Genomic DNA, 56299 nt, shown 5'->3' with positions numbered 1-56299 from the left:
GCCGGCCATGGCGACATTGGGGTTGAAGTTGCGGGCGGTCTTGTTGAAGACCAGGTTGCCGGCCTTGTCGGCCTTCTGCGCCTTCACCAGCGACACGTCGGCCACCAGCGAACGCTCCATCACATAGCGCTCACCGTCGAATTCGCGCACTTCCTTGCCCTCGGCCACCAGGGTACCGACACCGGTCTTGGTGAAGAAGGCGGGGATGCCGGCGCCGCCGGCGCGCAGCTTCTCGGCCAGCGTGCCCTGCGGGGTGAATTCCAGCTCCAGTTCGCCGGCCAGGTACTGGCGTTCGAACTCCTTGTTCTCACCCACGTAGGAGGCGATCATCTTCTTGATCTGGCGGGTGGACAGCAACTGGCCCAGGCCGAAACCATCGACCCCGGCGTTGTTGGAAATGGCGGTCAGGTTCTGCGCGCCTGAATCACGCAGGGCGGCGATCAACGCCTCGGGGATGCCACACAGGCCAAAGCCGCCGACCGCAATGGTCTGACCGTCCTTGACGATGTCTTTCAACGCGGTGGCCGCGTCTGGATACACTTTGTTCACGAGTCTCCTTTCGGCTCTTGTCTTGCGAGCAGGGTTGCAAGCTGCTGGTGGGGATACCAGCTCAAACAGGGATGGCATCGGAGCTTCTCTTTCGCGCTGCGCCATGGCAATGCCGGGCTCCGATTAGCGCCAATTATCATAGGTCAGGTGAAATAAGCCATACAATACGGTAAAAATACCTGGCGCAATGCAGCATAACATCGACCGCAGGGGCGGTGCGCCGGGTTCGAGGGACCTTGCCGGCTACTTGCGGCACATCGCGCAGCATTACTCATGACCCAGCCACTTGCCATCGACTTCGAACAGGTTTTCATGCACGCGCCCATCGGCATGTGCGTCTCGCACAATCGCATCATCCAGCAGGGCAACCTGGCGATGGCGGCGATGTTCGGCTATGAGGTGGAACAGTTGCGGCAGACGTCCTTCCAGGAAATCTATCCCACCGCCGACGAGTTCGAACGCACCGGCCTGCGCCTGGTCCCCATCCTCAATGAAAAGGGATTCTATTCGGACGAACGCATCATGAAGCGTTCCAACGACGAGATGTTCTGGTGCCATGTCACCGGCCACGCCCTGAACCGCGACAACCCGCATGCCGCCGGCATCTGGACCTTCGAGGACGTGAGCGCCAAGCGCCCCATCGCGCCCGGCCTGACGCCACGCGAACGCGAGATCGCCGCGCTGCTGGTGGAAGGCAAGACCAGCAAGCTCATTGCCCGCCAGGTGGAACTGAGCCCGCGCACGGTGGAAATGCATCGCGCCCGCCTGATGCGCAAGTTCGCCGCCTCCACCTCCTCCGAACTGGTTCACAAGCTGCTCAGCATCACCCCCTGAATGGGCCCGGCCTTGGCCTGACCTGCCTCGCTCAGAACGGTTGCCCGGCGAAGCGCTGGGCCAGGAAATCGAGCATGGTGCGCAAGGTCGCCGGCATATGCTTGCGCGAGGCGTAGACGCCATACATCCCCAACTGCAGCGGCTCGAAGTCCGGCAGCAACTGCACCAGCCGGCCACTGGCCACCAGCGGCGCCACCGCATAGGCCGGCATGTGGCCGATACCGACCCCGGCCAGCACCGCCTGCAGCAGCACCGTGACTTCATTGGCACTGATGCTGCCGCCCACGGCCACGCTCTGGCTCTGCGGCGCCGTCCTTGTCTTGCCGCCCTTTCCATGTACCTTCTTCGGATCGAACTGCCACAGGCTGCGCCCCACATAGGAATGGGTCAGGCAATTGTGCAGGGCCAGTTCTTCTACCTTGCGCGGGGTGCCGTGGTGGGCCAGGTAATCCGGCGCGGCGCAGATGATCGAGCGGCACACGCCCAGCGGTCGGGCAATGAGGTTGGGTTCCAGCCGGTTGGTCATGCGGATGGCCAGGTCGATGCGTTCTTCCACCAGGTTCACCGTGCGGTCCAGCGCCAGCAGGTCCACCGCCACGCCAGGATAGCGGCGCCCGTAGTCGACCACCGCCTGGATCAGCTGGGTCTGCGCAAAGGAGGTGCTGGCGGTGATGCGCAATAGCCCGCGGGGCGTCTCGTCGGGCGTGTCCAGCGCGTGGCGCATGTCATCGGAAAACTCCAGCATCTGGCGGCAACGCGGCAATATCTCGTTGCCGGCCGGCGTCAGCGACAGGCGCCGCGTGGTACGGTGCAGCAGGCGCGCCCCGACCCAGTCCTCCAGCTCCGCGACATAGCGCGACACCACCGGCCGCGACAGGTCCAGCTGCCCGGCCGCCGCCGACAGGCTGCCGCCGTCCACCACCGCCACGAATACCTGCATGGCCATCAAGCGATCCATGACGCCGCCTTTCGATCTGCACGTTTTTGGAAACAAACTGTGATCGATTATGCTGTTTTTCGAAAACAAAAGCGATCCTATGATGGCGACTGTGCGACACCCTGTGCCGCTCCTCGTGCTCCCATCACCACCTCGAAAGGAATCCTCATGAAAATCGCACTCATCGGCGCCTCCGGCAATGTCGGCAGCCGCATCGTGGACGAAGCCCTGCGTCGCGGCCACAATCTCGTCGCCATCGCCCGCGATGCCGGCAAGATCGCCCAGCGCACCGGCGTGACCGTGGTCGCGGCCGACGTCAAGGACGCCACCAGCCTGGCATCGGCCATCAAGGGTGCCGACGTGGTCGTCTCCAGCGGCCGTTTCACCAGCTTCGGCGCGGCCGACCTGCTGCCGGCCGTGAAGGCGGCAGGCGTCAAGCGCCTGGCCATCGTCGGCGGCGCCGGCAGCCTGGACATCGCACCTGGCAAAGCCCTGATCGACACCCCGGAATTCCCGGAAGAGTACAAGCCGGAAGCCGCCGGCGGCCGTGACTTCCTGAACGTCCTGCGCGGCGAGCAGGAACTGGAATGGACCTTCCTGTCGCCGTCGGCCCTGTTCATCGCCGGCGAACGCACCGGCCAGTTCCGCCTGGGCCAGGACCAGTTGCTGGTCGGCGCCGATGGCAAGAGCTGGATCTCCTATGAAGACTTCGCCATCGCCCTGCTGGACGAACTGGAACAACCGAAGCACGTCCGCGCGCGTTTCACGGTAGGCTACTGAGCCAGGCAACACCCCGGGCCTGATGGTGAAACATCCTCAGGCCCGACATCGATTCATCCAAGAGGAACCCCATCATGACCACCCCCGCCACCGCTCACGACACCATGCTCCACTACATCCACGATCCGCTGTGCGGCTGGTGCTATGGGGCTGCGCCGCTGGTGACCGCGGCCCGCGCCGTGCTGCCGGTGCAGGCCCATGGTGGCGGCATGATGGCCGGCCGCAACCGCCGCCGCGTCGACGCGCAGTTGCGCGACTACGTGATGCCGCACGACCACCGCATCGCGCAGATGACCGGGCAGGCATTCGGTGAGGACTATTTCAATGGACTGCTCAAGGACACCGATGCCGTCTTCGATTCGGCGCCACCGATAGCCGCCGTGCTGGCGATGCAATCCATCCAGGGCGAGGCAGCCGGACTGGACATGCTGGCGGCCATCCAGCGTGCGCATTACCAGCAGGGACGACGGATTTCTGAGGTGAGCACGCTGACCGAACTGGCCCAGGCGCTGGGCGTCGACGCTGCCACCTTCGCTGCCGAACTGCAGCGCGTGGAGCAGGAAGAACTGGACAACCACATCGCGGCCAGCCGTGAATTGCTGAACTACGTCGGCGGACGCGGCTTCCCCACCTTCATCTTGCAGCGGGGCGATACGCTGGAAGTACTGGACACCGGCCGCTGGCTGGGGCAGCCCGAGCAATGGGCCGCCTACCTGCGTGACGAAACCGGCACGACCAGCACGACATCGCCAGCGCAGGAAAGCACGCCGCTCCAATGCGATGTGCAGACCGGGCACTGCGACTGATCACGACCGTCAGACCGGCAAGCCCAGTGCGCGCAATTGCAAGCGGGTCTGCTCCGCCTGGACGTGATGAATGCCCCGCCAGCCCAGCGCCCGGCAGGCGTCGATATTCTTTTGCGCGTCGTCGATGAAGACCAGCTGCTGCGGCTGCAGTGCCGGCAGGTGGCGTCCATAACGCTCCAGCGCGATCTCGTAGATGCGCGGCTCAGGCTTGATGCAACGCTCGTCGCCTGACACGACAATGTCCAGGAACAACTGCATGAAGTCGTGATTGTCCCGTGCATGCGGATAGGTCTCGGCGGACCAGTTGGTCAGACCGAACACCGGCACCTGCTGCGCATGCAGTTCACGCAGCAGCGCCACGCCCTCGGGGAGCGGTCCACGCAGCATCTCCACCCAACGACCATAGAAGGCCCGGATCAAGGCTTCGTGCTGCGGATGCTGCCGCACCAGCAGCTCGGTCGCATCGGCCAGCGTGCGACCACCATCCTGCTGTACGTTCCATTCGGGTGAGCAGATGTGGGTGAGGAAATGGTTGCGCTCTTCTTCATCAGCGATCAGCTGGCGATACAGGTGCTGGGGATTCCAGTCGAACAGTACGCCGCCGAAATCGAAGACGACGGCGCGGATGCCGCTTGGTGCTGAAAAAGTCATGGTGGGTATCCTATGAAAAAGTCTGGAAGGATTCTTGCTGAGTCAGTCCTGCTGGAAAGTGCCGTTGACATTGCGGAGATTGCCGTCTCAGGCAAGATCCGATCGACGGCGAATACCGAGATTCATTGGGCCTTTCATCGTTTAGCACGCGCCAGCAATCCAGCGCATCCGTGGTCACGATGATCGCCGCCCGGCGGATAGAAGGCCTACAGCCCCCGCAGGAAATCAAACAACTCCGGCACATCCGCATACCCCACATTGAAACGGAAGCTGGTCTTGTCCGGTGCCGACAGATGGAAGAAATCCCCTGGCGCCAGCCAGATGCCCTTCTGCCTGGCGCGGTCGGCGATCTCCCGGGCCGACAGGTCGCAGCCCTCGATGGTGGCCCAGGTGAACATGCCGCCACGCGCCGGCGTGAAAGGTGTCAGGCCGGCGTCGCTCAACTTGGCATTGAGGGTGGCCTGGGCGTTGAGCAGGGTCGCATTGAGGGTCTGCACATGGCGCCGGTGATGGCCTTCGGTGAGGACGTTGTGCACCAGTCGTTCGTTGATCTCCGAATTGGTCAGCGTCAGCACCATCTTGGTATGCACGATCTGCCGCGCCAGTTCGCGCTGGCAGGCGATGTAGCCCACCCGCAGCGAGGGCGCGATGGTCTTGGAATAGCTGCCCACGTAGATCACCCGCTGCAGGCCATCCAGTGCAGCCAGCATGGGGTCGGTGGCCTGGCCGAGTTCGCGGAAGATGTCGTCTTCCACCACCCAGAAGCCATGCCGCTCGGCCGCCTGTAATACGCGCATTGCGCAGGCCGGGGTGTAGGAGGTGCCGGTCGGGTTCTGCAGCACGCTGGTGGTGAAGAACATCTTGGGCCGGTGTGCCCGGGCCAGCGTTTCCAGCTGCTCGGTATCGACCCCGCCCGGAGTGCGCGGCACGCCGATCACGTTCAGGCCGGCCAGGCGCAGCATGGCGATCAGGTTGCAGTAGCCGGGGTCGTCGATCATGACGGTGTCGCCGGGCTGGGTCATGGTGCGGATGACCAGGTCCAGGGCCTGGGTGGCGCCGTGGGTGGTGAGCACCTGTTCGATGCCCAGCTCCAGTGCCCAGTGGCCGAGGAATTGCGTGATCAGCTGGCGCAGCGGGGCATAGCCGTAGGGGTGGCCATAGCCCACCTGCTGCGCGCCGGGCGAGCGGATGATGCGACGCTCGGCCTGGTGCAGACCTTCGTCGTTGAGCCACTTGCCGGGTAGCCAGCCGCAACCGGCCTTGATGGGCACGCGTTCGTCGGCAAACATTTCCGAGAGCAACCAGGCCGAGTCGATCACCGGTTCATGCGGCACGAACACCGCCCGTGCTCCGCTCTGGCCAGCGCGTGCGGCCACGAAGAAGCCGGCGCCACGGCGTGCCAGCAACATGCCGCGTGCCACCAGTTGTTCATAGGCTTCCACCACGGTGGAGGCGCCGATGGCGTGGCTCTGGGCGAACTGGCGGACCGAGGGCAGGCGTTCGCCGGAGCGCAGTTCGCCGCCCTCGATCAACCCGGCCAGGCCATCGGCGACCTGCTCGACCAGGCGGGCCGCGGTATTGCGTTGCAGATCGAGTTGCAGGGGCGCTCGCGGGAGCTTGGCCATGCTGATCCTTTCGGGCGGGATGTGGCCCATGATGTCCACTGCATTGCTGCAATCGGAGGATGTGTGTTGTGAAAACCTGAACTGTATTGCTCTGCTGAAGGCAGCGGAGCGGGCTCACCATTGTGCTCCCCTCCCCTGCTGGATAAAGGCTGCTGGGCTATCGACGCCCGCCGACTGGGCAATGTCGTTCCCGGCGGATAGCTCAATACAGTTTATCGCACTGAACAATACAGTTTCAGATCAAAATCAAAAGTGTAGCTAACAATACTGCCAGTGTCTGGCAATAATCAAGCACTCCCTGCTGGTTTCTCCTTTTACCTTTTCCATCGGTGCCTGCCATGTCCAGTCAAGACCATTCGCATCCTTCCAGCCTGTCGGCCTACTGGATGCCCTTTACCGCCAACCGCAACTTCAAGGCCGCACCGCGCATGCTGGTCTCGGCCGAGGGCATGCATTACCGCGATGACGCCGGCAATGCCATCCTGGACGGCACCGCCGGCCTGTGGTGCGTGCCGCTGGGCCACGCCCACCCCAAGATCGTCTCGGCCGTGCAAAAGTCGGTGGCCACGCTGGACTACGCGCCCTCCTTCCAGCTGGGTCACCCCAGCGCCTTCGAACTGGCCGAACGCCTCAAGGCCTATACCGGCAACCGCTTCGCCAACGTGTTCTATACCGGCTCCGGTTCGGAAGCGGTGGATACGGCGCTCAAGATCGCGCTGGCCTATCACCGCGCCAAGGGCAATGCCACCCGTACCCGCCTGATCGGTCGCGAGCGCGGCTACCACGGCGTGGGCTTCGGCGGCATGTCGGTGGGCGGCATCGGCGGCAATCGCAAGACCTTCAGCACCGCGCTGCTGCAGGGTGTGGACCACCTGCCGCACACCCATAACCTGGAAAAGAACGCCTTCACCAAGGGCGAGCCGGAATACGGCGCGCACCTGGCCGACGAGCTGGAGCGCATCGTCGCCCTGCATGACGCTTCCAACATCGCCGCCGTCATCGTCGAGCCGGTGGCTGGTTCCACCGGCGTGCTGATCCCGCCCAAGGGTTACCTCAAGCGTCTGCGCGAGCTGTGCACCAAGCACGGGATCCTGCTGATCTTCGATGAAGTGATCACCGGCTTCGGTCGCCTGGGTACGCCCTTCGCCTCCGACTATTTCGATGTCGAACCGGACATCTTCACCACCGCCAAGGGCCTGACCAACGGCGTGGTGCCGATGGGTGCGGTGTTCGTGAAGAAGGAAATCCACGACGCCTTCATGAACGGCCCGGACGGCATCGAGCTCTTCCACGGCTACACCTATTCCGGCCACCCGCTGGCCTGCGCCGCCGGCCTGGCCTCGCTGGATGTGTTCGAGACCGAAGGCGTGCTGGACAATGCCCAGGCCGTGGCCGACTACTTCCAGGAAGCGGCCCACGCGCTGCGCGGCCTGCCGCATGTGATCGACGTGCGCACCATCGGCCTGATCGCCGGTATCGAACTGTCGTCCATCCCGGGCCGCGTCGGCGCCCGTGCCTACGACGCCTTCGTGCGCGCCTTCAACGACGGCATCCTGATCCGCGTGACCGGCGACATCATCGCCCTGTCGCCGCCGCTGATCATCAACAAGCAGCAGATCGACGAACTGTTCGGCAAGCTGGCGGCCATCCTCAAGACCCTGGCCTGATCCCTCACTACGACGCAAGAAAGATTCATGGAAAAGATTGCACACTACATCGGCGGCCAGCGCGTCGATACCAAGAGCGGGCGCTACGCCGATGTCTTCAACCCGGCGCTGGGCGTGCCGGTGGCGCAGGTGGCGCTGGGCACGGTCGATGAGGTCGATGCCGCAGTGAAGGCAGGCGTAGCGGCCTTCCCGGCCTGGTCCAATACCCCGCCGCTGACCCGGGCGCGGGTGCTGTTCCGCTTCCTGCACCTGATCCAGCAACGGGCCGACGACTTCGCCCGCATCATCGTGCGCGAGCACGGCAAGACCTTCTCGGATGCCCAGGGCGAAGTGGCGCGCGGCATCGAGATCGTCGAGTTCGCTGCCGGCATTCCGCAGATGCTCAAGGGGGAATACACCGACCAGATCGCCCGTGGCATCGACGCCTGGTCGATGCGCCAGGCACTGGGCGTGGTGGCCGGCATCACGCCGTTCAACTTCCCGGCCATGGTGCCGATGTGGATGTTCCCCATCGCCATCGCCTGTGGCAACTGCTTCGTGCTGAAGCCTTCCGAACGCGATCCCTCGGCCGCACTGCTGATTGCCGACCTGCTGCAGGAAGCCGGCCTGCCGGACGGCGTCTTCAACGTCATCCAGGGTGACAAGGTGACCGTCGATGCGCTGCTGGACCACCCGCAGGTCAAGGCCATCAGCTTCGTCGGCTCGACCCCGATTGCCGAATACATCTATGCCCGTGGCTCGGCCAAGGGCAAGCGCGTGCAGGCCCTGGGCGGCGCCAAGAACCACATGGTGGTCATGCCCGACGCCGACATGCAGCTGGCCGTGGATGCCCTCATGGGTGCGGCCTATGGCTCCGCTGGCGAGCGCTGCATGGCGATCTCGGTGGCAGTCGCCGTCGGCAGCGCCGGTGACGAACTGGTGGCGGCCCTGGCCGAACGCGCAGGCAAGCTGAAGATCAACGAAGGCATGGCCGCCGGTGCCGAGATGGGTCCGGTGGTGACGGCTGCCGCCAAGGAACGCATCGAAGGCCTGATCGGCCGTGGTGTCGAAGAAGGCGCCACGCTGGTGGTGGATGGCCGTGGCTATCAGGTGCCGGGCTTCGAAAAGGGCTTCTTCGTGGGCGGCACCCTGCTCGACCACGTCACGCCGGAGATGACGGTGTACAAGGAAGAAATCTTCGGCCCGGTGCTGTGCGTGCTGCGTTGTCCCGACATCGCCAGCGCGGTGGAACTGATCAACGCCCACGAGTATGGCAATGGCGTGGCGGTCTATACCCGCGACGGTGGCGTGGCGCGCGAGTTCGTGCGCCAGATCGAGGTCGGCATGGTGGGGGTGAACGTACCGCTGCCGGTGCCGATGGCCTTCAGCAGCTTCGGCGGCTGGAAGCGCAGTCTCTTCGGCGACCATCACATGTACGGACCGGAGGGCGTGCGCTTCTACACCCGGGCCAAGGCAGTGATGCAGCGCTGGCCCAATACCGCCAGCGCAGGGGCGGAATTCGCTTTCCCGCAGATGAAATAAACAGGACAGACGGCATGAAATTTTCATGCCGTTTTTCTTTTGTGCGGACGCAGGCGCAGGTATGCTGAGGCAGCATCCCGGAATGGCATGATGCAACTCACGCAAGCAATGGTGCAGAAAACGTCAGCCGCTGGTGCAAACAAGGAGACCCTGAACCCACAGGATAAGAATCGTCAGTGCGGTCTGCACCAAAAGCAGATACGCTGGCGAAAAGCTTAGAAAATACAGACCGTCGTGGCAGATCGGTGGATACACACCGGCGGCACGGGACAACGGCAAACTATCTGGAGACACGCTCATCGGAGCGGCAGGAGGAGCCCTCATGCAGGCTCACGCCACGCGGCGCAAATGCGCGCCGCTGCTGCGTTTTTTGCAATCACGATCTCTGCTTTCCGCGCTTGCCGGAAGGCAGCACACCCCTATGGTTCCAGGCTTTTCCGCCGGTTTGTGGCGGTGGCTTCTTCACGTCTGCGCAATCCATCGATGTCCACCATTTCCTAAGTTTCATGGGAGCGATGGGCATGGAAATTGCGTTGATGGGCAGTAATGCAGTGTTGCGCATTTCCATGGATGTCATCTGTCTGTCATCTGTCAATCGTTAGCTTCGAGGGAGAAACAAGCATGATCAGCCGTCGCAATTTCCTGAAACTGTCCGCCCTGGCCGCACCCGGCGCACTGACCTACCACGATGTGTTTGCCCAGGCAGAGAGCATCGCCTTTGGTTGCCCGGTGCCGATGTCCGGCCCCTTCGCGGCCAACGGCAAGTTCGCCGACATGGGCATGAAGCTGGCCCTGCAGAAGTACGGCAAGGTGCTGGGCAAGAGCACCAGCTATACCAACCTCGACACCGAAGGCAAGCCGGCCACGGCCGTGCGCAAGATGCAGGAAACCATCGAGAAGGGCACCCGCTTCTTCGCCGGCGGCATCCTCTCCGGCGAGGCCCTGGCCATGGGCAAGGAAGCCGACAAGGCCGGTGCGGTCTTCATCACCACCGCCGGTGCCGACGAGATCACCGGCAGCGACTGCAACCGCTCCACCTTCCGCTGGTCGGTGCCGACCTTCGGTGCCATCGAGCAGACCGTGCGTCCGCTGCTGGAAAAGCTGCCCAACGCCAAGCGCTGGTACACCATCACGCCGCAGTACGTATTCGGCGAAGGTCTGCTGTCGGCGGCCAAGAACATCTTCAAGGAAAAGGGCATCGAACACGTCGGCAACAGCTACCACTCGCTGACCGAGAAGGAGTTCTCCGGCTATCTGACCAATGCCATGGCCGCCAAGCCGGACGTGCTGCTGCTGCTGAACTTCGGCTCGCAGTCCTCGGACACGCTGCGCCAGGCGGTCAGCTTCGGCATGAAGAACAACTGCACCATCCTCATGGCCTGGGCCTCGGGGCTGGAACAGTTCGAGACCCTGGGCGCGGACATCTGCGACGGCGTCTACTTCGGCGCGCAATACTGGCATGCCATCGATGCGCCCTTCAACAAGGAATTCGTCAAGCTGGTCAACGACAACCTGAAGATCGATCCCAACTACAGCCTGGCCGGTTCCTACATCTGTACCAAGATCATCCTGGACGCCATCATCAAGGCCAACAGCACCGACCCCAAGGCCGTCATTGCGGCCATGGAAGGCATGAAGTACGAGGGCCTGACCGGTACCGAGGAAATCCGCAAGGGCGACCACCAGGTGATCAAGAACTACTACCTGCTCAAGGGCAAGGCCAAATCCAAGATGGCCAACAAGAACGACTATGCGGATATCGTCTCCTCCGGCAAGTCCTTCCTGCCGCTGGAAAAGACGCAGTGCAAGCTGTGATTGAGCGGTGTGGCTGTGCCGACGTCTGGCACTCCCCTACCCGTTCGGACTGAGTAGCCGCCCTAGCGGCGTATCGAAGACGCGACACCCGGCGCAACCAGGACGGAGCGCCTTCGATACGACCCTGCAGGTCTACTCGGTCCGAACGGTGATCGAGGCATTACCGAACTTCCTTGTTCCCCTCACGAGGTTCCATGAACATCTATCTGCTGCAGATCGCCAATGGCGTAGGCATCGGCATGCTCTACTTCCTGCTGGCGGTGGGCCTGTCGATCGTCTTCGGCCTGCTGCGCTTCGTCAATTTCTCGCATGGCGCCTTCTTCCTGCTGGGCGCCTACCTGTGCTTCCAGGTCACCGACCTGGGGCTGAACTTCTGGTGGTCGCTGCTGCTGGCCCCGCTGGCCGTGGGCCTGTTCGCCTGGGTGGTGGAGCGCTTCGTGCTGCGCCACGTGTATGCACTGCCGCATCATTTCCACATCCTCTTCACGGTCGGCATGGCCCTGGTGATCCAGGAAGCGGTGATTTCCGTCTGGGGGCCGCTGGGCAACAATGTCTCCCCGCCCGACCTGCTGCAGGGGGTGGTGATGTGGAGCGGTTTCGTCTATCCCAAGTACCGGCTCTTTGTCATCGGCCTGACCGCCGTGATGGCGCTGCTGCTGTGGTGGCTGCTGGAGGGTACGCGCCTGGGGTCGATCGTGCGCGCCGGTTCGGAATCGACCGAGATGGTGTCGCTGCTGGGCCTGAACATCAACCGCATCTTCAGCCTGGTGTTTGCGCTGGGGGCGGCCACCGCCGGCCTGGCGGGCGCGCTGGCAGCGCCGATCCGGGGTGCTGACCCCTTCATGGGGGTGGAGGCGCTGGGGATTGCCTTCGTGGTGGTGGTGGTCGGCGGGCTGGGCAGCTTCTGGGGGGCGCTGATCGGCGGCATCCTGGTGGGCATCGTACAGAGCGTGATGAGCACGGTCTGGTCCGAGGGCGCACACCTGATGATCTATGTCGCCATGGCGGCCGTCATGCTGCTGCGTCCGAATGGCCTGCTGGGCCGGCCGGGCGCGGCCTGAGCTTTTCTGCACGGGAGTTTCCATGAAACAGATTGCGCATTTCCGTTACACCCTGCTGGCCGCCGCCGTGGTGCTGCTGTTGCCGCTGCTGCTCAGTTCCGGCACGCTGGCCACCGAAGTGCTGGTGTTCGCGCTGGCCGCGCTGGGCTGCAACCTGCTGCTGGGCTATACCGGACTGATGTCCTTCGGCCAGGGCATCTTCTTCGGCGTGGGCAGCTATACGGCCGGCGTGGTGCTGCTGCAGCTGAAGCTGGCGCTGCTGCCCTCGCTGGCGCTGGCCGCACTGGGCGGCGCGCTGGTGGCCTTGCTGGTGGGCTGGTTTTCGATCCGCCAGCGCGGCACCTACTTCGTGATGCTGACGCTGGCCTTCGCCCAGATGTTCTACTTCCTGGCCTATACGATGAAGGACGTCACCGGCGGTGACAACGGCCTGCTGGATATTCCGCGTCCGCCGCTGTCGCTGTTCGGCCTGACACTGCTGCCGACCACCTCGTCGTGGCAGTACTACACGGTGGTGGCCATCCTGTTCGTGCTGGTGTTCTGGCTGTTGCAGCGGGTGGTCGATTCGGTGCTGGGCAAGACCCTGCTGGCGGTGCGCGAGAACGAAGCGCGTGCCTCGGCGCTGGGCTATGACGTGCGCTTGCTGAAGCTGGCAGCCTTCGTCATCTCGGGTGCGGTCACGGGGCTGGCCGGTGGCCTGCACGCCATGATGACCGGGGTGGCGCCGCTGTCCAACATCGAGTACCACACCAGCGAGGCGATCCTGGTGATGACCGTCATCGGCGGCACCGGCAACCTGTTCGCCTCGCTGCTGGGTGCCAGCTTCTACGTGCTGGTGGGCAACTGGCTGTCGAGCCTGTGGCCGCGCTGGCTGATGCTGCTGGGCCTGCTGCTGATCGCGGTGAGCCTGTACATGCAGAAAGGCCTGTTCGGTCTGGCGATGAAGATCATCGATAGCGTACGCGGCACCAAGGCCCGGGAGGCCGAGCCGCAGGCCGCCGTCACCCAGGAGAAGCACCCATGAGCCGCCCCATCCTGCAAGCGGTCAACGTGACCAAGCGCTACGGCAAGTTCACCGCCGTCAACGGCATCACGCTCGATATCGAGGGCGGCACCGTACATTCGGTGATCGGCCCCAATGGCGCGGGCAAGACCACGCTGTTCCATACCCTGACCGGGACCACGCCCATCACCGAAGGCAGCATCCTGGTGGAGGGCGAGGAAGTGTCACACCTGCCGGGCAACCGGCGCGTGCAGAAGGGGTTGGCGCGCTCGTTCCAGGTGACCAGCCTGTTCCCCAACCTGAGCGTGCGCGAAAACCTGCGCCTCGCGGCACAGGGGCGCGCCCCGCTGGCGGCGCTCAACCCCTGGAAGCGGGCCGAGCAGTTCGAAGCCGCCTGCGCGCTGGCCGATACGCTGCTGGCGCGCCTGTCGTTGCAGGCGGTGGCCGAACGCGCCTGCGCCGAACTGTCGCACGGCCAGCAGCGCCGGCTGGAAGTGGGCATGGCCATGGCCGGGCGACCCAAGGTGATCTTCCTGGATGAGCCGACCTCGGGCATGGGCATCGACGACATCGCCGAGATGAAGCAGTTGATCCACGGCCTGCGCCACGACTATACGGTGGTGCTGATCGAACACAACATGGACATCGTGATGGACATTTCCGACCGCATCACCGTGATGCAGCTGGGCCAGATCCTGGCGCAGGGCAAGCCGGCCGAGATCCGCAACGACGAACGGGTAAGGCTGGCCTACCTGGGCAGCATGATCACCGGAGGCAAGGCATGATCCTGCAAGTACAAGACGTTCACGGCTACTATGGCAAGAGCCATATCCTGCAGGGCATCTCGCTGGAGGTCGATGCCGGCGAGGTGGTGACGCTGCTGGGGCGCAATGGCGCCGGCAAGACCACCACCCTGAAGAGCATCGTCGGCGTGGTGCCACCGGCGCAGGGACAAGTCCTGTTCGAGGGCCAGCGTATCAGTGGCCTGCCTTCGTACAAGATCGCCGCGCGCGGGGTATGCCTGGTGCCGGAGCATCGCGGCATCTTCAAGCTGCTGACCGTGGAAGAGAACCTGACCATGGCCGCGCGCAAGGAGTCGGCCTGGGGGCTGGAAGAAATCTACACCATCTTCCCGCGCCTGAAGGAGCGCCGCAGGAACGGCGGCGGCCAGCTCTCCGGTGGCGAGCAGCAGATGCTGGCCATCGCGCGGGCACTGATGACGCATCCCCGTGTGCTGATGCTGGACGAGCCGGTGGAAGGCCTGGCACCGGTGATCGTGGACGAGATCGTGGCGCAGATCAAGGAGATCAAGGCCACCGGGATGTCCATCATCCTGGTGGAGCAGAACCTGGAAGTCTGTACGCAACTGGCGGACCGCCATTACATCGTCGAACAGGGACGCATCGTCTATAGCGGCAGCAACGATGCCTTCCTGGCCGACGACCGGGTCAAGGACCGTTATCTGGGCGTCAATCTGGCGGCATGAATGACGATGGAGCGTCCTTCGATACGCCGCTGCGCGGCTACTCAGGTCGAACGGGGTGGGGATGGCTTTACGCACGCGGGGTGGCGTCCCCTCCTCCCGTTCGGCCTGAGTAGGCCGAAGGCCGTATCGAAGGATTGCCTGTGGCAAAACCAAACAAGGAATCGACAATGGACATGAAAACACAAGCCCCCACCCTGCGCGTCGATGGCGCGCGACTGTGGGATTCACTGATGGAGCTGGCCAGGATCGGCGGCACGCAAAAAGGGGGCGTGTGCCGCCTGGCGCTGACCGACCTGGACAAGCAGGGCCGTGACCTGGTCACCTCCTGGGCGCGTGCCGAGGGCATGAGCGTGGTGGTGGACCAGATCGGCAACATCTTCATGCGCCGGCCCGGCCGCAACAATGCCTTGCCGCCGGTGATGACCGGTTCCCACATCGATACCCAGCCGACCGGCGGCAAGTTCGACGGCAACTATGGCGTGCTCTCAGGCATCGAGGTGATCCGCACACTGAACCAGCACGGCATCCAGACCGAGGCGCCCATCGAGGTGGCGGTCTGGACCAACGAGGAAGGCTCGCGCTTCGTGCCGGTGATGATGGGCTCGGGCGTCTTCTGCGGCGCCTTCACGCTGGAGCATGCCTACAACGCCACCGATATCGACGGCAAGAAGGTGCGCGATGAACTGGAGCGCATCGGCTACATCGGCGACCAGGTCTGCGGTGACCATCCCATCGGCGCCTACTACGAGGCTCACATCGAACAGGGGCCGGTGCTGGAAAACGCTGACACCGTCATCGGCGTGGTGCCGGCGGTGCTGGGGCTGTCCTGGTACGACTGCACGGTGACCGGCTTCGAATCGCACGCCGGTCCGACACCGATGGAAATCCGCAAGGATGCGCTGCAGGTGTCCACGTACATCATGCAGGAGGTGGTGGCCATCGCCCACCGCTACCCGCCCTATGGCCGTGGCACGGTGGGCCAGGTGCAGGTGATGCCCAACAGCCGCAACGTGATCCCGGGGCAGGTGAAGTTTTCCATCGACCTGCGCAACGTGAGCGACGAATCGCTCAACCGCATGCATGAAGACCTGGTGGCCTACCTGGAGGCGATGCGCCAGAAGACCGGGCTGTCCATCAAGCTGGAGCGGGTGTCCTACTTCCCGCCCTGCCCCTTCCATCCGGATTGCGTGGACAATGTGCGCGCCGCCTCTGCGGCGCTGGGCTACAAGACCATGGACGTGGTCTCCGGTGCCGGCCATGACGCCATCTACGCGGCGCGCCTGGCACCGGCCGGGATGATCTTCGTGCCGTGCAAGGACGGCGTGTCCCACAACGAGATCGAGGATGCCCGCCCCGAGCACCTCGAAGCCGGCTGCAACGTGCTGCTGCAGGCCATGCTGGCCAGTGCCGGCGTGGTCAGGGATTGATGCAGGAAAGTGATCATGAAACCGAAAATCGTCATTGCACGCATGAATCACGAGACCAATACCTTCTCGCCGATTCCCACTCCCCTGGACGCCTTCGCCCCGCAATGGGACGAGGCGGCCTACCGTGACCAGAAAGGGGCGCGCACGGCCATGGGCGCCTTCCTCGATATCGCCGAGGGATTGGGCGCGGAGATCGTCACGCCGCTGGCAGCCTGGGCCAATCCCAGCGCCGCCGTGGCGGCCGATGCCTATACCGTGATGTGCGACGGCATCGTGCGGGCCATCGAGGCCGGCTGCGATGCCATCCTGCTGGACCTGCATGGCGCCATGGTGGCGGAGAACGCCGACGATGGCGAAGGCGTGCTGCTGGAACGCATCCGCCGCATCGCCCCGCATACGCCGCTGGGGGTGGCACTGGACCTGCACGGCAATGTCACGCCCAGGATGGTGGCCAATGCCGACGTGATCGTCAGCTTCAAGACCTATCCGCACGTCGATATGTACGAGACTGGCGAGCATGCCGGTCGCCTGCTGGTGGCCCTGCTGCAGGAGAAATCCCGCCCGCGCCTGGGCTGGCGCCAGGTGCCGGTGCTGTCGGCCACGCTGACCAGCAATACCTCGGCCTCGGCCATGCAGCGCGCGGTGGAGGCGGCCAAGCAGGCCGAGCAGCGGCCGGGCGTGCTGGCGGTCTCGGTGCTGGCGGGCTTCCCCCTGTCGGATTTCCATGATGCCGGCATGTCGGTGGTGGTGGTGGCCGAGAACGATGCTGCGCTGGCCGATAGCGTGGCCGACGAGATCGGCCGCCAGATCTGGGCTGAGCGCGATGATTTCGTCTATGACAGCCTGCCGCTGGCGCAATCGCTGGCGCAGGCCAGGCAGCTCGCCGAGGCAGCCGGCAGTGGTCCCGTGCTGTTGCTGGACCATAGCGACAACGTCATGTCCGGTGGCACCTGCAACACCATGGACGTACTGGAAGCGGCGCTGGCGGCCGGCCTGAAAGGCATTGCCGTCGGTCCTATCAGCGATCCCGAGGCGGTGGCGCAACTGGTTGCCGCCGGGGTCGGCGCGCAGCTCACGCTGGCGGTGGGCAACAAGGTGGCGCTGAGTGCCCAGGGCATCACCAAGGTTCCGCCGGTCTATACCGGCAAGGTGCTGGCCATCAGCGATGGCCGCTTTACCGTCACCGGACCGATCTATACCGGCTCGACGCTGCAGATGGGACGCAGCGTGCTCCTCGATATCGGTGCGGCGCGCATCGTCGTCACCGAGGAACGGGTGGAGCCCTACGACCTGGGCGTATTCACCAGCCTGGGACTGGACCCGGCACAACAGGCCTTCCTGATCCTGAAGTCGCGCATGTATTGCCGCCCGGTATTCGTGCCGATCAGCCGCGCGCTGGTGGAATGCGATTCCGACAGCGGCGGGCCGACCAGTGCCAATTTCAGGCTGTTCCCCATCAAGAAGATACGGCGTCCCATCTATCCGCTGGACGCACAGATGGACTGGTAGTGCTCCCGTCATCCCTCTGAACGTGCAGGCAGCCTGGCAGGCTGCTTGCCGTTCCGCCTGCCTGCATGCTGCAATGGCATCTCGCAACAGTCCCCCAAAAGTACATGGTGCAATCCCCGCCGCCCATGGTAGGCTGACCCGCTCTGCCCCTGGATCCTGATGACCGGGTGCGCAGACAGGGAAATCGTTTATATCTTTATTGCATCTCCGCAGCGGCGCTCACGACGACAACTATTCACCAACGCCAGCCCGTTGCGGCAACCTTGGGAGGACGACATGAAGAACCTCAAGATCGGCGTGCGCCTGAGCATCGGTTTCATTTCCTTGCTGATGCTGATGGCATTGATGGTGGGGCTGGGGGTATGGCGCCTGGGCAGCATCGGCGACGCCTCCGATGACATGACCCGCGTGGCCCTGGCCAAGGAGCGCGACTCCGTGCAATGGCATGCCGCCATCAAGGAAAACGGGGTGCGCACCCTGGCGGTGATGAAATCCGACGACGATGCCTTCCAGGCTTACTTCCAGAAACAGATCGATGCCCAGTCGGCCCAGATCAGCCAGCTGCAGAAGCGGGTCGAGGCCGCCATCGTGGACCCCGAGGAAAAACGGCTGTTTGACGAAGTGGGCAGGCTGCGGGCCGCCTATCGCGCCACGCGACAGAAGATCTTCGACATCAAGACCGCCGGTGATGATGCCGGGGCGCGCGCGATGACCGATACCACGCTCATCAAGATGATGGATGACTACGCCGACGGCGTGCTGCGCTATACCGAATTCCAGAAGAAGGCCATCGACGCGGCGGCCGCGGAGATCCATCACAACTACCGCGCCGGACGCAGCATGTTGCTGGTCCTGGGGGGCATCGAGATCGCGCTGGGGGCGCTGCTGGCCTGGGCGCTGACGCTGAGCATCACGCGGCCGCTGACGCAGGCCATCGCGGTGGCCGAGACGGTGGCCGCGGGTGACCTCACCTCACGCATCGATAGCAGCAGCCGCGACGAGACCGGCAAGCTGCTCTCCGCCCTCAAGCGCATGAATGGCAACCTGCGCGACATCGTGGCACGCGTGCGCAGCGGGACCGACACCATCACCACCGCCTCAACCCAGATCGCCACCGGCAACCTCGACCTGTCGGCCCGTACCGAGCAGCAGGCCGGCTCGCTGGAAGAAACCGCCTCGGCCATGGAACAGCTGACCTCCACCGTCAAGCAGAATGCCGACAATGCGCGCCAGGCCAATGCGCTGGCCGCGCAGGCCTCACAGGTCGCCAGCCGGGGTGGTGCGGTGGTGGATCAGGTAGTGCAGACCATGGGCGCGATCCATGCCTCCTCGCAAAAGATTGCCGACATCATCGGCGTGATCGACGGCATCGCTTTCCAGACCAATATCCTGGCGCTCAATGCGGCGGTGGAAGCGGCCCGGGCCGGTGAACAGGGACGGGGCTTTGCGGTGGTGGCCTCGGAGGTACGTTCGCTGGCGCAGCGCGCGGCAGCGGCGGCCAAGGAAATCAAGGTACTCATCGACGAGTCGGTGCAGAAGGTCGACGATGGCAGCCGCCTGGTGGAACAGGCCGGCGGCACCATGCAGGAAGTGGTGCAGAGCGTGGTGCGGGTGAGCGAGATCGTGCGCGAGATCACCCTGGCCAGCCAGGAGCAGAGCGACGGCATCGAACAGGTGAACCTGGCCATCACCCATATCGACGAGGCCACGCAGCAGAACGCGGCGCTGGTGGAAGAGGCCGCCGCTGCGGCGCGCTCCATGCAGGACCAGGCGAGCGCGCTGACGCAGGCGGTCAGCGTGTTCCGCCTGGACGCGACGGCACTGGTGGTGATCGATCAGCGCGGGACGTTGCCCTCGACCGTGGTGCGATAGAGCGTGCGACGCAGGTGCTGCGGGGTGATCGCGGCGTAGTGCTGGGTGCTGCGGTTGTCCCAGAACACCAGGTCATGCGCCTGCCAGTGGTGGGTGTAGACGTTGGCCGGGCGGGTGATGTGGGCGTGCAGTTCCTTCAGGAGGGCATCGCTTTCGTCACGCGGGATGCCGACGATGTGCGAGGTGAAGCCTTCGCTGACGAAGAGGATCTTGCGCCCGCTCTCGGGGTGGGTGATCACCACCGGATGCTCAACCGGCGGCACTTCGTCGATCTGCTGTTGCGTCAGCGGTGCGCGCCACGGCGAAAGCTTGCGCAGGCGCTCGTAGCGATAGACGTAGGAGTGCACGGCGCGCTTGCCGTCGAGCAGGGTCTTCAGCGCGGCCGGCAGGCTGTCCCAGGCGGCGGCGGTGTTGGCGTAGAGCGTGTCGCCCTGCTCGGCCGGCAGCTCCTGCGAATGCAGCAGGGCGCCCAGGCTGGGACGGGGCATATAGGAAAGGTCGGAGTGCCAGTCGGCACCGGCATCCACCAGGCCGATGGGCTTGCCGTCCTCGACCACGTTGGAGACGATCAGGATTTCCGGATGGCCGGCCAGGTGGAAGCGGTTCAGTACGTGCACCTGCAGCGGGCCGAAGCGGCGGCTGAAGTCGATGTGCTGCTCCGGCGTGATGCGCTGGTCGCGGAATACCACCACGCCGTGTTGCACCAGGGCGCTGCGGATGCGCGCCAGTTCCGGGGCGGAGACCGGCAGGTTCAGGTCGAGACCGAGGATTTCCGCGCCCAGCGGGGCGTCGAAGGGACGGATCTCGAATTGCTGTTGGGTCTGCTGCGTGCGTTCCGGTGTGGCGACCGACATGGGGGCTCCTATTGCGCTCTGGCCTGACGATCCCGGACGCGACTGCCGGGGCAGGAAAGCCCTTATTACACCCCCCGGGGCGTATACCCAGCAAGGAAGAAGAATTCATATCCTTATGCGCCGAGCGAGATACGGCATGCCGCTACAATAGCCCGGATGACACAGCGCCCGCCTTTTCCTTCACATTCCCCTGAATCTGCCCCGTCAAAAACGCGCAGGCTGCCGCCGCGCGCCGACTTCACCGGGCTGAGCGTCGAGGAAGTGGCGGCGCGCAAGCAGGCGCGTGACCAGCGCGATGCACAGATACGCGGCGTGGCCTCGGTAGCCGGGATGCGCCAGGCCATCCGCGAGGCCAGTGCCGTGCTGCCGGCGGTGCAGGCGATCCCGCGCATCGGCCCGCAGAAGACGGCGGCTTTCCGCGAGCGCGCCCGCGCCGGCCTGCCCTTCATCATGACCGGCATGGCCAGCCGCTGGCCGCTGGCGGCCATGGACATGGAGGGGCTGCGCCAGCATTTCGGGGCCTTGCCGGTACGGGCCAGGGTGGGGGACTACATCAACACCGCCTTCGCGCCGGACCGGGCCATGCAGGACATGACGCTGGTGGACTACCTGGAGCAGGCGTTGCGCGATGAGAGCGGACTTCCACCCTATCTGGGCAACCTGGAATTGCGTGCATTGAATGCGCTGTGCCACTGGCCCGGCTTCTTCGAGAAGATGGGGCCGCCACGCTTCTGGATCGGCCCGGCCGGCTGCATCACGCCGCTGCATTGCGACTATGACGACAATGTCTTTGCCCAGCTGTGGGGTCGCAAGCGGGTCTGGCTGGCACCGCCGCATCACGACCAGTATCTGTATCCGAAGGAGGCCAACGCCATCCTGTTCGGCTCGCCCTTCGATCCCGATCATCCTGACCTGGAGCGCTTTCCGCTGGCGCGCCAGGCGGCGCTGGTGTGCTGCGAGGTGCAGCCGGGGGAGATGCTCTATATCCCGGCGGGCTGGTACCACCAGGTCAGCTCACTGACGTTTTCGCTGTCCAGCAATCGCTGGGCGCGGGGGCGGCCGCTGGTGCTGTCGGGCGCATGAAAAAACCCCACGCCTGTTGCCAGGGGTGGGGTTCGTTCATGGACAGCGCAGTGCGGAAGGATCAGCCTGCCAGCTTCTTGCGCAGCAATTCGGTCAGCTGCGCCGGGTTGGCCTTGCCACGGGTGGCCTTCATGGCCTGGCCGATCAGGGCGTTGATGGCCTGCTCCTTGCCGGCGCGGAATTCGGCGACCGACTTTTCGTTGGCGGCCAGCACCTGGTCGACGATGGCTTCCAGCGCGCCGCTGTCGGAAATCTGCTTCAGGCCCTTGGCCTCGATGATGTCGTCGGCCAGGCTGTCCTTGTCGGAGCGGGCTTCCCACATGCCGGCGAAGACTTCCTTGGCGATCTTGTTGGAGATGGTGCCGTCGGCGATGCGCTTTAGCAGCAGCGCCAGTTGCGCGGCCTTGACGGGGGCGTCGGCGATGTCGGTGTCTTCGCGGTTCAGGGTCGAGGCGACGTCGCCCATGAGCCAGTTGGCGGCCGGCTTGGACTGATCCTTCCCGGCGGCGGCGACCACGGCCTCGAAGTAGGAGGCCATGCCCTTGGACTGGGTCAGCACCATGGCATCGTATTCGGGCAGGGCATAGTCGGCCACGAAGCGTTCGCGCATGGCGGCGGGCAGCTCCGGCATGGTGGTCTTGACGCGGTCGATCCACTCCTGCGAGATGGCCAGCGGCGGCAGGTCGGGGTCGGGGAAGTAGCGGTAATCCTGCGCGTCTTCCTTGCTGCGCATGGAGCGGGTTTCCTTCTTGTCCGGATCGTAGAGGCGGGTTTCCTGGACCACGGTGCCGCCGTCTTCGATCAGCTCGATCTGGCGACGTACTTCGTAGTTGATGGCCTCTTCCAGGAAGCGGAAGGAGTTCAGGTTCTTGATTTCGCAGCGGGTACCGAATTCCTTCTGGCCGACCGGGCGCACGGAGACGTTGGCGTCACAGCGGAAGGAGCCTTCCTGCATGTTGCCGTCGCAGATGCCCAGCCACACCACCAGCGAGTGCAGGGCCTTGGCGTAGCCGACGGCTTCGGCGGCGCTGCGCATTTCGGGTTCGGTGACGATTTCCAGCAGCGGCGTGCCGGCGCGGTTCAGGTCGATGCCGGTCATGCCCTGGTAGTCCTCGTGCAGGGACTTGCCGGCGTCTTCTTCCAGGTGGGCGCGGGTCAGGTTGATGGTCTTGATCTCGGTCTTGCCGTCCTTCTCGACGGCAAACGACATGGTGCCACCCTGGACCACGGGGATTTCGAACTGGCTGATCTGGTAGCCCTTGGGCAGGTCAGGGTAGAAGTAATTCTTGCGCGCGAACACCGAGCGCGGCGCGATGGTGGCGCCGATGGCCAGGCCGAACTGGATGGCGCGTTCCACGGCGCCCTTGTTCAGGACCGGCAGCACGCCGGGCAGGGCCAGGTCCACGGGGCTGGCCTGGGTGTTGGGCTCGGCGCCGAAGCGGGTCGAGCTGCCGCTGAAGATCTTGGATTGGGTCGAAAGCTGCGTGTGCGTTTCCAGACCGATGACGACTTCCCACTGCATGATGTTGTCCTTGCGAATGCTGTTGTTGGTGACGAGGGCCAGGTGATCAGGCCGGTTCGCGCAGGTGCCAGTCGGTGGCCTGCTGGAACTGGTGCGCCACGTTCAAGAGGCGCGCTTCGTCGAAGTAGTTGCCGATGATCTGCAGGCCGACCGGACGCTTGCCGTTCTTTTCGCCCTGACCGAAGCCGCAGGGAATCGACATGCCCGGCAGGCCGGCCAGGCTGGTGGAGAGCGTGAAGATGTCGGCCAGGTAGTTGGCCACCGGGTCGTCGGTCTTGTCGCCGAGGTCCCAGGCGACGGTGGGCGAGACCGGGCCCATGATGACGTCGCACTGGCGGTCCGGGCCGGCCAGGGCGCTCTGGAAGTCCTGGGCGATCAGGCGGCGGATCTTCTGGGCCTGCAGGTAGTAGGCGTCGTAGTAGCCATGCGAGAGCACGTAGGAGCCCACCAGGATGCGGCGCTTGACCTCGTCGCCGAAGCCTTCGGCGCGCGACTTCTTGTACATGTCGGCCAGGTCCTTGTAGTCGGCGGCACGGTGGCCGTAGCGCACGCCGTCGAAGCGCGACAGGTTGGACGAGGCCTCGGCCGGGGCGATCACGTAATACACGGGGATCGACAGTTCGGTCTTGGGCAGGGAGATATCGACCAGGGTGGCGCCGAGCTTTTCGAATTCGACCAGCGCGCCGCGTACGGCCGCTTCCACGTCGGCGGCCAGGCCGGCGCCGAAGAATTCCTTGGGCACGCCGATGCGCAGGCCTTGCAGGCTCTGGTTCAGCGAACGGGTGAAGTCTTCCTTGGGGCGCTGCAGGCTGGTGGAATCACGCTCGTCAAAGCCGGTCATGGCGTTCAACAGCAGGCCGCAATCCTCGGCGGTCTTGGCGATCGGGCCGCCCTGGTCCAGCGAGGAGGCGAAGGCGATCATGCCGTAGCGCGAGACGCTGCCATAGGTCGGCTTGATGCCGGTGACGCCGCACAGCGAGGCCGGCTGGCGAATCGAGCCGCCGGTGTCGGTGGCGGTGGCGGCCGGCGCCAGGCGCGCGGCCACGGCAGCGGCCGAGCCGCCCGAGGAGCCGCCGGGGATGGCGGTCTTGTCCCAGGGGTTCTTCACCGGGCCGTAGAAGGAGTTCTCGTTGCTGGAGCCCATGGCGAACTCGTCACAGTTGAGCTTGCCCAGGGTGACGGTGCCGGCGGCGTTGAACTGTTCCACCACGGTTGCGTCGAAGGGGCTCACGTAGTCCTGCAGCATGCGCGAACCGGCCGTGGTGCGCCAGTTGCGGGTGACGAAGATATCCTTGTGGGCGATCGGGATGCCGGTCAGGGGGCCGGCCTCATTGCCCGCCAGGCGGGCATCGGCGGCCTGCGCCTGGGCCAGCGTCAGGGCGCGATCCACATGCAGGAAGGCATTGAGGTCGCTGGCCTCGATGCGGTCCAGGAACAGGGTCGCCAGTTCGGTGGCGGAAATCTTGCGCGCTTGCAGTTGCGCGGACAGTTCTTTGAGGGTGAGCTTGTGCATGGAATTGGTTACGCTGCGGTCTTGCGGGCCGGCTGGGCCGGGAACGGTCAGGTTCGGTGAGGGCGCTGAGTGCGGTTGTGCGCCGCGCTTATTCGATCACCTTGGGTACCAGGTACAGGCCATCCTGGGTGGCCGGCGCCGGCTGCTGGTAGTCCTCGCGACGATTGGTCTCGGTGACCGCGTCCTCGCGCAGGCGCAGTGCCAGCATCGGCTCGATGGCGGCGATCGGGTGCGACAGCGGCTCCACGCCGGAGGTGTCGATGGCCTTCATCTGCTCCACCAGGGCAAAGATGCCATTGAGCTTTTCCAGCGTTTCACCGGCCTGGGCCTCGGTGAGCTCCAGTCGGGACAGGTTGGCGATGCGTTTGACGTCGGAAAGGGCTAGTGACATGGTCGAAAGGACGCGCCGGGCGCGCCGCATGATGTTGAAATTGGAAGACCCGTAGCCAGTGGGGCCGGGAGCGGTTTTCCGGGCCTCGGCAACGTCGGCGAGTGCGCTTGCGCGGCGACCCGGCCGGGTCATGGCATGTATCGCATGAAAAACGGCAAACCCGCGCCAGATGGCGGTCGGAAGGTCTCGCGATGCGGATATTTTTGGCGGTCCGGCTTGCTGGTTTCTCTGGAATTATAAGGTAGAATGTCGGATTAATGCCTTGCTGGCGCCTGATTTTCGCGTCGCCGCAGCATGAACGGACACCTCCCCCTATCAAAAAGCTAGGCGCCCCGTGCCGGGCGCATCAGGACAACTCATGTTTGGATTTCTCCGCAGTTACTTTTCCAACGATCTGGCGATCGACCTCGGCACCGCGAACACGCTGATCTACGCGCGCGGCCATGGCATCGTGCTGGACGAGCCTTCGGTCGTGGCGATCCGCCAGCAAGGCGGCCCCAACGGCAAGAAGACCATCCAGGCAGTCGGCAAGGAAGCAAAGCAGATGCTGGGCAAGGTGCCCGGCAACATCGAGGCGATCCGCCCGATGAAGGACGGCGTGATCGCCGATTTCACCGTCACCGAGCAGATGTTGAAGCAGTTCATCCGCATGGTGCACGACTCCAAGCTGTTCCGCCCCTCCCCCCGCATCATCATCTGCGTGCCCTGCGGTTCGACCCAGGTGGAACGCCGCGCCATCCGTGAATCGGCGCTGGGCGCCGGTGCATCCCAGGTCTACCTGATCGAGGAACCGATGGCTGCGGCCATCGGCTCGGGCCTGCCGGTCTCCGACGCCACCGGTTCGATGGTGGTGGACATCGGCGGCGGCACCACGGAAGTGGGCATCATCTCGCTGGGCGGCATGGTGTACAAGGGTTCGGTGCGTGTGGGTGGCGACAAGTTCGACGAAGCCATCGTCAACTACATCCGCCGCAACTACGGCATGCTGATCGGCGAACAGACCGCCGAAGCGATCAAGAAGGAAATCGGCTCGGCCTTCCCGGGTTCGGAAGTCAAGGAAATGGAAGTCAAGGGCCGCAACCTGTCCGAAGGTATCCCGCGCTCCTTCACCATCTCCAGCAATGAAATCCTGGAAGCCCTGACCGATCCGCTGAACAACATCGTTTCGGCCGTGAAGAACGCGCTGGAACAGACCCCGCCGGAACTGGGCGCCGACATCGCCGAAAAGGGCATGATGCTCACCGGCGGCGGCGCGCTGCTGCGCGACCTGGATCGCCTGCTGATGGAAGAAACCGGCCTGCCGGTGATCGTCGCCGAAGACCCGCTGACCTGCGTGGTGCGCGGCTCGGGCATGGCGCTGGACCGCATGGACAAGCTGGGTTCGATCTTCTCGGCCGAGTAATCCGGCATGACCCACGGCCGGCCCTGCAATTTCAGGCCCGGCCGGCAACTGGCAGTATCAGCACGAACCGGCGGCGATGTACCGCCGGATGAGCGGGGAACCGATACGTTCGATATGACGCAGTCCACACCGACTTGTCACGCCTTGCGCACCCCATGTGCGCATCCGGGGCAGGCACGGCTGGCGCTGGGTCGGGTGAACGCCTCGGCTCCCCTTTTTGTTATCGTTTTCGACGCAGGAAGTGAGTTCTCCGCCTGCAGACGGCCGCGCCACGCGGCCCTGCCGGCGGCCTGACGCCATGGAAATCCCACCACTCTTCAAGCAGGGCGCCTCGGCCCGGGTGCGCGTGACCGTCTTCGCATTGCTGTCGGTCGTGATGCTGGTGGTCGACGCCCGCATGCACGTACTGGGTACGCTGCGCCAGGCGCTGGGCACCGCGCTCTATCCGTTCCAGACGGTGGCCATGATCCCGCGCGATGCCATCACCAATTCGAGCGACTATTTTTCCTCGATGGCCTCGCTGCAGCGGGAAAACCACGAGCTGCGCCAGCAACAGATCGTCAATGCCCAGCTGATGCAGCAGGAGCGCCTGCTGGCGGCGGAAAACGCCCAGTTGCGCAAGCTCCTGGACATGCAGCAGAAGGTGCCGGTCAAGTCCATCGTCGGCGAAATCCTGTACGACGCCCGTGACCCGTTTACCCGCAAGATCATCCTCAACCGTGGTTCACAGCAGGGCGTGACGGCGGGCCAGCCGGTGATCGACGAGGTCGGCATCGTGGGCCAGGTGACGCGGGTGTTCCCGTTCACCTCGGAGGTCACGCTGCTGACCGACAAGGACCAGGCCATCCCGGTCCAGGTCCTGCGCAATGGCCTGCGTAGCGTGGCCTACGGCCGTGGCCAGACCGGCGCGCTGGATCTGCGCTTCATGCCGGCCAATGCCGATATCCAGAAGGGTGACGTGCTGGTGACCTCGGGCATCGACGGCGTCTATCCGCCGGGCCTGTCGGTGGCCAGCGTGGCGCTGGTGGAGACGCGCTCGGCCGATTCCTTTGCCCGCATCGTCTGCCGCCCCCTGGCCGGTATCGACCGCCACCGCCAGCTGCTGATCCTGCTGGTGGAAAAGAACCTGCCGCCGCGCCCGGAACCGGACGTCATCGACGAAAAATCGGCCAAGCTGTTCAAGCGCCGCCTGCGTGACAGTACCCGCGACAACAGCGCCGACGAGGCCAATGCCACGCCCAAGGACAAGGCGGCCGAGGAACGCAAGGGCAGCGCCGATGCCACGGCGCCGGCCAAGCCTGCCGCCCCGGCCGCTGCCGCCACCCCTGCCGCGCCCACCGGCGCCAAGCCGGCTGCCAAGGAATCCGCACGATGAACAATCAATACATCCTCCTGCCGGCCAGTCCGCTGTTCATCGCGTTCAGCCTGATCGTGGCCTTCGTGCTCAACCTCATGCCCTGGGGGCAGATGGTGGGCGTGCCGGACTTCGTGGCACTGGCACTGGTGTTCTGGAACATCCACCAGCCGCGCAAGGTCGGCATCAGCGTGGCCTTCCTGATGGGCCTGCTGATGGACGTCAACGAAGCCACCCTGCTGGGCGAGAACGCGCTGGCCTATACCCTGCTGTCCTACTTCGCCATCATGATCCACCGCCGGGTGCTGTGGTTCCCGCTGCGCACGCAGGCGCTGCACGTGCTGCCGCTGATGCTGCTGGCACAGGCGGTGCAACTGGTGATCCAGCTGCTGGTCACCGGCAAGTCGCCGGACTGGTTCTACTTCAGCGAAAGTCTGGTGTCGGCCCTGCTGTGGCCGGTGGTCAGCCTGCTGCTGCTGGCGCCGCAGCGCCGCGCCGTGAATCGCGACGAGAATCGCCCCATCTGAGGGGCCGGGTGCAAGCAGCATGACCGAATTCAAGAATACCGCGCATGAGCTGAGGCTGTTCCGCATGCGCCTGCTGGCGGCCAGCGTGCTGGTGCTGGTCTGCTTCAGCCTGCTGCTGGCGCGTTTTCTGTGGCTGCAGGTGGTGCGCCACGATGCCTACGCCGCCCAGGCCGAGGAAAACCGCATCTCGGTGGTGCCCATCGTGCCCAATCGCGGCCTGATCCTGGACCGCAACGGCGTAGTGCTGGCGCGCAACTATTCGGCCTACACGCTGGAAATCACCCCCTCCAAGATCAAGACCAACATCGATGACCTGATCGACGAGCTGGGCACGATCGTGGAAATCCAGCCGCGCGACCGGCGTCGCTTCCGGCGCCTGCAGGAAGAGTCCAAGAACTTCGAAAGCGTGCCCATCCGCACCCGCCTGACCGACGAGGAAGTGGCCAAGTTCACGGCCCAGCGCTATCGCTTTCCCGGGGTGGAGGTACAGGCCCGCCTGTTCCGTCAGTATCCGTACGGCAAGACTGCTGCCCACGTGATCGGCTACATCGGCCGCATCAGCCAGCGCGATGCCGAGCGCATCGCCGACTCCGACGATGAAGCCAACTACAACGGCACCGACTACATCGGCAAGGAAGGCCTGGAAAAAAGCTACGAAAGCCAGCTGCACGGCACCACTGGCTACGAGGAAGTGGAAATCTCGGCCAGTGGCCGGGCGGTGCGCTCGCTCTCGCGCACCCCGGCCACGCCCGGCAAGAACCTGATCCTGTCCATCGACATCGAGCTGCAGAAGGTGGTGGAAGAAGCCTTCGGCGACCAGAAGGGTGCGCTGGTGGCGATCAACCCGGCCACGGGCGACATCCTGGCCTATGTCTCGCAGCCCTCCTATGATCCCAACCTGTTCGTGGAAGGCATCGACCAGCAAAGCTGGGACGAGCTCAACAAGTCGCCCGACCGGCCGCTGCTGAACCGCCCGCTGTCGGGGGTCTATTCACCCGGTTCGACCTACAAGCCATTCATGGCGCTGGCCGCGCTGGAGCTGGGCAAGCGTCGCCCCCAGGACGCCATCCGCGACCCGGGCTATTTCATCCTGGGCAACCACCGTTTCCGCGATGACAAGGAAGGCGGCCATGGCATCGTCGACATGTATCGCTCGGTGGTGGTCTCCTGCGACACCTACTACTACATGCTGGCCAACGACATGGGGGTCAACGCCATCCATGACTTCATGAAGCCCTTCGGCTTCGGCCAGATCACCGGCATCGACCTGGAACACGAGAAGCGCGGCATCCTGCCCTCCACCGAGTGGAAACGCAACGCCTTCCGCAAACCCGAGCAGAAGCGCTGGATTGCCGGCGATACGGTGTCGCTGGGCATCGGCCAGGGCTACAACAGCTTCACGCCGCTGCAGATGGCCCAGGCCACCGCCATCCTGGCCAACAATGGCGTGGTGATGAAGCCCCACCTGGTCAAGATCATCGAGGATGGCGTGACCCATGAGCGCACCGAGACCGTGCCCAAGGAAAGCTACCGCATCCCGCTGAAGCAGGAAAACATCGACTTCATCAAGCGCGCCATGGTCGGCGTGGTCAAGGAAGGCACCGGCGCGGCCGCCTTCCGTGGCGCCCCCTACGACTCGGGCGGCAAGACCGGTACGGCGCAGGTGGTCAACATCGCCAAGAACCAGAAGTATGATTCGAAGAAGCTCTCCCGCATCTACCACGACAACGGCCTGTACATCGGCTTTGCGCCGGCCGACGCGCCGCGCATCGCGATTGCGGCGGTGGTCGAGAACGGCGGCTGGGGTGCCGGCGTGGCCGCACCGCTGGTGCGCAAGGCCATGGATTACTTCATGCTGGGCAAGCGCCCCAATGAGCCGATCAAGTCGGTCGCACCCGAGGCGGTGAGCCCGGATACCCCGGTCGAGGGGCCCGTCTCCGAGGACAGCGGCGGCAGCAATACGCCCACGGTCCAGCCGGACGTGCAGGAATGAAGCCGGGTCGCCCTGGCACCCTACGCCTGCGCGCGGGTTCCGCCGGCGCGCAAGGTCTGACATCGCAACAACGCAGCAAGCACCAGGAGCCGGCATGAGCCTGCAACGTCCGCCCCTTTGGCAAATCATCAAGCCGCACCTGACGGTGTTCGACGGCGCGCTGTCGCTGATCGTCTTCCTGATCCTGTCGGTAGGCATCGTCACCCTGTATTCGGCAGGGATGAACTTCCCTGGCCGGGTCGAGGACCAGTTGCGCAATATCCTGGTGGCCTTCATCGTCATGTGGGCTGCGGCCAACGTCTCCCCGCAACTGCTGCTGCGGCTGGCGGTGCCGGTCTATACGGTGGGGGTGACGCTGCTGATCGCGGTGGCGCTGTTCGGCATCATCAAGAAGGGTTCACGTCGCTGGCTCAATATCGGCATGGTGGTGCAGCCCTCGGAAATCATGAAGATCGCCATGCCACTGATGCTGGCCTGGTATTTCCAGAAGCGGGAGGGCATGCTGCGCTGGGATGCCTTCGTGGTGGCGGCGATCCTGCTGCTGATCCCGGGCTTCCTGATCATCCGCCAGCCCGACCTGGGGACTGGCCTGCTGGTGCTGGCGGCCGGCTTCTACGTGATCTTCTTCGCCGGACTGCCGTGGAAGATCCTGCTGGGCCTGTTCGTGGCCGGTGCGGCCAGCCTGCCGGTGGTGTGGTCCTTCATGCACGATTACCAGCGCCAGCGGGTGATGATGCTCATCGACCCGACCTCGGACCCGCTGGGCAAGGGCTTCCACATCATCCAGTCCACCATCGCCATCGGCTCCGGCGGGGTGAGCGGCAAGGGCTGGCTGATGGGGACGCAGACGCACCTGGAATTCATCCCTGAACGGACCACCGACTTCATCTTCTCGGTCTATTCCGAGGAGTTCGGGCTGATCGGCAATGTCGTCCTGCTGGTGCTGTACCTGCTGCTGATCGGGCGCGGACTGATGATCACCGCCAATGCCCCGACGCTCTTCACGCGTCTGCTGGGCGGGGCCATCACGATGATCTTCTTCACCTATGCCTTCGTGAACATGGGCATGGTCAGCGGCATCCTGCCGGTGGTGGGGGTGCCGCTGCCCTTCATGAGCTATGGCGGTACGGCCCTGGTGACGCTGGGGCTGGGAGCAGGCATCCTCATGAGCATCCAGCGCCATCGCAAGCTGGTCCAGAGCTGAGCGGGCCGCGTGGATACCCTTGTCCAGGGGACAAGTCCGGCAAGATCCGTGAACTTGCAGCACTGACGAGTTGTCAGCCTCGGTGCATTGCACTCTGGTATCGTTGCGAACATTCCGGCCGGGACAGGCATCACCAGGCCCGGCGCATCGACTGTTGACCAAGGACAGGCTATGGGAACACCCACTCTAGAACATCACCACCGCCTCGCCCCCTGGGGCCAGGCCCTGCGCTGGGGCGCCTTGCTGCTGCCGCTGTTGCTGGCGGCCTGCGGCACTACCCAGCAGGCACCGCGCCAGACCGCGCAGGCGCCCTCGACACCGGTCAAGGCCGGCAGCAGCCGTCCGGCCAACGTTCCGGCACTGCCGGCAGCAGGCTCGGGACGCGGCGGCTACTACAAGGACGATGGCCCGGGCGACCACATCCCCGACGGCCTGCTCGACGTGGCCGACGCCGAACCGCAGGTGGAGCCGGTCTCGCGGGCGGCCAGCCGGCCCTATGCCGTGTTCGGCAAGACCTACGTGCCCATTACGGACAGCAACCAGCCTTTCATCCAGCGCGGCATCGGCAGCTGGTACGGCAAGAAATTCCATGGCCAGAAGACGTCCTCGGGCGAGCTTTACGACATGTACAAGATGACGGCCGCGCACCCCACGCTGCCCATTCCTTCCTATGCACGGGTCACCAATCTGAAGACCGGCAAGCAGGTCATCGTGCGCATCAATGATCGCGGCCCCTTCCACTCCAGCCGCATCATCGACCTGTCCTACACGGCGGCGCTGAAACTGGGTTATCTGGGCAGCGGCAGCAGTGAGCTGGAAGTCGAACGCATCCTGCCTGAAGAAGCACAGCGGATGGCCGATGCGCGCCGTAACGGCAGCACGCTGGCGGTCGCCGATCCGATCAACCGGGCCGCCGATAATGGTGCCGGCGTTTCCACCGGCGCGGTCGAAATCAATACCGTGAGCGCACAAGGCCTGCCGCCCCAGCCCACCGTGGCAGCAGTGCAGCCGATCAATGCCAGCACCAGCAGTGCGGCCAGTGGCGCCGGCCTGGCCGGCGGCGGCGGCATCATCAACGCCGTGGCCAGCGGTTCGGCACCCTCCCCGGCGATGCCGCAGGCGGTACCGCTGACGGCGGGTTATTACCTTCAGTTCGGCGCCTATTCGCAAGAAGCCAATGCGCTGGTGGCGCGCGACAAGCTGCTGCCCAGCCTCTCCGGCATCGTCGACAGCATGCAGGCGGTGCAGGTCAACGGCTTGTATCGCCTGTATGCCGGTCCCTATCCGACCCGGCCGGCGGCCCAGAATGCGGCCATGCTGGTACGCCAGCGCAGTGCCGGCACACCCTTCATCGTGGAGCGCTAGGGCGTCCTCACTGCCCTTCCTGATCATCCGCTTGTGCGTCCTGCCTCAGTTGCAGGGCGCGTTCATACAGGGCGTTCTTCTTCTGGCCGGTGATCTGCGCGGCCAGGGCGGCGGCCTGCTTCAACGGGAGCTCTTCCAGCAGGATGCGCAGGACGCGCTCGCCCTCGGCATCCTCGTCACCGGCCGGCGGCGCCCCTTCCAGCAAGACCACGAACTCGCCGCGCTGGCGGTTGGCGTCCTGCTCCAGCCAGGCCGGTGCCTCGCCCAACGGGCAGCGATGGATATCCTCGAACAGCTTGGTCAGCTCGCGCGCCAGCACCACCTGGCGCTGCGGGCCGAACACCTGCAGCATGGACTGCACGGTCTCGACGATGCGGTGCGGGGCTTCATAGAACACCAGCGCCGCCTGCAAGGCGGTGAGCTCCTGCAGGGCGGTCTCGCGCTGGCGGGTCTTGCTGGGCAAGAAGCCCACGAAATGGAAGCGCGCATCGGTCAGGCCCGCGGCCGACAGCGCGGTGATCGCCGCCGATGCCCCGGGCAAGGGAATCACCCGGAACCCGGCGGCCAGCACCGCATCAACCACCTTGGCACCGGGGTCGGAGACGGCGGGCGTACCGGCGTCCGACACCAATGCCACCCGCTGCCCGGCGCGCAGGCGCTCGATGATCTTGTCGGCGGCTTCGCGCTCGTTGTGTTCGTGGGTGGCCAGCAAGGGGCGCGACAGACCATAGCGCTGCAGCAACTGGCTGGTGTTGCGCGTATCCTCGCAGGCCACCGCATCGGCGATGCCCAGCAGGTGCAGGCCGCGCAGGCTGATGTCGCAGACATTCCCGATGGGCGTGGCCAGCACATATAATGCCGACACCGGATAGGTTTGCTGGGCGGCATCCTGCAGGATGGAGGCAGCTACGCTGGAATTCTGATTCATTGGAGGAGGCGGGATGTTCACAGGTTCGAAGAAAATGACCGCATGCGCGGCCCTGCTGGCCGGTTTGCTGGCCCCCTGGATGGTGGCGCTGCCGGCCGCAGCAGCCGACAGTGTACCTCTGCTGGCGCAGGCCGCTACCCCTGCGCTGCCCTCGGCCACCTCCGACCCGGCCCCGCTGGCACTGCCGCCGGGGACCTCGCCGGAGATGCAGTCGGCCGCCAACGGCCCATCCATGGCACCACCAGCCGCCGCCCCGATCCGCATGGCCTTGCTGCTGCCCTCCCGTACCGGCGCCTTCGGGGCCGCTGCAGATGCAGTGCGCACCGGCTTCCTGACGGCCTATTCGCGCCAGAAGGAAAACATCCAGCTGGCCATCGTCGAGACCGGTGATTCGGCCCCGGACATGCAGCGCGCCTATGATGAAGCGTCCGGCAAGTACGACATCGTGGTCGGCCCGCTCTCGCGCAGCGCCGTCACCGCCGTGGCCCAGAGCGGTCGCGTGAGCAAGCCCACCGTCGCCCTGGCGCAGCCGGACATGAATGGCGAGGCCGACCTGCAACTGCCGGCGCAGATGCTGGCCGTGGGCCTGTCCATCGACGAAGAGGCACGCCAGGTCGCCAACTGGGTGGAAAAGGAAAAGGCACCGGGCAAGATCTTCGCCATCTCGACCAACATCGCCTGGCAAAAGCGCGCCGCCCGCTCCTTCCAGCTGCGCGCCCGCCAGCTCGGCCTGCAGGTCGAGACGCTGGAATTGAGCACCCCCGCCAATGCCCTCTCGGCACCGGGCCTGGCGCAACTGGCCAAGCGCGTGGAGCAGGAGAAACCGGCCCTGATCTTCGTCGCCCTGGATGCGGCGCAGACCGTGCAACTGCGTAGCGCTGTGGGCAACGAGCTGCCGCTGTACGGCACCTCGCAGATCAATCCCTACACCCTCAAGCGTGACAACCCCAACGACAAGCTGCCCGAGCTCGATGGGGTGCGCCTGGTCGACATCCCCTGGCAACTGCAGCCCGACAACGTGGCGGTAGCGCGCTATCCGCGCCCGGCGGTCAACGACAATGAACGTCCCAGCCCGGACCTGGCGCGCCTGTATGCACTGGGCATCGATGCCTACCGGGTCGCCTACGGCATCGCGCAGCGGCAATCGGGCTTCGATATCGATGGCGTCACCGGACGCCTGACGGTGAACATGATCGGCGGCGGCACCACCTATTTCCAGCGCCAGGAGACCCAAGCGGTCTATCAGGATGGCTGGCCGGTGCCGATGGCGGACCAGTACTGACGCCGCCATGGCCCTGCGCGACCTGTTGCGGCGCACCGCACGCCAGCGTACCGGCGACGCGGCCGAGGACCAGGCCCTGGACCATCTGCAACGCCAGGGCCTGCGCCTGGTGGAGCGCAATTTCCGCTGCAAGGGCGGCGAAATCGACCTGATCCTGCAGGACGGTGCCACGGTGGTCTTCGTGGAAGTGCGATCGCGCGCCAGTGCGGCCTTCGGTGGCGCGGCGGCCAGTATCACGCCGGCCAAGCAGCGACGGCTGCTGCTGGCGGCCCAGGTCTGGCTGCAAGGCCAGCGGGAGCTGCCGGCCTGCCGTTTCGACGTGATCGCAGTCGAAGGCGGCCAGTTGCAGTGGCTGCGCAACGTCATCGAGGCCTGAGCAAGCGATTTGCAGCACGCCGGAGCTGGCGTATCATGTGCCACCGAATTCCTGAAACTTCTCTTTACCAATTGCACAGACTTGGCCCCGTTCAGGTCCTCTATAATCGCAGCCACTATGACAAATCCCCGTATCCTCGCCCATTTCCAGGAAAGCGCTGACCTGAAATTGAAGGCCGCCAGTGTCCTGGCGCAACCGATTGAACAGGCGACTGAACTTATGTTCACCGCGCTGTCGAATGGCAACAAGATTCTTGCCTGCGGCAATGGTGGATCGGCTGCCGACAGCCAGCACTTTGCGGCCGAACTGGTGGGACGCTTCGAACGTGAACGCCTGCCGCTGCCGGCCCTGGCCCTGACCACCGACACCTCCATCCTGACCGCGGTGGGCAACGATTACAGCTACCAGGAAATCTTCTCGAAGCAGGTCCAGGCCTTCGGCCAGGCGGGTGACATCCTGCTGGCTTTCTCGACCTCGGGTAATTCGGGCAATATCCTGGCCGCCATCGAAGTGGCCCACGAGCGCGACATGCGCGTGGTGGCGCTTACCGGCAAGGGCGGCGGCAAGATCGGCAAGATCCTGACCGATGCCGATGTCCATATCTGTGTGCCGCATGACCGCACCGCGCGCATCCAGGAGGTGCATCTGGTATCCCTGCACTGCATTTGCGACGGTATCGACGTCGCGCTTTTTGGAGATGATGCGAATGAGTGATGCACGATCGTTGTTCACACGGCTGCGCCGCCCGCTGGCGGCAGTCGCATTGGGCGGCATGCTGGCCCTGAGCCTGCAGGGTTGTTTCGCGGTATTGGCCGGCGGTGCGCTGGCCACCACCTTCGCCGCCACCGACCGCCGTACCCTGGGCGCGCAAACGGAGGACAAATCGATCGTGGTCAAGGGCGAAGCCCGCATTCCCGAAGTGGTGGCTGCGGGTTCTCACGTCAACGTGACTTCCTTCAACCGCAAGGTGCTGCTGTCCGGCGAGGTGCCTGACGAGGCATCCAAGGCTGCCGCCGAGCGCGAGATCAAGAGTTTCCAGAACGTCGACACCGTCTATAACGAACTGCAGGTGGGCCCGTCCTCCAGCTTCGGTTCGCGCTCCAGCGATGCGCTCATCACCAGCAAGGTGCTGGCCAGCCTGGTGGATGACAAGTCGCTCTATTCCAGCGCCTTCAAGATCACGACCGAACGTGGCATCGTCTACATGATGGGCCGCGTGACCCAGCGCGAAGGCCAGCGCGCCGCCAAGATCGCCAGCGGCGTGTCGGATGTGACCAAGGTCGTCACGCTGTTCGAATACATCAGCGAAGAAGAGCTGCAGGACTACCAGCGCAAGCCGGCCAGCGAGAACAAGTCCACAAGCTGATCGGCCATCGCTGATCGCCTCTGATGCAAGTCAAACCGCCGGCCCGTCCGGCGGTTTCCAATTGCAAGTCAAACCGCCGGCCCGTCCGGCGGTTTCCAATTGGCACGCAGCCCGCAGGATCGGGCGGTGCGGTCTATAATGGCCGGATAAGTGACCGGGGCCATGCCCCTCCCTCGAATCCGGAATGCGGAGTTTTCCATGCAAGCACAGGCAAATGCGCCCAAACGCGGCCTCATGATCAAGCTGGTTACCCTGGTCGGGGTGGCCGCCATCGCCGCCTTCGCCTACTTCAAGGTCAATGCCGGCAACGCCGCGCCCGATGTCACCTTCACCAAGCTCGATGGCCAGCAGGTGGCCCTCAAGGACCTGCGCGGCAAGGTGGTGATGGTCAACTTCTGGGCCACCAGCTGCACCACCTGCGTGGGCGAGATGCCGCAGATGATCGAGACCTACAACAAGTTCAAGGATCGCGGCCTGGACTTCGTGGCCGTGGCCATGAGCTATGACCCGCCCAACTACGTGGTGAACTACACCGAGACCCGCAAGCTGCCCTTCAAGGTCGCCCTCGACCCGCAGGATAAGCTGGCCAAGGCCTTCGGCGACGTCAAGCTGACCCCGACCACCTTCGTCATCGGCAAGGACGGCAACATCATCAAGCGCTATGTCGGCGAGCCGCAGTTCGCTGAATTGCATCAGCTGCTGGAGAAAGCCCTGGCAGCAGCCTGAGCGCGCTTCACTCCTCCGAAAAAGCCGACCATGTGTCGGCTTTTTTAATTCCGCCGAACAACTCCAAGGAACATCCCCTCTACCCAGGAAGTCCAAATGGTTCACCTTGTCGGCATGACAAGCGATTTGTCATCGTTCCGCTGCGGCCCAGCCGTGCTGAACAGTCATGCCTGCCCAATGACCGAGAACATAACAGGAGGCTGCAATGAGATTCCGGACCGTTTTCCTGATCGTGCTGCTGGCGCTGGTCGCCATCTTCGCCGCCGTCAACTGGACGGCCTTCACGGCCACCACCACCCTCTCGCTGATCTACACCGAGTTCCAGGCCCCCTTGGGTGCGGTGATGCTGGCAGTGGTGGTCGTGCTGACGGCCTTCTTCCTGCTCTACATCCTGGCCCTGCAGACCAGCGTGATGCTGGAGAGCCGGCGCCTGACCAAGCAGCTGGAAGCCCAGCGCACCCTGGCCGACCAGGCCGAGCATTCGCGCTTCAACGACCTGCGCGGCTACCTGAAGACCGAGCTGGAGCAGTTGCAGCGCCGCCAGACCGAACAACAGACCCTGCTGGCGCAGCGCCTGGATGCATTGCAGCGCGACATCCACCATCGGGTGGAGCAGACCGAGAATGCCGTGGCCGCCCAGGTCGGCGAACTTGACGACCGGCTGCAGCGCCAGCAGGTGGCGGGTGTGATCAAGCCGCTGTAATCTGTCGCCAGCAAAACAAAAAGGCTGCATCAACGAAGATGCAGCCTTTTTTCATCTTTTGACGCTTTTTGGTGCAGCTTAGACGCCGTAACGCGTGCGGTAGGCCGCCACGGCATCCTTGTGCTGGGTCAGGCGCGCATCGCCACCGGTGGAGATGTACTCGAACAGGTCATCCAGGTTGCCGATGGAAATGACCGGCATGCCATATTCGCGCGCCACTTCCTGCACGGCCGACAGTTCGGACAGCGCGCCATCCTTGCCCGAGCGCTCCATGCGGTCCAGTGCGATCAGCACCGCACAGGGGGTGGCGCCGGCGGCGCGGATCATGTCCACCGATTCACGCACCGAGGTGCCGGCCGAGATCACGTCGTCGATGATGACGACCTTGCCCTGCAGCTTGGCGCCGACGATGGTGCCGCCTTCGCCGTGGTCCTTGGCTTCCTTGCGGTTGAAGGCGAACGGCACGTTGCGTCCCATGCCGGCCAGCGCCACGGCGGTGGCCGACGCCAGGGTGATGCCCTTGTAGGCGGGACCGAACAACATGTCATATTCGATGCCGGAATCCTGCAGGGTCTGGGCGTAGAAACGCGCCACCTGGGCCAGCGTCGCGCCTTCGCTGAACAGACCGGCGTTGAAGAAGTAAGGCGAGGTACGACCTGCCTTGGTGACGAATTCGCCAAAGCGCAGCACGCCGGCCGACACCGCGAATTCAATGAATTCCTGTCTCAAGTTGCTCACAATGCATTTCCCGGGAAGAGTCAAAACGGAAGGGCCGGCCTGCCCGCTTGCCACAAGGCAAGGCGAGGGAGGTGGCGAAGCCTTCATCAGGCCGCCATTTTAAATGATTCATCCTATCGGTTATGCTACCGGCCTGATTGAACACTCTCCCGCAGCAAGCAAACAGGAATCCCATGCCAAAAATCGTCTCCGCCAACCTCAACGGAATCCGCTCGGCCGCCAAGAAGGGCTTCTTCGAATGGCTGCAGAAGGAAGCGCCGGACTTCGTCTGCGTGCAGGAACTGAAGGCCCAGGCGGCCGACATGACCGATGAATTCCTGGCCCCGGCCGGTTATGTCGGGCATTTCCACTATGCCCAGAAAAAAGGCTACTCGGGCGTGGGCGTCTACAGCCGCCGCCAGCCGGATTCGGTGCGCATCGGCTTCGGCAATACCGAGTTCGATGACGAAGGCCGCTATGTGGAATGCGACTATGGCGACCTCACCGTGATTTCGCTCTACGCACCCTCGGGCTCGTCCAGCGAGGAACGCCAGGAAGCCAAGTTCCGCTTCATGGAAGCCTTCCTGCCGCACCTGATGGACCTGGAAAAGAGCGGCCGCGAAGTCGTCATCTGCGGCGACTGGAACATCGCCCACAAGGAAATCGACCTGAAGAACTGGAAGAGCAACCAGAAGAATTCCGGCTTCCTGCCGGAGGAGCGCGCCTGGATGACGCGCATCTTCGACCAGCTGGGCCTGGTGGACGTGTACCGCCGCCTGCATCCCGAGACCACCGGCGAGGCCTATACCTGGTGGAGCAATCGCGGCCAGGCCTGGGCCAACAACGTGGGGTGGCGTATCGATTACCACGTCTCCACGCCGGGCATTGCCGCCAAGGCAGTGAGCGCGGCGATCTACAAGGAGCAGCGCTTTTCCGACCACGCGCCGTTGACGGTGGTCTACGGCGACTGAACAACCACTGACCAAACTCCCACCCCCCGTTCGGACTGAGTAGGCCCGCAGGGCCGTATCGAAGGCGCTCCGTGGACAGTAGTTCGGCGCGTCTTCGATACGCGGCCGCGCCGCTACTCAGTCCGAACGGAAGGTGGGTGAAGAATCCTGCATAAAAAACAAAAGGCCTCGCACAGTGAAGTGCGAGGCCTTTGTCGTTTTCCGCCGATGGAAATCAGGCGTCCGGTGCTGCCGCCTTCTTCGGGGTGGCCTTGCGCAGTGCCGGCTTCTTGGCCGCTGCTGGCTTGGCTGCCGCCTTGGTCTTGGTGGCCGTGGTCTTGGTCGCCGTCTTCCTGGCGGCTGGCTTGGCTACCGCCTCATCCGCACCATCACCGGCTTCGGCTGCAGCAGCCTTGCCCTTGGCCGGCGCCTTGGCCTTGCGTTCCTCGAACTCGAAGCTGATCTTGCCGTCCTTGCCGCGGACCAGGAAGGCCTTGAACGGCCGGCGGGTACGCTGCGAGATGAAGCCCGGCAGCAGGTCGGTCTTGCCGTCGTTCAAGAGCTTGGCCATCTGCTCGGGCAGGATTTCCTGTTGCAGGATGATGCGGCTGCTGCGGAAGTCGCAGGCCTTGGGCTTGGCCACGGTCTTTTCGCAGACATAGGCCAGGCCCATCTCGTAGACGCCGCTGCCGCACTTGGGGCAGGCGCCCAGCGGGGTCTGCTCGCTGAAGTCGACCGGCTCGCCGCCCTCGCCATCGGCCTGGTCCTGGCCGAAGTCGAATTCCAGCTTGAAGTTCTTGATCTCTTCGTCGCGCGAAATCTTCAGGATGGCCGCAAACGGACGGCCCATCTTGGAGCGGAAACCCTGCAGCGGGCCGATGGTGCGGTTCTGCAGCAGTTCTTCCACTTCGGCGATCTCGAACTGACGACCACCAGGCACCTTGCTCATCGAGAATTCGCACTTGGTGCAGGCGAAGCGACGATAGTTTTCCTTCACCACGCCACCGCAATTGGGGCAAGGCGTCTGCAGGGTCGCGTAGTCGCCGGGGATGGTGTCGTTGTCGTATTCCTTGGCGCGCTTGACGATGATCTGGGTCATCTGCGCGATCTCGCGCATGAACTCGTCACGGCTGATCTTGCCGCGCTCCATCTGGGCCAGCTTGTGTTCCCACTCGCCGGTCAGTTCCGGTTCGGTCAGTTCATCCACACCCAGGCCGTGCAGCAGCGTCATCAGCTGGAAGGCCTTGGCGGTGGGCATCATCTCGCGGCCTTCGCGCAGCAGGTACTTTTCGTTCAGCAGGCCTTCGATGATGGCCGCACGCGTGGCTGGCGTACCCAGGCCCTTGCCGGCCATGGCCTCGCGCAATTCGTCCGAATCCACCAGCTTGCCCGCACCTTCCATGGCCGACAGCAGCGTGGCTTCGGTATAGCGGGCGGGCGGCTTGGTGACCAGGCCGTTGGCCGTCACCTTGTCGGTCTTGACCTTCTCGCCCTGGGCCACGGCGACCAGATTGCCGCCGCCTTCCTTGTCCTTGTCGTCTTCCTCGACCTGCTTGCCGTAGATGGCCAGCCAGCCGGGGTTGATCATGACCTTGCCTTCGCTCTTGAACTGGTGTCCCGACACTTCCGTGAAGCGGGTGGTCACCTGGAACTCGGCCGGCGGGAAGAACACCGCCATGAAGCGGCGCGTCACCAGGTCATAGAGCTTCTGTTCCGGCTCCGACAGGTTCTTGGGCACCTGGGTGGTCGGGATGATGGCGAAGTGGTCGCTGATCTTGGTGTTGTCGAAGATGCGCTTGTTGGGCTTGACCCAGCCTTGCTTGAGGATCTGCTTGGAGAACTGGTGGTAGTTGTTGTTCTCCGCCAGCGCCTCCATCGTGTCCTTGACGGTGTTGATGTAGTCCTCGGGCAGGTGGCGCGAATCGGTACGCGGGTAGGTCAGCACCTTGTGCTTTTCATACAGCGCCTGGGCCAGGCCCAGGGTGTTCTTGGCCGAGAAGCCGAAGCGCGAGTTGGCTTCTCGCTGCAGGCTGGTCAGGTCGAACAGGCCCGGCGACATCTGCGTGGTCGGCTTGGATTCCTCGGTGACATTGCCCTGCTTGTCGCGGCAGGCGGCCACGATGGAATCAGCAGCGGCACGGCTCCACAGGCGCTCGGGGCGCTTCTCGGGGTCGTTCTCGTCCTTCTTGTGGCCCTTGTCCAGCCAGCGGCCCTTGTAGATGCCGGCGGCGCAGACGAACTCGGCGTGCACTTCCCAGTAATCGCGGGGGACGAACTTCTTGATCTTCTCTTCACGCTCGACCACGATCGACAAGGTCGGCGTCTGCACGCGGCCCACGGTGGTGAGATAGAAGCCGCCTTCCTTGGAGTTGAAGGCGGTCATGGCGCGGGTGCCGTTGATGCCGATCAGCCAGTCGGCCTCGCTGCGGCAGCGCGCCGCATTGGCCAAGGGCAGCATTTCCTCGTCATCACGCAGGTGGGCAAAGCCCTCGCGGATGGCGCCCGGCGTCATCGACTGCAGCCACAGGCGCTTCACCGGCTGCTTGGCCTTGGTGTATTGCGCGATCAGGCGGAAGATCAGTTCTCCTTCGCGGCCCGCGTCACATGCGTTGATGAGGGTGGTGACGTCCTTGCGCTTGATCAGCTTGGAGAGCACCTTCAGGCGCGACTCGGTCTTGGCGATGGGGTTCAGGGCGAAGTGCGGCGGAATCATCGGCAGGTGGGTGAAGCTCCACTTGCCGCGCTTGACGTCGTATTCCTCGGGGACTGCGATTTCCAGCAGGTGGCCGACGGCCGACGACAGGATGTACTGGTCGGATTCGAAATACTCATCGTGCTTGGTGAAGCCGCCGAGCGTCTTCGCGATGTCGTTCGCGACAGAGGGCTTCTCGGCAATGATGAGGGTCTTGCTCATAAGTATGGGTCTCGGTAATGAGAGATCGGTTGCTGGCGTGTTCCAGGAGATCGGTCAGCCCCAGTTGGGGCCGGATCGCTCCTAAACAACGTCATGCCATCCCAGGGTCGAAACCAGCGGCGGCGGCGTGCGGAGCATGCGGCCGGCGTTTCGTTGCCTGTGGACAACGGAATTTTTATATAGTAGCCAATATCGGGCCAATGCGGGGGAATGATAAGCGTGATGCAAACGAAACGGCAAGCACAAGGGCTTGCCGTCTCAGAGTTTCATGCATATCCAGCTTGGGATGAAGCAATAAGCTATGTCTATCGTCAGCCCACTGTCAGCATGGCAACCGTGCAGCCGCTGCAGCTGCCTCAGTGCAACAGGCGCGGTTCGGTGTCGTCCTCGTCGAGGAACAGCTCCTCGAACATCAGGCCGTCCGGCTCCTTGCCCTGGCTCCACAACACCATCAGCACGATCACCTTGAGCTTTTCCAGTGTGATGGGTGCTTCACCAGCGGCCAGCGCGCGTTCGATGACGATCTCGCGTTGCATCGGGTCCAGCATCTTGGCCGATTCCAGGAACTGGATGAAGCCAATGGCTTCCACGCCGAGCACGTCACTTTCCTGGCGCGCGTAGATACGGGTACCGAAGGAGAAGGCGGTCTGGCGGGGATAGTTGTCGGCGAATTCGTGATTGGCGACTTCAAGATCAGTCAGCCATCCGAGTGCCTGGGAAATTTCATCTTCTTCGAAACCGATCGCGGACAACTTCTTGACCAGGGCCTCCGGTTCGGGGCAGGCATCAGGGCGATAGTAGGTTTCGTACAGGTAAACGAGGACATCAAACATGTTCGTACTCTATCGCGAAGGTTATGAATGTACAAGTCAGCCAAGTCCAGTATGGCAGGAATTGCGGCAGCGCGGGGATTAATTTCTTCATGCTACGCACCGGTAATGTGCGCCAGGTAACACTTCTACGCGGCCCTGCAGTTCCAGTCCTAGCAAGATTGCTGCCAGTGCGGCCGCATCCAGACCGCAGCGCTGCGCCAGAGTGTCGACATCGACCGGATCATGTCCCATGGCGCGCATGACCTGCAGACTTGCCGGATCGACATCGCCCATCGCCCCGGCCGCGACAAGTGCCGATGCCACCACTGTCGGCGCAGTACCGGCAACGGCTTGCCGCTGTGGCAATTCTTCGAGAATGTCCTGCGTCGTCTCCACCAACTTGGCCCCCTGGCGGATGAGCTGGTGACAGCCCTTGGACAACGGCGCGTGGATGGAGCCGGGAATGGCGAACACATCGCGCCCCTGCTCGGCCGCCATGCGCGCCGTGATCAGCGAGCCGGAGCGGGCTGCCGCCTCCACCACCAGCACTGCCTGGGCCAACCCCGAAATCACCCGGTTGCGTCTGGGGAAATTGGCCGACAGCGGTGGCGTGCCCAGCGCATATTCGCTGACGATGCAGCCGCCCTGTGCGATGCGTTCGGCCAGATCCCGATTGCGCGGCGGATAGTCGATATCGCAGCCGGTCCCGATCACCGCCACCGTCGATCCGGCACCCCGCAGACCGCCCTCATGCGCGGCCGCATCGATGCCCAGCGCCAGCCCGGAGACGACGGTCAGCCCGGCATGGCTGAGCTCCTCGGAAAAGCGCATCGCGTGCTCGCGCCCTTGCGTCGTGGCATGCCGGCTGCCGACCACCGCCAGCGCCGGCGCGCACAGCAGCCCCGCATTGCCGCGTACGTAGAGCAACAAGGGTGGGTCGGCAATGTTGAGCAGACTGGCCGGATAGGCGGCATCGGCCAGCGTGATGATCGCCCGTCCAGGCAACTGCAACCACTCCAGCGTGGCCTCCATGCGCTCGCGCTGCCGGCCCGTGGGTGGTGCCAGCAAGGTCGCCGCCTGCCGGGGCGGCAGTACGGCGCACAGTGCGGAAAAATCCGCCTGCCAGATCTGGCCGGGCAGGCCGAAAACAGCCAGCAGGCGCCGTGCCGCCACCGGCCCGATGCCGTCGGCAAAAGCCAGTCGCAGCCAGGCCTGGAGGTGGTCGGAATCGGCCTGCGCCTCATCAAAAGGGAAATTGTTTTGCATAATTGACAGTGCCGCGCTCAACGCCGTGCGGCGCGGGCTTGCGGCGAATGGGGAGCGGGCTGTGATACACTTTTCATCTTGATCGGGAACACCACGGTGGCCACCGGGCAACAATGCACAGGCGCTGGCGACCAAGCCCACGATTGTGCTGCGGCCGCGCTTGAAGCGTCGCGCTCTGGCCACATTTAAATAACAATTCCCGAAACGAATTCCCCGGAGCCTCGCAAAATGTCGAGGTCCGGACTATCCAGGTCCACCGGGACCGAACTCCAAGATTGCCGAGAACCACGTATGGCCCAGCTCAACATCCTCCGTTATCCCGATCCGCGCCTGCACAAGATCGCCCAGCCCGTGACCGTCTTCGATGCGCGCATCAAGCAACTGGTGGCCGACATGGCCGAGACCATGTATGCCGCCCCCGGCGTGGGCCTGGCCGCGACCCAGGTCGACGTGCATGAACAGGTGGTGGTGATCGATGTGTCCGATGAGGGCAAGAACCTGCAGGTCTTCATCAATCCCGAAATCCTGTGGGCCAGCGATGAAAAGCGCGTCTACGATGAAGGCTGCCTGTCGGTGCCCGGCATCTACGATGGCGTGGAACGCCCGGCACGCGTGAAGGTGCGCGCCTTCGACGCCGACGGCAAGGCTTTCGAGGTCGATGCCGACGACCTGCTGGCAGTCTGCATCCAGCACGAGATGGACCACCTCAAGGGCAAGGTCTTCGTCGAATATCTCTCGCCGCTGAAGCGCAACCGCATCAAGACCAAGCTGCAGAAGGAAGAACGCGAGATGAAGAAGAAGGCGGGCTAAGCCTGCTGGTCATCTGCAGCACAAAATCAAAACGCCGGCCAGGGGCAACCCCGGCCGGCGTTTTTGCATTGATGCGCCCTGCGCATCCAGCCATGGCACTGATCAGACCGCCACGAAACGGTACACCCCGTCCTCGCCCAGCACGCGCTTCAGGGCGCCGTCGTACCAGAGCTTGTGCAGATGCGCCACCGCCTCGCCCAGCGCGAAGGACAACTGGTGCGTATCCAGCGGGCGCTTGAACATCACCGGCAGGATATCCACCCCCGTCTGCGGCGTGGTGCAGGCTTCCAGTACCTCGGCCAGACGCAGGCGGTGGTGATCGTTCAACTGTTCGATGCGCGTGTGCAGGCCGCGGAAAGGCTTGCCATGCGAAGGCAGTACCAGCGCATCGGCCGGCAGGTGCGCGTACTTCTTCAGCGAATCCAGATACTGCTGCACCGGGTTGCTCTCCGGCTCGATGGCAAACACCGAGACATTGGTGGAGATGCGCGGCAAGACCATGTCACCCGAGATCAGCACGTTCAACGTACGGCAGTACAGGGACACGTGTTCCGGCGCATGACCAAACCCGGTGATGACCTCCCAGTCACGCCCGTCGATGCGCACCGCCTGGCCATCCTGCATCCGGTGGTAGGCACGCGGCACCGTCGGCACCAGGTCCTGATAATAGTTATTGCGCCCCTGCAGCAGGGCGACTGTTTCGGGATCGGCCAGCCCGTGGCGCTGGAAATGCGGCGTCGCCGCCGTCCCCTCGGCACCCGGCAGGGCAGCCGACATCACCCGCGCAAAGGCGTAATCGCCGGTGCTCATCCACAGCGGCACCTGCCAGCGCTGGCACAGCCAGTCGGCCAGGCCTACGTGATCGGGATGGCAATGCGTAACCAGCACCCGCACGATGGGCAGGCCATCGAGTTCCTCGGCGAAGATGGTTTCCCAGGCCTGGCGCGTCTCGTCGGTGGCGATGCCGCAATCGACCACGGTCCAGCCGCGCTGCCGGCCGTGCGGTGTGTCCACCTCGTCTTCCAGCAACCAGAGATTGATGTGGTTCAGCGCAAAGGGCAGCCCCATGCGCAGCCAGCGCACACCGGGCGCGACCTGCATGGTGCGGCCGATGTCGGGCAGGGTATCGCCGAAGGCGTAGTCGAGCTGGGATTCAAGTGCATTCATCAATGAGCCGGGCCGGGAACGTGGACAGGAACGACGCCGGACATTGCTCCAGCGACAACGAAAGACCGCCAGTCTAGCGCAAGCTGCAATTTCCGCTGGACGACAGGGCACAATATACTTTACGTTAACGTAAAGTGCCAGACCAGGCCGATCCGACTCCTTCGAGCCCCAAGTCCATCAGCGTCCACGTCTTTATGCCCACCTATACCATCACCGAACTGGCAGAAGAATTCGCGATCACGCCACGTGCGATCCGGTTCTACGAAGACCACGGCATCCTCAATCCCAAGCGCGAAGGCGTGGGTGGGCGGCATCGGGTCTACCCGGCGCGCGAACGCACGCGCCTGAAGCTGACGCTGCGCGGCAAGCGGCTCGGCTTCACGCTTTCCGAGATCAAGGACCTGATCGACATGTATGAATCGCCCAAGGATACGCAGCCGCAATTGCAGCGTTTCCTGGGCCTGCTGCAGCAACATCGCGAAAAGCTGGAGCAGCAGCGCGAAGACCTGGAACTGACCCTCTCCGAAATTGCCGCCCACGAAGAGGAATGCCGGCAACTGCTGGTCGAGGGTAAATCAAGGAGCAGTAGCACCAGGACCAGACGCAAGGCCGTGGCCGCCTGAGCCCCGGCAAACCGGATTCATCTGCCGTTAACGTCAACCGGAACGCCCCCTCCGGAACACCAGAACAAATTACCCAACGAGGAGACACCCATGATCCACCTGCCCGGCCTGAGTTTCGACCACGGAGAAGACATCGCCGCCCTGCGTGAAGCAGTGGCCGCCTTCGCGCACAGCGAGATCGCGCCGCGCGCGGCCGAGATCGACCGCAGCGACCAGTTCCCCATGGACCTGTGGAAGAAGCTGGGCGAGCTCGGCGTGCTGGGCATCACCGTCTCGGAGGAATACGGCGGCGCCGGCCTGGGTTACCTGGCCCACATCATCGCCATGGAAGAAATCTCGCGGGCCTCGGCCTCGGTGGGCCTGTCCTATGGCGCGCACTCCAACCTGTGCGTGAACCAGATCAAGCGCAACGGCAACGAAGAACAGAAGCGCAAATACCTGCCCAAACTGATCTCCGGTGACTACATCGGCGCCCTGGCCATGTCCGAACCCAATGCCGGTTCCGACGTGGTGAGCATGAAACTGCGCGCCGACAAGAAGGGCGACCGCTACGTGCTCAACGGCAGCAAGATGTGGATCACCAACGGCCCCGACGCCGACGTGCTGGTGGTCTATGCCAAGACCGATCTGGATGCCGGTGCCCGTGGCATGACCGCCTTCCTGGTCGAAAAAGGCTACAAGGGATTCTCGGTGGCGCAGAAGCTGGACAAGCTGGGCATGCGCGGCTCGCACACGGGCGAGCTGGTGTTCCAGGATTGCGAGGTGCCGGAAGAAAACATCCTGGGCGGCATCGGCCGTGGCGTCAACGTCCTGATGTCGGGCCTGGATTTCGAGCGCAGCGTGCTCTCCGGTGGCCCGCTGGGCATCATGCAGGCCTGCATGGACGTGGTGGTGCCATATGTCCACGACCGCAAGCAATTCGGCCAGGCCATCGGCGAATTCCAGCTGATGCAGGGCAAGCTGGCCGACATGTATTCCACCATGATGGCCTGCAAGGCCTATGTCTATGCCGTGGGCCAGGCCTGCGACCGCGCCGACAGTGCCGACAAGGTGCGCGCACTGCGCAAGGACGCCGCCGGTGCCATCCTCTACAGCGCCGAGAAGGCCACCTGGATGGCCGGCGAGGCGATCCAGTCGCTGGGCGGCAATGGCTACATCAACGAATATCCGGTCGGCCGTCTGTGGCGTGACGCCAAGCTCTACGAGATCGGCGCCGGCACCAGCGAAATCCGGCGCATGCTGATCGGCCGCGAACTGTTTGCCGACACGCTGTAATTGCCGGCTCCCCCTCTTCAACCGCACGGAACATCATGAGCACATCCATCGATTTCTACTTCGACTTCAGCTCCCCCTACGGCTACTTCGGTGCCGTCGAGATCGACAAGCTGGCCGCGCGCTACGGTCGCGCCGTCAGCTGGCACCCGATCCTGCTGGGCCCCATCTTCAAGACCCTGGGCACCAATTCGCTGGTCAACATCCCGGTCAAGGGCGAGTATTCGCGCCATGACATGGAGCGCACCGCCCGCTTCCACAACATCTTCTACAAGGCCCCAAGCAACTTCCCCATCGGCAGCCAGGTCGCCGCCCGCGCCACGCTGTGGGTGCAGCAGACGCAGCCGGCCAAGGCGGTCGAGTTGATCAAGACCCTCTACAGCGCCTACTTCACCGAAGACATCGACATCAGCGTCACCGACAACGTGCTGCGCATCGCCGCCGACCTGGGCATCGACCGCGCCGCGCTGGAGGCCGCCCTGGGCTCTCCCGAACTGAAGGACCAACTACGCCAGGCGACCGAGGCTGCCGGCAAGGCCGGCGTGTTCGGCTCGCCCTTCGTGATTGCCGATGGCGAACAATTCTGGGGCTTCGACCGCTTCGCCCAACTGGAAGCCCTGCTGAAAAACGGAAAGATCTGATGAGCAACAAGAAAGACAAGGCTGGCCCCTGCCCCTGCGGCCAGCCCAGCTTAGACAAATGCTGTGGCCGCTTCATCACCGGCGGCCAGGTGCCGGCCACGGCCGAGCTGCTGATGCGCTCGCGCTATAGCGCCTATGCCCTGCGCGACGAAGCCTACCTGCGCGCCACCTGGTTCCCCGAGACACTGCCGGACGAAGAGCTCACCAGCGAGACCGACGTCAAGTGGATCGGCCTGGAGATCAAGAAGCACCAGCACGCTGCCGGCAGCGATGCCGCCACGGTCGAATTCGTGGCGCGCTTCAAGGTGGGCGGCAAGGCCCACCGCCTGCACGAGATCAGCAACTTCATGCGCCAGCCCGATGGCGAGGGACAGATGCGCTGGTACTACGTGGACGGCAGCTTCCCCGAAGGCTGAGGTTTTCTGCACCACGACGCCACAACAAGAAACTAAAACAGAGAGACGAGAGACCACCATGCCGCAGATTGAAAGCAAGCTCAACCCGCGCAGCGAGGAATTCCAGCACAACCGCGACGCCATGCAGCGCATCGTGGACGACCTGCGCCAGAAGGTCGCGGCCATCGCCGAAGGTGGCGGCCAGGCCGCCCGCGAAAAACACCTGGCCCGCGGCAAGCTGCTGCCGCGCGAGCGCGTGCAGATGCTGCTGGACCCCGGCACGCCCTTCCTGGAATTGTCGCAACTGGCGGCCTACGGCATGTACCGCGAGAAGGATCGCGACGGCAATCTCAAGGATGCCGCGCCCTCGGCCGGCATCATCACCGGCATCGGCCGCGTGGCCGGCCAGGAATGCGTGATCGTCTGCAACGACGCCACCGTCAAGGGCGGTACCTACTACCCGATGACGGCCAAGAAGCACCTGCGCGCGCAAGAGATCGCCGAATTCAACCACCTGCCCTGCATCTATCTGGTCGACAGCGGCGGCGCCAACCTGCCCAACCAGGATGAGGTCTTCCCGGACCGCGACCACTTCGGCCGCATCTTCTTCAACCAGGCCAACCTGTCGGCCAAGGGCATTGCCCAGATCGCCGTGGTGATGGGCTCCTGCACTGCCGGCGGCGCCTATGTCCCGGCCATGAGCGACGAGTCCATCATCGTCAAGGACCAGGCCACCATCTTCCTGGCCGGCCCGCCGCTGGTGAAGGCCGCCACCGGCGAGGTGGTCAGCGCCGAGGAGCTGGGCGGCGGCGACGTCCATACACGCCTGTCGGGCGTGGCCGATCACCTGGCCCAGGACGATACCCATGCCCTGGCGATCGCCCGCAACATCGTCGGCCATCTCAACCGCCGCAAGCCGCAGCAACTGGCCCTGCGCGAGAGCGTGGAACCGCGCTACCCGGCCCAGGAACTGTATGGCGTCATCCCCACCGATACCCGCAAGCCCTTCGACGTGCGCGAGGTCATCGCCCGCATCGTCGATGCCAGCGCGTTCGATGAATTCAAGGCCCGCTACGGCACCACCCTGGTGTGCGGATTCGCGCACCTGCATGGCATGCCGGTGGGCATCATCGCCAACAACGGCATCCTCTTCTCGGAGGCCGCCGAAAAGGGAACCCACTTCATCGAACTGTGCTGCCAACGCAAGATCCCGCTGATCTTCCTGCAGAACATCACCGGCTTCATGGTCGGCAAGAAGTACGAGAACGAGGGTATCGCCCGCCACGGTGCAAAAATGGTCACCGCCGTCTCCACCGCCAAGGTCCCCAAGCTGACCGTCATCATCGGCGGCAGTTTCGGCGCGGGCAACTACGGCATGTGCGGCCGTGCCTTCTCGCCGCGCTTCCTGTGGATGTGGCCCAATGCACGCATCTCGGTGATGGGCGGTGAACAGGCCGCCAGCGTGCTGGCCACCGTCAAGCGCGACGGCATCGAAGCCCGCGGCGGCAGCTGGAGCGCCGAGGAAGAAGCCGCCTTCAAGGAACCCATCCGCGCCCAGTACGAAAGCCAGGGCCATCCCTACTACGCCTCGGCGCGACTGTGGGACGACGGCGTGATCGACCCCGCCGATACCCGCCAGGTGCTGGCGCTAGGCCTGTCGGCGGCGCTCAACGCCCCCATCGAAGAGACCCGTTTCGGCGTCTTCCGCATCTGAGCCACGCCACCGAGGAGACACCATGTTCAACAAGATCCTGATCGCCAATCGCGGCGAAATCGCCTGCCGCGTGGCGGCTACCGCACGTCGCCTGGGCATCGCCACGGTGGCCGTCTATTCCGACGCCGACGCCCGCGCCAAGCACGTCCAGGCCTGCGACCAGAGCGTACGCCTGGGGCCGGCGCCGGCCAAGGAAAGCTATCTCTGCGGCGACAAGATCATCGCCGCCGCCCTGGCCACCGGCGCCCAGGCGATCCATCCGGGCTACGGCTTCCTCTCCGAGAACGCCGAGTTCGCCCAGGCCTGCGCCGACGCCGGGCTGGTCTTCATCGGCCCACCGGCCTCGGCGATCCGCGCCATGGGCTCCAAATCGGCCGCCAAGGCGCTGATGGAAACCGCTGCCGTGCCACTGGTACCGGGCTACCACGGCGAGCGCCAGGAGAGCGATTTCCTGCGTGGCGAGGCCGACCGCATCGGCTACCCGGTGCTGCTCAAGGCCAGCGCCGGGGGCGGAGGCAAGGGCATGCGCGTGGTCGAGCGTTCGGAAGACTTCGAGGCCGCGCTGGCCTCCTGCAAGCGCGAGGCGATCTCCAGCTTCGGCGACGACCGCGTGCTGGTCGAAAAATACCTGACCCGGCCACGCCACATCGAAATCCAAGTCTTCGCCGACGGCCAGGGGAACTGCGTCTATCTGTTCGAACGCGACTGCTCCGTGCAGCGCCGTCACCAGAAGGTCCTGGAAGAAGCCCCGGCCCCCGGCATGAGCTGCGGCCGCCGCGCCGCCATGGGCGAAGCGGCAGTGGCCGCGGCCCGCGCCGTCGGCTATGTCGGTGCCGGCACGGTGGAATTCATCGCCGACTACAGCAGCGGCCAGGATGGCAGTTTCTATTTCATGGAAATGAATACCCGCCTGCAGGTGGAGCATCCCGTCACCGAAATGATCACCGGCCTCGATCTGGTGGAATGGCAACTGCGCGTAGCCGCAGGCGAGGCGCTGCCGCTGAAGCAGGATGCACTGCGCATCAACGGCCACGCCATCGAAGCCCGCATCTATGCGGAGAACCCAGAGAAGGGCTTCCTGCCCTCCATTGGCACCCTCACCCGCATGCGCAGCGCCGCGGCGGTGGAGTTCCGCCTGGGCGAGAATGGTGCCGGGCAGCCGGCGCCGGTACGCATCGATTCCGGCGTGCGCGAGGGCGATGCCATCTCGCCCTTCTACGACCCCATGATCGCCAAGCTCATCGTCTGGGGCGCCGACCGCGACGCCGCCCTGCGCAACATGGCGCGTGCGCTGGCGCAGTACCAGGTGGTGGGGCTGGCCACCAATATCGGCTTCCTGCAGCGCCTGATTGCCGGTCAGGCCTTCGCCACTGCCGACCTCGATACCGGCCTGATCGAACGTCATCGCGACAGCCTGTTCCCGGCACCCGTGCGGCCCGGTATCGAGACCCTGGCGCTGGCCACCGCCGCCATCCTGCAGCAGGAGCACCAGGCGAGCAGCGACACTGACCCCTGGGCACACACCAGCGGCTGGCGACTCAACACCCGCCTGCTGCGCAGCCTGGACTTCGAGGACGAAGCCGGACCGACGACGGTGCAACTGGACTACGCCGGCGACGGCCGGCACTGGACGCTGCTTGCCGACGGCAGCACGCATACGCTGGCCTTCGACCCCAGCGACCAGGACGGCCTACTGGTCTCGCTGGATGGCCGCACGCTGCGCGCCGAGGTCCAGCGTGAAGGCGAATGGCTGCACATCTTCGATGGCCAGGGACAGCGCAGCCTGCGCCATCTCGACCCCATGGCCCATGCCGGCCACAGCGAAGCCGAGGGCGGCCGCCTGACCGCCCCCATGCCCGGCAAGATCGTCGCCCTGCTGGTACAGAAGGGCGCCAGCGTGGCCCAGGGTGCGCCCCTGCTCATCATGGAAGCCATGAAGATGGAGCACACCATCGCCGCGCCCTCTGCCGGTGTGGTCGAGGACCTGCTCTATGCGGTTGGCGACCAGGTGAGCGAGGGCGCGCAGTTGCTGGAATTCAAGGCCGCCTGAGCGCGCCGGGTAGCTTGCCATGAATGCCCCCGCGCTGCGCGTGGCCCCCTCCATCCATGTGCTGGAGCGGGGCTGGCTGTCCTCCAACAACGTGTTGCTGTTCGGCCGCGACGAAGTGGCAATGATCGACAGCGGCTACGTCAGCCATGCCGAACAGACCCTGACGCTGGTACGGCACGTGCTGGCCCAGCGCGGTCGGGACGGGCTGGACCTGCTGGTGAACACCCATCTGCACTCCGACCACTGCGGCGGCAATGCCGCCCTGCAACAAGCCCATGGCTGCCGCATCGCCATCCCCGCCGCCGAAGCGGACAAGGTGCGTCACTGGAACGAGGACGCCCTCAGCTACCGCGCCACCGGCCAGCGCTGCCCGCGTTTCACGGCGTCGCAGACCATCGCCAGTGGCGACGTGTTGCGCATGGGCGACCTGGACTGGCAGGCGCTGGCCGCTCCCGGACATGATCCGCATGCGCTGCTGTTCTACTGCGCGCAGGAAGGCGTGCTGATCTCGGCCGATGCATTGTGGCGCAATGGCTTCGGCATCATCTTTCCCGAGCTGGATGGCGAATCCGGATTCGACGAAGCGCGCGCCACGCTGGAGCTGATCCGCACGCTCGACGTGCGTACCGTCATCCCCGGCCATGGCGCCCCCTTCCAGGACATCGACGACGCCCTGGACAAGGCCTTCTCGCGGCTGGACTATCTGCAGGCCGATCCCTTGCGCAACGCTCATAACGGCATCAAGGTATTGGTCAAGTTCTTGCTGCTGGAACGTGGCCGCATCCCGCTGGAGCAGTTGCCGGCGATGATGCGCGACATCCCCTTGCTGCGCATCACCAATGAACGCTTCCTGCAGATGGACGACGTCGCCCTGTCGCGCTGGTGCGTGGCGCAACTGGAAAGGGCCGGCGCGGCGCACAGCGACGGCGTATTCCTGCTGGACCGGTAAGCACGCTGACCGCCGCGGCAGCCTGAAGCGTGGCGGCCATGCTGTTATCATTTCCCGCTCCATCTACCTACCGCGTTTGATCCGATCCGACCCATGAACGACACCGCCGCCCCCCTGCCCTCCTCCGCCCAACGCGTCGCCGACCTGCTGGCCGGCATGGGGCATGACAAACCGGTCGTGATGCTGCCCTCGACCGGCCGCACCTCGGCTGAAGCCGCCGCTGCCGTCGGTTGCAGCGTGGCCGAGATCGCCAAGTCCATCATCTTCCGCCGTGTGGCCGACGATGCGCCGGTGCTGGTCATCGCCAGCGGCGCCAACCGCGTCGACGAAGCCAAGGTGACCGCCCTGGTCGGCCCGCTGGGCAAGGCCGATGCCCGCTTCGTGCGCGACAACACCGGCTACGCCATCGGTGGCGTCTGCCCGGTCGGCCACGTCGTCAAGCCGGTGATGCTGATCGACCGCGACCTGTTCAACTACGACAGCGTCTGGGCCGCCGCCGGCCACCCGCATGCCGTCTTCAATCTCACCGCCGCCCAACTGCAGGAAATGACCGGCGGCGCCGTCAGCGACGTGCGACTGGATGCCGCGCCGACCGCAGCCTGATCCCAACTGAACCAGACCAGAACAAGAATTCCCACGAACACAGCCAACGGAGACAAGCCAGATGAACCTGCCCAAGAAAGTGAAGATCGTCGAAGTCGGACCCCGCGACGGTCTGCAGAACGAGAAGGAAACCATTTCCGCCGCGATCAAGATCGAACTGGTCGACCGTCTCACGGCGGCGGGTTTCCCGAATGTGGAAGCGGCCTCCTTCGTCTCGCCCAAATGGGTGCCGCAGATGGCGACCTCGACCGAGGTCATGCACGGCATCACGCGCAAGCCGGGCGTGGTCTATTCGGCGCTGGTGCCCAACATGAAGGGTTTCGAAGCTGCGCTGGAAGCGGGCGTGGATGAGGTGGTGATCTTTGGCGCGGCCTCGGAAGCGTTTTCGCAGAAGAACATCAACTGCTCCATCGCCGAATCCATCGACCGTTTTGCCGAAGTCGCCAAGGCCGCCAAGGCCCATCGCAAGCGCCTGCGTGCGGCGGTCAGTTGCGCCTTCGGCTGCCCGTACCAGGGCGAGGTCCCGCTGGAGGCGGTGGCCGATGTCGTCCGGCGCTTCCGCGAACTGGGCTGTGACGAGATCGACATTGCCGACACCATCGGCGTGGCCACGCCGGACAAGGTGCGCCCGGTGATGGAAACGGCGATCCGCGAGTTCCACATCGAAGGACTCTCCGGCCACTTCCACGATACCTACGGACAGGCGCTGGCCAACATCTACGCCAGCCTGCAGGTCGGCATCAGCATCTACCACGCCTCCGTGGCCGGCCTGGGCGGCTGCCCTTACGCCAAAGGCGCAACCGGCAATGTCGCCACCGAGGATGTGCTGTACATGATGAACGGGCTGGGGATAGAGACGGGGGTGGACGTGAATGCGGTGGTCGATGCGGGACAGTTCATCTCGCAACACCTGGGACGCAAGTCGGTCAGCCGCGCGGGCAATGCGATTGCGGCGAAGCGGGCGGGGTGAGGCGGGAGGGCATTGATGCTGGCGGAAGCTGGGGGGCTTGGTGGCTGGGATTATCCGCTGGCAGGGTTGTCAGATATTTCTGTGTGTCGGTAGTGGCGGCGGCAGTTGGTTCGAGTGCCATCCGCGTGAGTGCGGCTGACCTGAGACGAATTTTGTAGCCACTGGATAAGTGAGTTCTTTATGCTAACGCCAAGGAGAACTCAATGAAGAAGCGATTTACGGACGAACAGATCATCTGCATCTTGCGAGAGGCAGAGAGCAAGGAGATTGCGACGGTAGATCTGTGCAAGCGCCACAACATTACTGAGCAGACC

Annotated in this window: 52 protein-coding genes (1 of these 52 cut by a window edge); 38 read left to right on the top strand and 14 right to left on the bottom strand. The window is 64.4% G+C overall.

Translation table 11 applies throughout. From position 1 onward, the window contains the following. Positions 1-549 carry the 5' portion of a CoA transferase subunit A gene (locus BTM36_RS00770; RefSeq protein WP_006461144.1) on the bottom strand. Its footprint begins 147 nt before the window's first position, so only the first 549 of its 696 coding nucleotides appear in the window; its start codon is at positions 547-549; its stop codon lies beyond the left edge, outside the window. A 273-nt stretch (positions 550-822) separates the two neighbouring features. Between BTM36_RS00770 and BTM36_RS00765 the strand changes: the two genes are divergently transcribed. After that, complete coding sequence (locus tag BTM36_RS00765) at positions 823-1383, top strand: PAS and helix-turn-helix domain-containing protein (protein WP_006461143.1); 561 nt, start codon at positions 823-825, stop codon at positions 1381-1383. Positions 1384-1414: 31 nt separating this feature from the next. Here BTM36_RS00765 and BTM36_RS00760 read toward each other — a convergent pair whose 3' ends face one another. Continuing rightward, the gene (locus BTM36_RS00760) at positions 1415-2341 is read right to left on the bottom strand and encodes a LysR family transcriptional regulator (protein WP_077234853.1); all 927 of its coding nucleotides are present in this window, start codon (positions 2339-2341) and stop codon (positions 1415-1417) included. A gap of 147 nt (positions 2342-2488) precedes the next feature. Between BTM36_RS00760 and BTM36_RS00755 the strand changes: the two genes are divergently transcribed. After that, positions 2489-3100 (top strand): NAD(P)-dependent oxidoreductase, encoded by a 612-nt coding sequence (locus BTM36_RS00755; RefSeq protein WP_077234852.1) that lies wholly within the window; start codon positions 2489-2491, stop codon positions 3098-3100. A gap of 74 nt (positions 3101-3174) precedes the next feature. Beyond that, the gene (locus BTM36_RS00750) at positions 3175-3906 is read left to right on the top strand and encodes a DsbA family protein (RefSeq protein ID WP_077234851.1); all 732 of its coding nucleotides are present in this window, start codon (positions 3175-3177) and stop codon (positions 3904-3906) included. A 9-nt stretch (positions 3907-3915) separates the two neighbouring features. On the opposite strand, the gene BTM36_RS00745 is transcribed toward BTM36_RS00750, so the two are convergent. Both BTM36_RS00745 and BTM36_RS00740 read right to left on the bottom strand, forming a co-directional pair. Next, positions 3916-4557 carry an HAD family phosphatase gene (locus BTM36_RS00745; protein ID WP_077234850.1) on the bottom strand — a complete coding sequence of 214 codons (642 nt, stop codon included), beginning with the start codon at positions 4555-4557 and terminating at the stop codon, positions 3916-3918. Between the two features lie 206 nt (positions 4558-4763). Next, a complete protein-coding gene (locus tag BTM36_RS00740) occupies positions 4764-6182 on the bottom strand; it encodes a PLP-dependent aminotransferase family protein (protein ID WP_077234929.1) in 1419 nt (472 codons plus the stop codon). Positions 6183-6520: 338 nt separating this feature from the next. Here BTM36_RS00740 and BTM36_RS00735 point away from each other — a divergent pair, with 338 nt between their 5' ends. The 10 genes from BTM36_RS00735 (at position 6521) to BTM36_RS00690 (ending at position 19543) form a co-directional block, all read left to right on the top strand. After that, positions 6521-7849 carry an aspartate aminotransferase family protein gene (locus tag BTM36_RS00735; protein WP_006461130.1) on the top strand — a complete coding sequence of 443 codons (1329 nt, stop codon included), beginning with the start codon at positions 6521-6523 and terminating at the stop codon, positions 7847-7849. Between the two features lie 27 nt (positions 7850-7876). Further along, positions 7877-9370 (top strand): CoA-acylating methylmalonate-semialdehyde dehydrogenase, encoded by a 1494-nt coding sequence (locus BTM36_RS00730; protein ID WP_006461129.1) that lies wholly within the window; start codon positions 7877-7879, stop codon positions 9368-9370. Between the two features lie 621 nt (positions 9371-9991). Further along, the gene (locus BTM36_RS00725; protein ID WP_077234849.1) at positions 9992-11185 is read left to right on the top strand and encodes an ABC transporter substrate-binding protein; all 1194 of its coding nucleotides are present in this window, start codon (positions 9992-9994) and stop codon (positions 11183-11185) included. 194 nt (positions 11186-11379) lie between these two features. Further along, positions 11380-12246 (top strand): branched-chain amino acid ABC transporter permease, encoded by an 867-nt coding sequence (locus BTM36_RS00720; RefSeq protein ID WP_077234848.1) that lies wholly within the window; start codon positions 11380-11382, stop codon positions 12244-12246. A gap of 22 nt (positions 12247-12268) precedes the next feature. Then, complete coding sequence (locus BTM36_RS00715; RefSeq protein WP_077234847.1) at positions 12269-13270, top strand: branched-chain amino acid ABC transporter permease; 1002 nt, start codon at positions 12269-12271, stop codon at positions 13268-13270. After that, positions 13267-14034 (top strand): ABC transporter ATP-binding protein, encoded by a 768-nt coding sequence (locus tag BTM36_RS00710; RefSeq protein WP_077234846.1) that lies wholly within the window; start codon positions 13267-13269, stop codon positions 14032-14034. The genes BTM36_RS00715 and BTM36_RS00710 overlap by 4 nt, the downstream gene beginning before the upstream one ends. Next, on the top strand, positions 14031-14735 hold the full coding sequence (locus BTM36_RS00705) for an ABC transporter ATP-binding protein (protein WP_006461123.1): 705 nt from the start codon (positions 14031-14033) through the stop codon (positions 14733-14735). Before BTM36_RS00710 ends, BTM36_RS00705 begins: the two co-directional genes overlap by 4 nt. A gap of 167 nt (positions 14736-14902) precedes the next feature. Further along, positions 14903-16162 (top strand): Zn-dependent hydrolase, encoded by a 1260-nt coding sequence (locus BTM36_RS00700; RefSeq protein ID WP_077234845.1) that lies wholly within the window; start codon positions 14903-14905, stop codon positions 16160-16162. Between the two features lie 15 nt (positions 16163-16177). Further along, entirely contained in the window at positions 16178-17671 is a 1494-nt protein-coding gene (locus BTM36_RS00695) for a M81 family metallopeptidase (protein ID WP_077234844.1), read from the top strand. Positions 17672-17947: 276 nt separating this feature from the next. Further along, positions 17948-19543: a methyl-accepting chemotaxis protein gene (locus BTM36_RS00690; RefSeq protein WP_077234843.1), complete on the top strand. Its 1596-nt coding sequence runs from the start codon at positions 17948-17950 to the stop codon at positions 19541-19543. On the opposite strand, the gene BTM36_RS00685 is transcribed toward BTM36_RS00690, so the two are convergent. Continuing rightward, complete coding sequence (locus tag BTM36_RS00685) at positions 19507-20397, bottom strand: TauD/TfdA family dioxygenase (RefSeq protein ID WP_077234842.1); 891 nt, start codon at positions 20395-20397, stop codon at positions 19507-19509. The two genes, BTM36_RS00690 and BTM36_RS00685, sit on opposite strands and share 37 nt — an antisense overlap. 156 nt (positions 20398-20553) lie before the next feature. Between BTM36_RS00685 and BTM36_RS00680 the strand changes: the two genes are divergently transcribed. After that, entirely contained in the window at positions 20554-21480 is a 927-nt protein-coding gene (locus BTM36_RS00680; RefSeq protein ID WP_077234841.1) for a cupin-like domain-containing protein, read from the top strand. Between the two features lie 61 nt (positions 21481-21541). Here the strand turns inward: BTM36_RS00680 and gatB are convergent, their stop codons facing one another. From gatB to gatC, 3 genes are all read right to left on the bottom strand, one after another. Further along, positions 21542-23002, bottom strand: coding sequence for an Asp-tRNA(Asn)/Glu-tRNA(Gln) amidotransferase subunit GatB (gatB, locus tag BTM36_RS00675; RefSeq protein WP_077234840.1), 1461 nt, complete (start codon positions 23000-23002; stop codon positions 21542-21544). A gap of 46 nt (positions 23003-23048) precedes the next feature. Then, positions 23049-24515 carry an Asp-tRNA(Asn)/Glu-tRNA(Gln) amidotransferase subunit GatA gene (gene gatA, locus BTM36_RS00670; RefSeq protein ID WP_077234839.1) on the bottom strand — a complete coding sequence of 489 codons (1467 nt, stop codon included), beginning with the start codon at positions 24513-24515 and terminating at the stop codon, positions 23049-23051. Between the two features lie 88 nt (positions 24516-24603). After that, positions 24604-24906, bottom strand: coding sequence for an Asp-tRNA(Asn)/Glu-tRNA(Gln) amidotransferase subunit GatC (gene gatC, locus BTM36_RS00665; protein WP_077234838.1), 303 nt, complete (start codon positions 24904-24906; stop codon positions 24604-24606). A gap of 358 nt (positions 24907-25264) precedes the next feature. Between gatC and BTM36_RS00660 the strand changes: the two genes are divergently transcribed. The 6 genes from BTM36_RS00660 (at position 25265) to BTM36_RS00635 (ending at position 32751) form a co-directional block, all read left to right on the top strand. Next, the gene (locus BTM36_RS00660) at positions 25265-26308 is read left to right on the top strand and encodes a rod shape-determining protein (protein WP_006465688.1); all 1044 of its coding nucleotides are present in this window, start codon (positions 25265-25267) and stop codon (positions 26306-26308) included. 298 nt (positions 26309-26606) lie between these two features. Next, complete coding sequence (gene mreC, locus BTM36_RS00655) at positions 26607-27683, top strand: rod shape-determining protein MreC (RefSeq protein WP_174616793.1); 1077 nt, start codon at positions 26607-26609, stop codon at positions 27681-27683. Then, on the top strand, positions 27680-28189 hold the full coding sequence (gene mreD / locus BTM36_RS00650) for a rod shape-determining protein MreD (protein ID WP_077234836.1): 510 nt from the start codon (positions 27680-27682) through the stop codon (positions 28187-28189). The genes mreC and mreD overlap by 4 nt, the downstream gene beginning before the upstream one ends. A 19-nt stretch (positions 28190-28208) precedes the next feature. Further along, positions 28209-30182 carry a penicillin-binding protein 2 gene (gene mrdA, locus BTM36_RS00645; protein ID WP_077234835.1) on the top strand — a complete coding sequence of 658 codons (1974 nt, stop codon included), beginning with the start codon at positions 28209-28211 and terminating at the stop codon, positions 30180-30182. Between the two features lie 94 nt (positions 30183-30276). Next, entirely contained in the window at positions 30277-31386 is a 1110-nt protein-coding gene (rodA, locus tag BTM36_RS00640) for a rod shape-determining protein RodA (protein ID WP_077234834.1), read from the top strand. Between the two features lie 171 nt (positions 31387-31557). After that, a complete protein-coding gene (locus BTM36_RS00635) occupies positions 31558-32751 on the top strand; it encodes a septal ring lytic transglycosylase RlpA family protein (protein ID WP_077234833.1) in 1194 nt (397 codons plus the stop codon). Between the two features lie 7 nt (positions 32752-32758). Here BTM36_RS00635 and rsmI read toward each other — a convergent pair whose 3' ends face one another. Beyond that, a complete protein-coding gene (rsmI, locus tag BTM36_RS00630) occupies positions 32759-33679 on the bottom strand; it encodes a 16S rRNA (cytidine(1402)-2'-O)-methyltransferase (protein ID WP_077234832.1) in 921 nt (306 codons plus the stop codon). 13 nt (positions 33680-33692) lie between these two features. On the opposite strand from rsmI, the gene BTM36_RS00625 reads away from it, so the two are divergent. The 6 genes from BTM36_RS00625 (at position 33693) to BTM36_RS00600 (ending at position 38132) form a co-directional block, all read left to right on the top strand. Continuing rightward, positions 33693-34961: a penicillin-binding protein activator gene (locus BTM36_RS00625; RefSeq protein WP_077234831.1), complete on the top strand. Its 1269-nt coding sequence runs from the start codon at positions 33693-33695 to the stop codon at positions 34959-34961. Between the two features lie 7 nt (positions 34962-34968). After that, the gene (locus tag BTM36_RS00620; RefSeq protein ID WP_077234830.1) at positions 34969-35337 is read left to right on the top strand and encodes a YraN family protein; all 369 of its coding nucleotides are present in this window, start codon (positions 34969-34971) and stop codon (positions 35335-35337) included. 117 nt (positions 35338-35454) lie between these two features. Further along, positions 35455-36051: a phosphoheptose isomerase gene (locus BTM36_RS00615; RefSeq protein WP_006464577.1), complete on the top strand. Its 597-nt coding sequence runs from the start codon at positions 35455-35457 to the stop codon at positions 36049-36051. Further along, positions 36044-36703 carry a BON domain-containing protein gene (locus tag BTM36_RS00610; protein ID WP_077234829.1) on the top strand — a complete coding sequence of 220 codons (660 nt, stop codon included), beginning with the start codon at positions 36044-36046 and terminating at the stop codon, positions 36701-36703. The genes BTM36_RS00615 and BTM36_RS00610 overlap by 8 nt, the downstream gene beginning before the upstream one ends. Positions 36704-36901: 198 nt before the next feature. Then, entirely contained in the window at positions 36902-37429 is a 528-nt protein-coding gene (locus BTM36_RS00605; RefSeq protein ID WP_077234828.1) for a peroxiredoxin, read from the top strand. A gap of 205 nt (positions 37430-37634) precedes the next feature. Then, positions 37635-38132 carry a Signal transduction histidine kinase gene (locus BTM36_RS00600; protein ID WP_077234827.1) on the top strand — a complete coding sequence of 166 codons (498 nt, stop codon included), beginning with the start codon at positions 37635-37637 and terminating at the stop codon, positions 38130-38132. Between the two features lie 78 nt (positions 38133-38210). Here the strand turns inward: BTM36_RS00600 and pyrE are convergent, their stop codons facing one another. Beyond that, positions 38211-38870 (bottom strand): orotate phosphoribosyltransferase, encoded by a 660-nt coding sequence (gene pyrE, locus BTM36_RS00595; RefSeq protein WP_077234826.1) that lies wholly within the window; start codon positions 38868-38870, stop codon positions 38211-38213. 173 nt (positions 38871-39043) lie between these two features. Here pyrE and BTM36_RS00590 point away from each other — a divergent pair, with 173 nt between their 5' ends. Further along, on the top strand, positions 39044-39820 hold the full coding sequence (locus tag BTM36_RS00590; RefSeq protein WP_077234825.1) for an exodeoxyribonuclease III: 777 nt from the start codon (positions 39044-39046) through the stop codon (positions 39818-39820). Positions 39821-40034: 214 nt separating this feature from the next. Here the strand turns inward: BTM36_RS00590 and BTM36_RS00585 are convergent, their stop codons facing one another. The 3 genes from BTM36_RS00585 to dprA form a co-directional block, all read right to left on the bottom strand. Beyond that, entirely contained in the window at positions 40035-42713 is a 2679-nt protein-coding gene (locus BTM36_RS00585) for a DNA topoisomerase III (protein ID WP_077234824.1), read from the bottom strand. Positions 42714-43069: 356 nt separating this feature from the next. Then, entirely contained in the window at positions 43070-43546 is a 477-nt protein-coding gene (locus BTM36_RS00580; RefSeq protein ID WP_006464584.1) for a DUF494 family protein, read from the bottom strand. A gap of 87 nt (positions 43547-43633) precedes the next feature. After that, the gene (dprA, locus tag BTM36_RS00575) at positions 43634-44791 is read right to left on the bottom strand and encodes a DNA-processing protein DprA (protein WP_077234823.1); all 1158 of its coding nucleotides are present in this window, start codon (positions 44789-44791) and stop codon (positions 43634-43636) included. 291 nt (positions 44792-45082) lie between these two features. Between dprA and def the strand changes: the two genes are divergently transcribed. After that, positions 45083-45601 carry a peptide deformylase gene (gene def, locus BTM36_RS00570; RefSeq protein WP_077234822.1) on the top strand — a complete coding sequence of 173 codons (519 nt, stop codon included), beginning with the start codon at positions 45083-45085 and terminating at the stop codon, positions 45599-45601. 102 nt (positions 45602-45703) lie between these two features. Here the strand turns inward: def and BTM36_RS00565 are convergent, their stop codons facing one another. Beyond that, positions 45704-46768 (bottom strand): MBL fold metallo-hydrolase, encoded by a 1065-nt coding sequence (locus BTM36_RS00565; protein ID WP_077234821.1) that lies wholly within the window; start codon positions 46766-46768, stop codon positions 45704-45706. A gap of 194 nt (positions 46769-46962) precedes the next feature. Between BTM36_RS00565 and BTM36_RS00560 the strand changes: the two genes are divergently transcribed. The 10 genes from BTM36_RS00560 to BTM36_RS00515 all read left to right on the top strand — a co-directional run. Then, positions 46963-47391, top strand: coding sequence for a MerR family DNA-binding transcriptional regulator (locus tag BTM36_RS00560; RefSeq protein ID WP_077234820.1), 429 nt, complete (start codon positions 46963-46965; stop codon positions 47389-47391). A 90-nt stretch (positions 47392-47481) separates the two neighbouring features. Beyond that, complete coding sequence (locus tag BTM36_RS00555) at positions 47482-48666, top strand: isovaleryl-CoA dehydrogenase (protein ID WP_006464589.1); 1185 nt, start codon at positions 47482-47484, stop codon at positions 48664-48666. Positions 48667-48701: 35 nt separating this feature from the next. Beyond that, the gene (locus tag BTM36_RS00550; protein WP_077234819.1) at positions 48702-49304 is read left to right on the top strand and encodes a 2-hydroxychromene-2-carboxylate isomerase; all 603 of its coding nucleotides are present in this window, start codon (positions 48702-48704) and stop codon (positions 49302-49304) included. Next, positions 49304-49720: a YchJ family protein gene (locus tag BTM36_RS00545; RefSeq protein ID WP_077234818.1), complete on the top strand. Its 417-nt coding sequence runs from the start codon at positions 49304-49306 to the stop codon at positions 49718-49720. Before BTM36_RS00550 ends, BTM36_RS00545 begins: the two co-directional genes overlap by 1 nt. 58 nt (positions 49721-49778) lie before the next feature. Next, positions 49779-51413: a carboxyl transferase domain-containing protein gene (locus BTM36_RS00540; RefSeq protein ID WP_077234817.1), complete on the top strand. Its 1635-nt coding sequence runs from the start codon at positions 49779-49781 to the stop codon at positions 51411-51413. Between the two features lie 22 nt (positions 51414-51435). Next, on the top strand, positions 51436-53463 hold the full coding sequence (locus BTM36_RS00535; RefSeq protein ID WP_077234816.1) for an acetyl/propionyl/methylcrotonyl-CoA carboxylase subunit alpha: 2028 nt from the start codon (positions 51436-51438) through the stop codon (positions 53461-53463). A gap of 19 nt (positions 53464-53482) precedes the next feature. Beyond that, the gene (locus BTM36_RS00530; RefSeq protein WP_077234815.1) at positions 53483-54412 is read left to right on the top strand and encodes an MBL fold metallo-hydrolase; all 930 of its coding nucleotides are present in this window, start codon (positions 53483-53485) and stop codon (positions 54410-54412) included. 93 nt (positions 54413-54505) lie between these two features. Further along, a complete protein-coding gene (locus tag BTM36_RS00525; RefSeq protein WP_006464595.1) occupies positions 54506-55015 on the top strand; it encodes a YbaK/EbsC family protein in 510 nt (169 codons plus the stop codon). Positions 55016-55076: 61 nt separating this feature from the next. Then, positions 55077-55985: a hydroxymethylglutaryl-CoA lyase gene (locus BTM36_RS00520; protein WP_077234814.1), complete on the top strand. Its 909-nt coding sequence runs from the start codon at positions 55077-55079 to the stop codon at positions 55983-55985. Between the two features lie 203 nt (positions 55986-56188). After that, on the top strand, positions 56189-56299 hold a 111-nt coding region (locus tag BTM36_RS00515), incomplete at its 3' end, for a transposase (protein ID WP_139347011.1).

The organism is Herbaspirillum sp. VT-16-41, from assembly GCF_001994935.1.
Lineage (GTDB): Bacteria > Pseudomonadota > Gammaproteobacteria > Burkholderiales > Burkholderiaceae_D > Herbaspirillum > Herbaspirillum frisingense.
Note: the sequence above shows the minus strand (reverse complement) of the source record. Positions and strands in the feature narration are given on the sequence as shown.

Excerpts from the sequence above, each read along its gene's own strand:
- BTM36_RS00555 (WP_006464589.1), top strand. The coding sequence starts at position 47,482 with ATGATCCACCTGCCCGGCCTGAGTTTCGACCACGGAGAAGACATCGCC.
- BTM36_RS00700 (WP_077234845.1), top strand. The coding sequence starts at position 14,903 with ATGGACATGAAAACACAAGCCCCCACCCTGCGCGTCGATGGCGCGCGA.
- BTM36_RS00730 (WP_006461129.1), top strand. The coding sequence starts at position 7,877 with ATGGAAAAGATTGCACACTACATCGGCGGCCAGCGCGTCGATACCAAG.
- BTM36_RS00625 (WP_077234831.1), top strand. The coding sequence starts at position 33,693 with ATGTTCACAGGTTCGAAGAAAATGACCGCATGCGCGGCCCTGCTGGCC.
- gatA (WP_077234839.1), bottom strand. The coding sequence starts at position 24,515 with ATGCACAAGCTCACCCTCAAAGAACTGTCCGCGCAACTGCAAGCGCGC.
- BTM36_RS00720 (WP_077234848.1), top strand. The coding sequence starts at position 11,380 with ATGAACATCTATCTGCTGCAGATCGCCAATGGCGTAGGCATCGGCATG.
- BTM36_RS00610 (WP_077234829.1), top strand. The coding sequence starts at position 36,044 with ATGAGTGATGCACGATCGTTGTTCACACGGCTGCGCCGCCCGCTGGCG.
- BTM36_RS00585 (WP_077234824.1), bottom strand. The coding sequence starts at position 42,713 with ATGAGCAAGACCCTCATCATTGCCGAGAAGCCCTCTGTCGCGAACGAC.
- BTM36_RS00690 (WP_077234843.1), top strand. The coding sequence starts at position 17,948 with ATGAAGAACCTCAAGATCGGCGTGCGCCTGAGCATCGGTTTCATTTCC.
- mreD (WP_077234836.1), top strand. The coding sequence starts at position 27,680 with ATGAACAATCAATACATCCTCCTGCCGGCCAGTCCGCTGTTCATCGCG.
- rsmI (WP_077234832.1), bottom strand. The coding sequence starts at position 33,679 with ATGAATCAGAATTCCAGCGTAGCTGCCTCCATCCTGCAGGATGCCGCC.
- BTM36_RS00725 (WP_077234849.1), top strand. The coding sequence starts at position 9,992 with ATGATCAGCCGTCGCAATTTCCTGAAACTGTCCGCCCTGGCCGCACCC.
- BTM36_RS00615 (WP_006464577.1), top strand. The coding sequence starts at position 35,455 with ATGACAAATCCCCGTATCCTCGCCCATTTCCAGGAAAGCGCTGACCTG.
- rodA (WP_077234834.1), top strand. The coding sequence starts at position 30,277 with ATGAGCCTGCAACGTCCGCCCCTTTGGCAAATCATCAAGCCGCACCTG.
- BTM36_RS00710 (WP_077234846.1), top strand. The coding sequence starts at position 13,267 with ATGAGCCGCCCCATCCTGCAAGCGGTCAACGTGACCAAGCGCTACGGC.
- BTM36_RS00705 (WP_006461123.1), top strand. The coding sequence starts at position 14,031 with ATGATCCTGCAAGTACAAGACGTTCACGGCTACTATGGCAAGAGCCAT.
- BTM36_RS00760 (WP_077234853.1), bottom strand. The coding sequence starts at position 2,341 with ATGGATCGCTTGATGGCCATGCAGGTATTCGTGGCGGTGGTGGACGGC.
- gatC (WP_077234838.1), bottom strand. The coding sequence starts at position 24,906 with ATGTCACTAGCCCTTTCCGACGTCAAACGCATCGCCAACCTGTCCCGA.
- BTM36_RS00685 (WP_077234842.1), bottom strand. The coding sequence starts at position 20,397 with ATGTCGGTCGCCACACCGGAACGCACGCAGCAGACCCAACAGCAATTC.
- BTM36_RS00765 (WP_006461143.1), top strand. The coding sequence starts at position 823 with ATGACCCAGCCACTTGCCATCGACTTCGAACAGGTTTTCATGCACGCG.
- BTM36_RS00520 (WP_077234814.1), top strand. The coding sequence starts at position 55,077 with ATGAACCTGCCCAAGAAAGTGAAGATCGTCGAAGTCGGACCCCGCGAC.
- BTM36_RS00660 (WP_006465688.1), top strand. The coding sequence starts at position 25,265 with ATGTTTGGATTTCTCCGCAGTTACTTTTCCAACGATCTGGCGATCGAC.
- BTM36_RS00750 (WP_077234851.1), top strand. The coding sequence starts at position 3,175 with ATGACCACCCCCGCCACCGCTCACGACACCATGCTCCACTACATCCAC.
- BTM36_RS00740 (WP_077234929.1), bottom strand. The coding sequence starts at position 6,182 with ATGGCCAAGCTCCCGCGAGCGCCCCTGCAACTCGATCTGCAACGCAAT.
- BTM36_RS00755 (WP_077234852.1), top strand. The coding sequence starts at position 2,489 with ATGAAAATCGCACTCATCGGCGCCTCCGGCAATGTCGGCAGCCGCATC.
- BTM36_RS00535 (WP_077234816.1), top strand. The coding sequence starts at position 51,436 with ATGTTCAACAAGATCCTGATCGCCAATCGCGGCGAAATCGCCTGCCGC.
- BTM36_RS00580 (WP_006464584.1), bottom strand. The coding sequence starts at position 43,546 with ATGTTTGATGTCCTCGTTTACCTGTACGAAACCTACTATCGCCCTGAT.
- BTM36_RS00600 (WP_077234827.1), top strand. The coding sequence starts at position 37,635 with ATGAGATTCCGGACCGTTTTCCTGATCGTGCTGCTGGCGCTGGTCGCC.
- BTM36_RS00715 (WP_077234847.1), top strand. The coding sequence starts at position 12,269 with ATGAAACAGATTGCGCATTTCCGTTACACCCTGCTGGCCGCCGCCGTG.
- BTM36_RS00565 (WP_077234821.1), bottom strand. The coding sequence starts at position 46,768 with ATGAATGCACTTGAATCCCAGCTCGACTACGCCTTCGGCGATACCCTG.
- BTM36_RS00525 (WP_006464595.1), top strand. The coding sequence starts at position 54,506 with ATGAACGACACCGCCGCCCCCCTGCCCTCCTCCGCCCAACGCGTCGCC.
- gatB (WP_077234840.1), bottom strand. The coding sequence starts at position 23,002 with ATGCAGTGGGAAGTCGTCATCGGTCTGGAAACGCACACGCAGCTTTCG.
- mrdA (WP_077234835.1), top strand. The coding sequence starts at position 28,209 with ATGACCGAATTCAAGAATACCGCGCATGAGCTGAGGCTGTTCCGCATG.
- BTM36_RS00695 (WP_077234844.1), top strand. The coding sequence starts at position 16,178 with ATGAAACCGAAAATCGTCATTGCACGCATGAATCACGAGACCAATACC.
- BTM36_RS00545 (WP_077234818.1), top strand. The coding sequence starts at position 49,304 with ATGAGCAACAAGAAAGACAAGGCTGGCCCCTGCCCCTGCGGCCAGCCC.
- BTM36_RS00635 (WP_077234833.1), top strand. The coding sequence starts at position 31,558 with ATGGGAACACCCACTCTAGAACATCACCACCGCCTCGCCCCCTGGGGC.
- BTM36_RS00550 (WP_077234819.1), top strand. The coding sequence starts at position 48,702 with ATGAGCACATCCATCGATTTCTACTTCGACTTCAGCTCCCCCTACGGC.
- BTM36_RS00680 (WP_077234841.1), top strand. The coding sequence starts at position 20,554 with ATGACACAGCGCCCGCCTTTTCCTTCACATTCCCCTGAATCTGCCCCG.
- dprA (WP_077234823.1), bottom strand. The coding sequence starts at position 44,791 with ATGCAAAACAATTTCCCTTTTGATGAGGCGCAGGCCGATTCCGACCAC.
- BTM36_RS00590 (WP_077234825.1), top strand. The coding sequence starts at position 39,044 with ATGCCAAAAATCGTCTCCGCCAACCTCAACGGAATCCGCTCGGCCGCC.
- BTM36_RS00560 (WP_077234820.1), top strand. The coding sequence starts at position 46,963 with ATGCCCACCTATACCATCACCGAACTGGCAGAAGAATTCGCGATCACG.
- BTM36_RS00530 (WP_077234815.1), top strand. The coding sequence starts at position 53,483 with ATGAATGCCCCCGCGCTGCGCGTGGCCCCCTCCATCCATGTGCTGGAG.
- BTM36_RS00540 (WP_077234817.1), top strand. The coding sequence starts at position 49,779 with ATGCCGCAGATTGAAAGCAAGCTCAACCCGCGCAGCGAGGAATTCCAG.
- BTM36_RS00745 (WP_077234850.1), bottom strand. The coding sequence starts at position 4,557 with ATGACTTTTTCAGCACCAAGCGGCATCCGCGCCGTCGTCTTCGATTTC.
- def (WP_077234822.1), top strand. The coding sequence starts at position 45,083 with ATGGCCCAGCTCAACATCCTCCGTTATCCCGATCCGCGCCTGCACAAG.
- BTM36_RS00735 (WP_006461130.1), top strand. The coding sequence starts at position 6,521 with ATGTCCAGTCAAGACCATTCGCATCCTTCCAGCCTGTCGGCCTACTGG.
- mreC (WP_174616793.1), top strand. The coding sequence starts at position 26,607 with ATGGAAATCCCACCACTCTTCAAGCAGGGCGCCTCGGCCCGGGTGCGC.
- BTM36_RS00605 (WP_077234828.1), top strand. The coding sequence starts at position 36,902 with ATGCAAGCACAGGCAAATGCGCCCAAACGCGGCCTCATGATCAAGCTG.
- BTM36_RS00620 (WP_077234830.1), top strand. The coding sequence starts at position 34,969 with ATGGCCCTGCGCGACCTGTTGCGGCGCACCGCACGCCAGCGTACCGGC.